Origin of the sequence: Streptomyces sp. NPDC018000 (assembly GCF_044328025.1) — a bacterium.
Classification (GTDB): domain Bacteria; phylum Actinomycetota; class Actinomycetes; order Streptomycetales; family Streptomycetaceae; genus Streptomyces.
Map to the genome: position 1 here is coordinate 1 of NZ_JBIRGM010000009.1, position 56,308 is coordinate 56,308.

Genomic DNA, 56,308 nt, shown 5'->3' on the forward strand with positions numbered 1-56,308 from the left:
GCCGCCTTTCCGGGTGGGGGTTCTGTTCCCCCAGACGTTGGGGGGCCACACCACCTTGATTGGTTTTGGGGCGCCGCGCCCCCCCCCGCACGCGCGGGGGGGGCTCGCTGGCGCGCCCGCCCGGCGATTGCGTGTGGGGGCGCGGCGCCAGAACACCTATCAGGGTGGTGTGGCCCGCAAAGGTCTGGGAGAACTGACCGCAGACGCTGAAGGGCGGCGGGACCTCCTGGTCTCGCCGCCCTTCAGCCGTCGTTCGTCCTGCTTACGCCTCGCCGCCGGCCGCACCCGGGTCGGCCGCGGTCACATCCAGCAGCGCGTACCGGTCGATCGCCGTCTTCAGCAGCGAACGGTCGATCCGGCCCTCCTTCGCGAGCTCGGTGAGCACCGCGAGGACGATCGACTGCGCGTCGATGTGGAAGAACCGGCGGGCCGCACCACGGGTGTCGGCGAAGCCGAATCCGTCCGCACCCAGCGACTGGTACGCACCGGGCACCCAGCGTGCGATCTGGTCCGGTACGGAACGCATCCAGTCCGAGACCGCCACGAACGGGCCCTCGGAGCCGGAGAGCTTCTGCGTGACGTACGGGACGCGCTGCTCGTCCTCCGGGTGCAGCAGGTTGTACCGCTCCACACCCACGGCCTCGCGGCGCAGCTCGTTCCAGGAGGTCGCCGACCAGACGTCCGCCCTGACGTTCCACTCGTCGGCGAGGATCCGCTGCGCCTCGACCGCCCACGGGACCGCCACACCTGACGCCATGATCTGGGCCGGGATCTCGCCCCGCTCGGCGCTCCTGTAGCGGTAGATGCCCTTGAGGATGCCTTCGACATCCACGTTCTCGGGCTCGGCCGGGTGCTGGATCGGCTCGTTGTAGACGGTGAGGTAGTAGAAGACGTCCTCGTTCTCCTCGGGGGTCCCGCCGTACATCCGGCGCAGACCGTCCTTGACGATGTGCGCGATCTCGTAGCTGAAGGCCGGGTCGTACGCGACACAGCCCGGGTTGGTCGAGGCGAGCAGCTGCGAGTGGCCGTCCGCGTGCTGGAGACCCTCACCGGTCAGAGTCGTACGACCAGCGGTCGCACCCAGCACGAAGCCGCGCGCGAGCTGGTCGGCCATCTGCCAGAACTGGTCACCGGTGCGCTGGAAACCGAACATCGAGTAGAAGACGTACACCGGGATCAGCGGCTCGCCGTGCGTGGCGTACGCCGAACCCGCGGCGATCAGAGAGGCCGTGCAGCCGGCCTCGGAGATGCCGTCGTGCAGCATCTGACCGGTCGGCGACTCCTTGTACGCGAGCAGCAGATCACGGTCCACCGCCTCGTACTGCTGACCCAGCGGGTTGTAGATCTTCGCGCTCGGGAAGAACGCGTCCATGCCGAAGGTGCGGTACTCGTCGGGTGCGATCAGCACGAAACGCTTGCCGATCTCCTTGTCCCGCATGAGGTCCTTCAGGATGCGGACGAACGCCATGGTCGTGGCGATCGACTGCTGACCCGAGCCCTTCTTCGCGATCGCGTACGTCTTGTCCTCGGGGAGGGCTAGAGGCTTCGCACGCACCACACGGGTCGGGACGTAGCCGCCCAGACTCTTGCGGCGGTCGTGCATGTACTGGATCTCTTCCGAGTCGCGGCCCGGGTGATAGTACGGCGGGTAGCCCTCGTCCAGCTGCTTGTCCGTGATCGGGATGTGCAGCCGGTCGCGGAACCGCTTGAGGTCCTCGACGGTGAGCTTCTTCATCTGGTGGGTCGCGTTGCGGCCCTCGAAGTTCGGTCCGAGTGTCCAGCCCTTGACCGTCTGCGCGAGGATCACCGTCGGCTGGCCCTTGTGGGCCTTGGCCGCCGCATAGGCCGCGTAGACCTTCTTGTGGTCGTGACCGCCGCGGCCCAGGTGCAGGATCTGGTCGTCGGTCATGTCCTTGACCATGTCGCGAAGCCGCGGGTCGTCCCCGAAGAAGTGCTCACGGATGTACGCGCCGGACTCGGTGGCGTACGTCTGGAACTGGCCGTCCGGCGTGGTGTTCAGCTTGTTGACCAGTATGCCCGTGCGGTCCTGCGCGAGCAGCGGGTCCCAGGAGCGGTCCCAGACCAGCTTGATGACATTCCATCCGGCGCCGCGGAACTGCGACTCCAGCTCCTGGATGATCTTGCCGTTGCCGCGCACGGGACCGTCGAGGCGCTGCAGGTTGCAGTTGACCACGAAGGTCAGGTTGTCCAGGCCCTCACGGGCGGCGAGGGAGAGCTGGCCGAGCGACTCGGGCTCGTCCATCTCGCCGTCGCCCAGGTACGCCCAGACGTGGGACTTGGAGGTGTCGGCGATACCCCGCGCCTCCATGTAGCGGTTCATCCGGGCCTGGTAGATCGCGCCGAGCGGGCCGAGACCCATCGAGACGGTCGGGAACTCCCAGAAGTCCGGCATCAGCCGCGGGTGCGGGTAGCTGGACAGGCCGTTCGGCGCCTTCGACTTCTCCTGGCGGAAGGCGTCGAGCTGCGCCTCGCTCAGCCGGTCGAGCAGGAAGGCGCGGGCGTAGATACCCGGGGACGCGTGCCCCTGGAAGAAGATCTGGTCGCCGCCCAGACCGTCGTCCTTGCCCCGGAAGAAGTGGTTGAAGCCCACGTCGTAGAGCGAGGCCGAGGAGGCGAAGGTGGCGATGTGACCCCCGACACCGATCCCCGGACGCTGGGCGCGCGAGACCATCACGGCCGCGTTCCAGCGGGTCGCGTTGAGGATCTTGCGCTCGATCTCCTCGTCACCGGGGAAGAACGGCTCGTCCTTCGTGGCGATCGTGTTCACGTAGTCCGTGCTGCGCATCTCCGGCACGGCGACGCGCTTCTCGCGCGCACGCTCGATGAGCCGGAGCATCAGGTAACGGGCCCGCTCACGGCCTCGCTCGTCGACGGCGGCGTCGAGCGAGTCGAGCCATTCCTGGGTCTCTTCGGGATCGAAGTCCGGGACCTGGCTCGGCAGGCCGCCAATGATGATCGGGTTGCGATCGGATCCGGAAGCCACGCTGTTCCTTCGCTATTAGGTAGGTGCTGCTCTACGGGGCCTGGTTACGGGAGAACATGCCCCCGGGATGTATGCATGTACGCCATGACCATCGTGTACCGCGGGGGCGCAAACGTCATCTCTACCGAGGGGTAACCGCCGTGTTGCGAGACTTCGCTTCCGTAGCGCGGGGATGGGTTGGTCAAACCGCAACCATACGCCCAACCCGTCCAAGCGTTCCCAAAGGATGTTCGACTCCGAATGGCGGACCGAAACGGCATAAGCTGTGGAAGGACGTAAAGGGTGTGACGGTAGCGTCGGCCCCCGTGGGGGACCTGCCGACAGTACGGCGACGTGGCAGGGAACGTCACCGTTCGGGCGGTCTCGCTCGGCTGGGTACTTGCGCGATCCGCCGCTCCCGTGTGGACTACGGCCAACGCCTCGCGCACGCGCGTGGCTCAAGTACTTTCCGAAACATGATCAGGAGGCAACCCGTGAGCGCGACCGCGGACCACGCGGAGGAGCGGACCAACCCGGCAGCACGCCTGGGGTTCGAGCCCGGACAGGTGGTCCAGGAGATCGGCTACGACGACGACGTCGAGCAGGAGCTCCGTGAGGGCATTGAGGCCACTATCGGCCAGGATCTCGTCGATGAGGACTACGACGACGTCGCAGACGTCGTCCTGCTGTGGTTCCGCGACGAGGACGGCGACCTTACGGACGCGCTGGTGGATGCCATTGGCCTGATCGAGGACGGCGGTACGGTCTGGCTGATGACGCCGAAGACCGGCCGTGAGGGATACGTCGAACCGAGCGACATCAACGAGGCTGCCCAGACGGCCGGTCTCTCCCAGACCAAGAGCATCAACGCGGGCAAGGACTGGACGGGCAGCCGTCTGGTCACGCCGAAGGCGGCCAAAGCCAAGCGCTGAGCCGCATTCGCCGAGCAATCGCCAAGAAGACCCCCGACGGCATGAGCCGCCGGGGGTCTTCTTCGTAGGGCTGCCGGGGGTCTTCTTCGTACGGGCCGGGCGCAGGGGCCCCGTGCGGGCGCCGCGTGGCCTGCCGCGGGCTCTGCGTAGGGTGGAGCCACCCGGACAGCCCAGCCCGGTGAACGTAGCGAAGGGACGCGTTTCATGGCGATCGAGGTCGGCACCCAGGCCCCGGATTTCGAGCTGAAGGACAACCACGGCCGGACCGTTAAGCTCTCCGACTTCCGCGGTGAGAAGAATGTCGTACTGCTGTTCTACCCGTTCGCCTTCACCGGCGTCTGCACGGGTGAGCTCTGCGCGCTCCGCGACGAGCTGCCGAAGTTCGAGAACGACGACACGCAGCTGCTCGCCGTCTCCAACGACTCCATCCACACCCTGCGCGTCTTCGCCGAGCAGGAAGGTCTCGAGTACCCGCTGGTCTCGGACTTCTGGCCGCACGGCGAGACCTCGCGGGCATACGGCGTCTTCGACGAGGAGAAGGGCTGCGCGGTGCGCGGCACCTTCATCATCGACAAGGAGGGTGTGGTGCGCTGGACCGTCGTCAACGGTCTGCCCGACGCGCGCGACCTCAACGACTACATCAAGGCGCTCGACGCGCTCTGAGCCGGGACCGGTGGATCTGTCGGCGTCCGGCCAAAAGCCTTCTTCGGTCGGGAACCGGTCACTAGGATCCACTCGTTGATCGGATGCCAACGCAACGTGGAGGCGCCGGCGCCCGCCGGCCCCCAAGGAAACCAATGGGAGGACTCGTGGGAGTCAGCCTCAGCAAGGGCGGCAACGTCTCGCTGACCAAGGCCGCGCCCAACCTGACCGCGGTCATCGTGGGCCTGGGCTGGGACGCTCGTACCACCACCGGTGGTGACTTCGACCTCGACGCCAGCGCCCTGCTGACGAATGCCGAGGGCAAGGTCGGCAGCGACGGCAACTTCGTCTTCTTCAACAACCTCAAGAGCCCCGACGGCTCCGTCGAGCACACCGGTGACAACCTCACCGGTGAGGGCGAGGGCGACGACGAGGTCATCAAGGTGAACCTGGCCGGCGTTCCGGCCGATGTCAGCAAGGTCGTCTTCCCGGTCTCGATCTACGAGGCCGAGACCCGCCAGCAGAGCTTCGGCCAGGTGCGCAACGCGTACATCCGCGTGGTCAACCAGGCCGACAACACCGAGCTGGCGCGCTACGACCTGAGCGAGGACGCCTCGACGGAGACCGCCATGGTCTTCGGCGAGCTGTACCGCAACGGGGCGGAGTGGAAGTTCCGCGCCATCGGTCAGGGCTACGCCTCGGGGCTGCGCGGCATCGCGCAGGACTTCGGCGTCAACGTCTGAGAGCCCGACAGGCTCTGAGGAAGGCGTGACCGGGACGAGCCGCCGAGGCGTGGCCCTGGCCACGCCGGCATGTACCCCGTCCGGCGCCGCACCCCGTGCGGCGCCGGACGCGCTCAACAGCCCGTTCAACGGCTCAAGCTCCGGCTGCTGCACGGCTGCACGGCTGAATGGCTGAGCGGCTCAACAGACGGTTCAACGACTCGGGGAGGACACACCATGGGCGTCACGCTCGCCAAGGGAGGCAATGTCTCCCTCTCCAAGGTCGCACCCAACCTCACCCAGGTGCTGGTCGGGCTCGGCTGGGACGCACGATCCACGACGGGTGCCGACTTCGACCTCGACGCCAGCGCGTTGCTGTGCCAGTCGGGCCGGGTGCTCGGCGACGAATGGTTCGTGTTCTACAACAACCTCACGAGCCCCGACGGCTCCGTGGAGCACACCGGTGACAACCTCACCGGCGAGGGCGAGGGCGATGACGAGTCGGTCATCGTGAATCTCACTCAGGTGCCGGCGCACTGCGACAAGATCATTTTCCCGGTCTCGATCCATGAGGCGGACAATCGAGGGCAGACCTTCGGCCAGGTCAGCAATGCGTTCATCCGCGTGGTGAACCAGGCGGACGGTCAGGAACTCGCGCGTTACGACCTCAGCGAGGACGCCTCGACGGAAACCGCGATGATCTTTGGCGAGCTCTATCGGTACAACGGCGAGTGGAAGTTCCGCGCTGTGGGACAGGGGTACGCGTCGGGACTGCGCGGTATCGCTCTAGACTTCGGGGTCAACGTTTCGTAAAGCCGCGCACGGCGCGGGGAGCCCCGCACACATCCGGGGGAGACCCGTTACACACATACACGATGGGGTTAACCAGTGATCCTGAAAACCTTCGGCTGGTCGTTCGCGGTTACCGCGCTCGGCCTGGTCGCAGCTCTGATCTACGGGGGGTGGGAAGCATTCGGAGTGGTTGCGATTCTTTCCGTCCTGGAGATCTCGCTGTCCTTCGACAATGCGGTGGTCAACGCCGGAATCCTGAAGAAGATGAATGCCTTCTGGCAGAAGATCTTCCTCACGATCGGCGTGCTCATCGCGGTCTTCGGTATGCGGCTGGTGTTCCCCGTCGTGATCGTGGCCATCACCGCCAAGATCGATCCGATCGAAGCGGTCGATCTTTCGTTCAACCAGCCCGAGCGCTACCAGGAACTGGTCACGGACGCCCACCCGGCGATTGCCGCCTTCGGTGGAATGTTCCTGCTGATGATTTTCCTCGACTTCATTTTCGAGGACCGTGACATTCAGTGGCTGCGTTGGATCGAGCGGCCGCTCGCCAAGCTCGGCAAGGTCGACATGCTCTCGGTCTGCATCGCGCTGATCGTGCTGCTGATCTCGGCCATGACCTTCGCGACCAACGCGCACCAGCACGGCGGCGGCCACGCGGACAAGGCGGAGACCGTCCTGCTCGCCGGAGTCGCGGGTCTGATCACCTACCTGATCGTCGGTGGTCTTTCCGGCTTCTTCGAGAACAAGCTGGAGGAAGAGGAGGAGCGGGAGCACGAGGCCGAGGAGGAGGCCAGGAAGAGCGGCAAGAAGGTCTCCGCGATCGCGCTCTCCGGCAAGGCCGCGTTCTTCATGTTCCTCTACCTGGAAGTGCTCGACGCGTCCTTCTCGTTCGACGGTGTCATCGGCGCCTTCGCCATCACCAACGAGATCGTGCTGATGGCCCTCGGCCTCGGTATCGGCGCCATGTACGTCCGGTCGCTCACGGTCTACCTGGTCCGTCAGGGCACCCTCGACGACTACGTCTACCTGGAGCACGGCGCCCACTACGCCATCGGCGCGCTGTCCGTCATCCTCCTCATCACCATCCAGTACGAGATCCCCGAGCTCATCACCGGTGGCATCGGCGTCGCGCTGATCGGCTGGTCCTTCTGGTCCTCGGTCCGGCGCAACAAGGCGCTGGAGGCCGCAAGCGGCGACGACAAGGGTTCCAAGGCAGAAGTCCCGTCCGGGGTGTGACCCGGTAGGGATTGAGGAACGCTCTCAGCGGGGCGGTCCGTACGGCGACGGTCTCCGGGAACACCCGGACCCGGCCCGGCGGCCGCCCCGCAGTGATGTGTGCGGGGCCGATGCACTACCGATACGTGTGGGGGTTGGGGATGGCGTTCTGGGACAGCCTGTGGCCGAGGCGGGAGGCGCACTTCGAGTCGGGCAACGCGTCGACCAGCTCCATCGTGCTCTCCAGGCGGCACGCCACGGTCTCGCTGGCCAGGCAGGGTGCGCCGACCGGCAATCTGCGGGTCAACCTGTCCTGGCGGATGCGTACGTCCGACATCGAGGGCAGGTCGCGGCAGAGCGGCCGGCTGTTGCACCCCATGAAGCTCTTCCAGCCCGATGAGGTCCAGGCGCACACCCAGGGCATGGTCAATGTCGACCTGGACCTGGGCTGCATGTACGAGCTGAAGGACGGCACCAAGGGCGTGGTCCAGCCGCTGGGCAACCTCGTCGGCGACCTGAACGGGCCGCCGTACGTCCGGCTCAGCGGGGACGACCGCTTCGGGGCGCCGTCGGGCGAGACCGTCTACGTCAATCTCGACCAGCGCGACCAGATCAAGCGGCTGCTGTTCTTCGTCTACATCTACGACCAGACGCCCGCCTTCGACCGTACGCACGCCAAGGTGACGCTCTACCCGGGCAATGGCCCGCGGATCGAGATCGAACTCGACGAGCGGGCCCCGCAGGCCCGCTCCTGCGCCGTGTTCACGGTGGACAACGCCAAGGACGAGCTGATCGTGCGCCGCGAGGTGAAGTTCGTGTACGGATTCCAGTCGGAGCTGGACCGGCTGTACGGCTGGGGCATGCAGTGGGGGCGCGGCTACAAGTCCCGGACCTGAGCCTGACGCCGGAGAGGCCGCAGGCGGTTCAGGGACACCTCAGAGCCTGCCGGGCGGCCTCTGATCGGGCCGGTCAGGGCCTGGCTGTCCGTCCCTCCCCCCAGCCGCGTCCCCGGCCGTCCCGGGGCCGTGTCAGGACCGTACGAACTGCGGTCCCTGCGGTGGCAGCACGAAATTCGGGTCGGGGGCGGGTGCCGCGGCCGCGGCAGGCTGCGGATAGCCGTGGGCGGGCTGGGCGGCGGCCGGCTGTGGATACCCGTACGCGGGCTGGGGACCGGGCGGCGGAGCCGGCTGTGCCACTGCGGACTGCGGGTAGCCGTGGGCGGGCTGCTGGTGCTGGAGCGTGGCCTGCAAGTCGGGGCTGGGAGCCGGTGCGGGCGGGAACGCGGGCTCGGGCGGCGGGAAGGCGGGCGCCGCGGGCGAGGGAACCGTTACCGGCGACGGGGCCGGGTCGGGCTCCGCCGCGGCCTCCGCCTCGTCGACCGAGATGCCGAAGGCGGTGGCCAGGCCGATCAGACCGGTCGGATAGCCCTGTCCCACGGCCCGGAATTTCCAGCCATCGCCGCGCCGGTAGAGCTCGCCGCAGATGATCGCCGTCTCCTCGCCGGTCTCCGGCCGCACATCGAAGAAGGCGAGCGGGTCCCCGCCTGTCGATGCCGCGTCGTACAGCAGGATGCGCAGATCGTGCACCTGAGCGAATGTGGCTCCGTCCGAGGACGCGGCGACGACCACCTGCTCGACCGAGGGGTCGAGCGCGCCCAGGTCGGCCTCGATGCTGTCCGTGAGCCCCTCGGGGACACTGCGCTTCGGTAGCCGTCGCACCAGGCCGGAGGGGTGGCGGGGCTGGTTGTAGAAGACGAAGTCCTCGTCGGAGCGCACGCGGCCACCGGCTCCGAGCAGCAGTGCCGAGGCGTCCACATCCGGAACCCCGGTGCCCGGGGTCCAGCGCAGCACGGCCCGTACGGCCATGGCGTCCAGAGGGACGTTCGAGCCCTTCACCATCGCGTGCGTCATGCCCGTCATCCTGCCTGCTGGCTGCCTGTGCGGACAACGTGGGGGTCGCACCGGGTGTCTCGGCAGCGCGTCGGAATCAGGTCGTCCGCAGTAGGTGGGCCCGTCGGGAAATGGACGAGTTACCCGGAGTTCATGCATGTAGGGAACTCTTGACACCCGTCCATACGTACTATTACCGGCCATGTGTTTTCCGACCAGTCAGGTAACTCGGGGGAGTTAAATGCGTCATTTCGGGCATCTTGCGCCCTCTGTGAGAGAGGGCCTGTTCTTCCAGGAGCCGTGCGAATTCGGTGCGGACTCACCGGCCGGCATGCTTTCGGCCGCCCTGGGAGCGACCCTGTACAGCCCTGCCACCAGGCCGAAGCTTGCTGACGATGTCATCAAACAGGCCGGGCGCGGTGTCGTCTCGATGGTGCTGTGCCTGGAGGATTCGATCGATGACTCCGAGGTGGACGGCGCCGAGGAGAACCTGGTCAGACAGTTCGCCGAGCTCGATGCGCGCGGCGCTGAGGTGCCCCTGCTCTTCATCCGGGTCCGGGAACCGGGCCAGATGATGGACCTGGTGAGTCGGCTCGGCCGCACCGTCCGATTGTTGTCTGGTTTTGTACTTCCGAAGTTCACCGAAGAGCGTGGCGTGCCCTTCATGGAAGCACTCACCAAGGCCGAAAAGGCGTGTGGGCGGCGCCTGTTCGCGATGCCCGTTCTCGAATCGCCCGAGCTGCTGCATCTGGAGACCCGCACGGAAACACTCCAGGGAATCGCCCGCACCGTCAACAAGTACCGCGAGCGGGTACTCGCACTGCGGCTCGGCGTCACCGACTTCTGCTCGGCATACGGGCTCCGCAGGGCGCCCGACATGACGGCGTACGACGTACGGATCGTCGGCGCCGTCATAGCCGACGTGGTCAATGTGCTGGGCCGGGCGGACGGCACGGGCTTCACGATCACCGGACCGGTGTGGGAGTACTTCCGGCTCCAGGAGCGCATGTTCAAACCGCAGCTGCGCCGCAGCCCCTTCCTGGAGGGCCGGGCCGAGGAACTGCGCACGGCCCTGATCGAGCACGACCTGGACGGCCTGCTGCGCGAGATCGAGCTCGACCGGACCAATGGTCTGCTCGGCAAGACCTGCATCCACCCGTCGCACGTCGCACCCGTGCATGCGCTGTCCGTGGTCAGCCACGAGGAATTCAGCGACGCACAGGACATCCTGCGGCCGGAAAGCGGTGGCGGTGGCGTCATGCGCTCCGCGTACACGAACAAGATGAATGAAGTGAAGCCGCACCGCGCCTGGGCCGAGCGGACCCTGCAGCGGGCCGAGGTCTTCGGCGTGGCGAGGGAAGACGTCGGCTTCGTGGAACTGCTGGCCGCGGGCCTCGCGGGATGAGGGGGCCTCGCGGAATGAGCGAGCCTCACGGAACAAGCGTGTCTCGTGGATCGGGCGTGTCTCGATGAGCGAGCGCGCGGCAAGGAGAGAGACGGCGAACGTGGTGTGGTCGGGCAGCTGGGTGGCGGAGCGACTGGGCGTCCAGCTCGTCGGCGACGGGAAGCCCGACGGAGACAGGGAACTGAGGGAGCTGCTGGGCATCGCCCTGCGCCGCAACCCCAAGCGGGCCCATCTGCTCGTGTCGAACGTGCTCGGCAAGCATGTGCCGCAGAAGCCTTCCGTGGTGTACAGCGTCGGATTCGAGCTCGGCCGCCGGGTGCACGAACTCCTCGGTGACGCCGAGGCGCGCCGGGCGGTCGTGCTCGGCTACGCGGAAACGGCCACCGCTCTCGGCCACGCGGTCGCCGATGGGCTCGGCGTGGTGCCGTACCTCCATTCGACGCGCCGCCCCGTCGAGGGCGTGGAGCGGGCGGGCGGCTTCGAGGAGTCGCACTCGCACGCCACCTCGCATCTGCTGCTTCCGGAGAACCCGAACCTGCTGGCGGGCGAGTATGCCCCGACGGACGCCCGGCAGGGTGGCTGTGCGGCTCCGGCCGATGTCCCTTCCGGTGCGCCGTTGGTGCTGGTGGACGACGAATTCTCCACGGGCAACACCGTGCTCAACACCATCCGCGCACTGCACGAGCGTTACCCGCGGAGCCGGTACGTCGTCGTCGCCCTGGTGGACATGCGGTCGCCGGCCGACCACGGACGGCTGACCGAGTTCGCTGCCGAGATCGGCGCGCGCGTCGACCTGGTGGTGAGGAACTCGGGCACGGTCACCCTCCCGGAGGGCGTGCTGGAGAAGGGCCAGGCACTGGTCGCCGCGCATGAGGGGGCCGTCTCCGCCACCGCGGAAGCGGCTGGCTCCGGCACCACAAAAGCCGCTGCCTCCGCAGCCACGGAAGCGGCTGTCGGGCCGGGGTGCCGACCGTGCACCCGGGTGGACCTCCAGTGGCCCGCCGGTGTGCCCGACGGCGGACGGCACGGCTTCACCCCCGCCCACCGGGCCGCCCTTGAACCGGCTCTCCCGGCCATGGCCGCACGCATCGCCGCGTCACTGGGTGACGCCCGCCGCGTACTGATCCTCGGCTTCGAGGAGCTGATGTACGCCCCCCTCCGCCTGGGCACGGCCCTGGAGGACCACACCGACGCCGAGGTGCACTACTCGACGACCACGCGTTCCCCCGTCCTCGCCGTGGACGATCCCGGCTATGCGATACGCAGCCGGCTGGTCTTCCCGGCCCACGACAACCCGGCCGACGGGCCCGGTGACCGGTACGCGTACAACGTTGCGGGCGCCGGTTTCGACGCCGTGGTCGTGACCGTCGACTCCACCGCCGACACCCCCGAACTCCACGCCTCCGACGGCCTGTTGGCGCAGCTCGCCGCGCACACCGACCACGTCCTGCTCGCGGTCGTCCCCTCGTACGTCCCGTCGGGTCTCACCTCGTACGTCTCCGAACGGCAGGAACCCTCCGTGCTGCCCGAGCCCCTCCGCGGCCCCGCCTTCTCCTCCTATGCGCCGGACGAAGTCGGCTGGCTGCTCCAGGACCTCTCGGACACCGAACTGGAGGCGCCCACAGAGGAGCGCGAGGAGGCGATACAGAGCGGTGGCGCGCACTACGCCGAGTCACTCCCCGTCGAGTACCAGCCGTCCGCCCAGTACCAGAGCCTGTTCAAGTCGGCGCTGGACCTCTCGGCCGCCCGCGTCGCCCGCGCCGTCGGCACCGTCACCGAGACGGTCCTCGCCGAGCTCCCCCACAGCCGAAAGCGTGGGGGGACCCCCTCCGCTCGCCCCGTACTGGTCTCGCTCGCCAGGGCCGGCACCCCCGTCGGCGTACTCATGCGCCGCTGGGCCCGGTACCGGCACGGGCTCGATCTGCCGCACTACGCCGTCTCCATCGTGCGGGGCCGCGGCATCGACGCCAACGCCCTGCGCTGGCTGGCCGCCCACCACGATCCGGCGGATGTCGTCTTCGTCGACGGCTGGACGGGCAAGGGAGCGATCACCCGTGAACTGTCCGCGGCGCTCGCCGAGTTCGACGGATTCAACCCCGAGATCGCCGTTCTGGCCGACCCGGGCGGCTGTGTCCGTACCTATGGCACCCGCGAGGACTTCCTCATTCCGTCCGCCTGCCTCAACTCCACCGTGTCCGGCCTGATTTCGCGGACCGTTCTCCGCTCCGACCTGGTCGGACCCGGCGATTTCCACGGCGCGAAGTTCTACCGGGAGCTTGCGGACACCGATGTGTCCGGCCACTTCCTCGACACCGTCACCGACCGCTTCGACGAGGTCGTCGATGCCGTGGACGCCGAGGTCAAGGAGCTGCTCGTGGCCGACCGCACGCCCACCTGGGAAGGCTGGGCCGCGGTGGAACGCATCAGTGAGGAGTACGGCATCCACGATGTGAACCTGGTCAAGCCGGGCGTCGGCGAGACGACCCGCGTACTGCTGCGCCGCGTCCCGTGGAAGATCCTCGCCAAGCGCGGCGCGGGAGCAGACCTCGAGCACATCCGTCTGCTGGCCGATCAGCGTGGCGTGCCAGTCGTCGAGGTCGATGAACTCCCTTACAGCTGCGTCGGGTTGATCCACCCGAAGTACACCAGGGGCGCGACGGGCGCGGACGGCAAGGCGGTGGAGACGAAGTGACCACCTCGACCACCTCGACCACCTCGACCACCTCGAACGCCCCGACCACCGCTACCACCCCCGTGACGCTGGTCGCCAGCGATCTCGACCGCACCCTGATCTACTCGGCGGCGGCGCTCCAGCTCCCCATGCCGGACGCCGAGGCCCCCCGGTTGCTCTGCGTAGAGGTGCACGACCGCAAGCCGCTCTCCTATCTCACCGAGACGGCCGCGACACTGCTCGACGAACTCGCCCGCACCACGGTCTTCGTCCCGACGACCACCCGTACCCGCGAGCAGTACGGGCGCATCCATCTCCCCGGTCCCGCACCGCGGTTCGCGATCTGCGCCAACGGGGGACACCTCCTCGTCGACGGCGAATCCGACCCCGACTGGCAGACACAGGTGTCCCGCAGGCTCGCCGACGAATGCGCCTCGCTCGCCGAGGTCCGCGCCCATCTCCTGGCCGCGGCCGACCCCGCCTGGCTGCTCAAGGAACGGGTCGCCGAGGACCTCTTCGCCTATCTCGTCGTCGAACGCGCGCAGCTGCCCGAGGGCTGGGTCGAGGAGCTGGGGGAGTGGGCGCAGAACCGCGGCTGGACGGTCTCCCTCCAGGGCCGCAAGATCTACGCCGTACCGGGCCCGCTCACCAAGAGCGCCGCCATGAACGAGGTCGCCCGACGCACCGGCGCCACGCTCACCCTCGCCGCCGGTGACAGCCTCCTCGACACCGACCTGCTCCTCGCCGCCGACCGCGCCTGGCGCCCGGCCCACGGCGAACTTGCCGACACCGACTGGAGCGCCCCGCACATCGACGTGACGGCCGAGCATGGTGTGGCCGCGGGTGAAGCGATCCTGCGGCACTTCCTCCGGGCTTCGGGCCCGGGGCGGGCGGTCTGAAGTCACCGCGTTCTCGCCCGCCCCGCAGCACGCAGGGACGGGGACGGCGCGGGCCCAGGCCGCGACTCCGGCTGCCCGCTCTCAGCCGCAGCAACCCCCGCCGCAGCAGCCGCCCCCGCCGCCGGCCGACGGGGCGGCGGGCGCGGACTTGGCCGACGAGCCACCCACGGCCACGGTGGAGAGAAGCTTCACGGTGTCGGCGTGCCCGGCGGGGCAGGAGGCCGGGTCCGAGGACTGAGCCATCGGGCGGCTGAGTTCGAACGTGTCTCCGCAGGAGCGGCAGCGGTACTCGTAACGAGGCATGGCCCCAGGCTATCCGGCGTCGCCCCAAGGGAGACAGACACGACGGGCCACGGGTGGTGCGGAGGCGAAGTACGAGTCACCGGTGGTACGGAGGCGAAGTACGGGTTACGGGCGGCGGATGATTGGCATCGGCGTCGTCGTCGCCTTCCGGCTCATCCGCATCTCCTGCTCGGCCTCCTCGGGGTGGCGCGCCCGCCAGTACGGGTTGTCGTGAGGAAGGCCGCCGCTGACCCGCCCGTACATCCCGAAGACCATCAGCATCAGACCGACCACAAAGCTGAACAGCACGTTCTGGATGCGGAAGGCGAGGAAGTTGTAGTCGGTTCCGAGCAGCGCGAGATTGACGAAGCCGCTGAGGATGAAGGCGACGCCCAGAATCATGTTGAGCGTCGAGGCGAAGTTGCCGCCGATCACCATCCCGATGAAAAGGAGCAGGCCGACGCAGATGGACAGGACGCTGAGGGCGCCGTTGGTGTTGAGGCCGGCGACGGTGGCACCGCCGGTGCTGAAGAAGCCGATCTTGTTGATCAGCCCCAGGATTCCGAAGGCGAGCAGGACCAGCCCCATCAGCCCCGCACCGACCCGGTAGACGCGGTTGAGCCGGTGGTCGACCGGCAGATGTTTGTCGAGCTGGGCCGACCTACGGCGGCGGGTCTGCCGACCGGTGGTGTGCACTGCATGGGTGGCCATGTCGGCCTCCTCGGGGCTACTACCAGGATCCGCCCACGGGGACGCTGCCGCACACCAGGCTGCCGCACGCCAGAAGGGCCAAAGGGCCCGAACCCTGCGTATCAGGACCTGGCACGTATCGAGCCCCGCACATCAGAAGGGCCGTCTCCGTCCCGCGCACATCAGAAGGGCCGTCGCAGCCCCCCGCACATCACCCGCCGGCCCCGCGCTCCTCACGGATCTCGGAGACCACCCGCGCAGCCGTCTGCCGCACCGCTTCGGTCTCGGAGAGAAAGTGCCAGTAGTCGGGGTGGCGCCCCTCCAGACCGGCGATGGCGCGCTCCAACCGGGCCACGGCATCGTCCAGCGGACGGGCGTGCCGCGGTTCGGGCGTGTTGCGCCCGGCCATGGCCAGGCGCTGGGCGTCCCGGATCGCGAACCGGGTCCGCTGGATCTCCTGTTGCGGGTCCTTGGCCACGTCGTCCAGCCGGTGCAGCCGGTCGCCGGCCGCGGACACCGCCTCGTCAGTGGCGTTCAGCAGGGCACGCACTGTGCTCAGCCGGGAGGTCGCATCGGCCCACCGCTGCTCGGCCCGCGCCTTGGCGGCTTCCTTCAGCTTCTCCTCGGCCTGCCGTACGTTCGTTGCCGCCTGCTCCGGCACGGGCTGGAGATCCTGCCAGCACGCGGCCGAGAAACGCCGCCGCAGCTCGCTCAGCACCGGCTCCACCGAGCCCGCTCGGGTCGTCAATGCCTGGGCGCGGGTACGCAGCGACACCAGCCGGTGGTCGATCTCGGCGGCCCGCTCGGGCAGCTGGGCCGCCTCGGCCCGTACCGCCTCGGCATCGCGCAGCACCCGATCGGCACGCTGCAGGGTCTCCGGAACACCGTGCCGGCCGGCGCCCTGGTTGAGCTTGGTCAGCTCGGGAGCAAGCGCCGCCAGTCGAGCGGCGAGGTCGTCCGCCCGCAGTCCGGACGCCCGCACCGCATCGAGAGCATTGCTCGCACCGAGGAGTGCCTGCCGAGCCCGCTCCACGGCGGGCGCCAGCCGGGCGAGCTGTGTTTCCGCGCTGCCCAGCAGCGGCCCGAGGCCCTGCGCGAACCGGTCCAGCTCGCCCTTGACCCGTACAAGCTCGTCCTTGGCCGTGCTCAGCTCGGTCCTGGCACGGGCCGCGACGGCCGGCTCCAGATCGTCCCGGTCCAGGTCGTGCGCATCGACTGCGGTGATGTACGCATGACTGGCCTCGTCGATCCGCCGCCCGAGAGCGGCGAAGTCGTCCACGGCCTTACGCGCACCGGGCGAGCTGTCCACCGCGGTGATCGTCTCGATCGAGATCCGCAGATCGCGCTGGGCCGTGTCCAGCTCGTAGAAGGCGGTAGCTGCGGCGTCCTTCGCCGCCTGCGCATCGGCGCGCTGACTCTCCCCGCGCCCGCCGAACCAGCGCCTCGTACCGCCGCCGGCGAACGTGACCGGCAACGCGGCGGCGAACAGCGGCACCGGCAGCAGCATCAGCACGAGGACATCCCCGATACTCCTGACACCCCTGACGGCGGAATTCCCACCCGCTCTCGCCTGCGGCCGCGCGTGTGTCGCCGTCACATCCCTCTCCCGTGCCGTTCCGCCCTGCCCGGTACACCCCCGGGTACATTCTCCCACCAGTTGACGTGCTCCCTGGCCTGAGGTCCAGGGATTCCGGCCTGGGTCGTGTGACCCTTCCGGGGGCTTCCTGCTTCAACGCGCTGTGCCGGGACTTTCGTCCTGGTCTTACCGGCGCTCTGCGAGGCGTTTGGCGTCTCCGCCCGTCCGGCGGCGACGATACGGCGTCCTTCGAAAAGGACGTTGCGGGCTGCGTTGTGGTCGCGGTCGTGCACGGTCCCACACTTCTTGCATGTCCACTCCCGGACGTGCAGGGGCTTGGGACCGTCCCTGAATCCGCAGGCCGAGCAGACCTGAGAAGACGGGAAAGCACGGCCCACCTTCACGAAGGTACGGCCGTGCTTGACCGCCTTGTACTCCAGCATGCGGACGAACGCGGACCACCCCGCGTCATGCACGGACTTGGCGAGCCGGGTGCGGCCGAGACCGGACACCGCGAGGTCTTCCACATACACCGCTTGGCTGTCGCGAATGATCTGTGTGGATACCTTGTGGTGCCAGTCCCGGCGCCGGTCCGCGACCTTGGCGTGCTGGCGTGCGACCTTGATACGGGCCTTGGCCCGGTTCTTCGATCCCTTGGCCTTGCGGGACAGGTCCCGCTGAAGGCGCTTGAGTTTCTTTTCCGCCCTGCGCAGGAAGCGGGGGCTGTCGATCTTCCGGCCGTCGGACAGGACCGCGAAGGCGGACAGGCCGAGGTCGATACCCGACTCCGTCTCCGCCTCGGGAAGGATGTCCGGCTCGGTGTCCACCACGAAGCTGAGGAAGTACCGGCCCGAGCTGTCCTTGGTGACGGTCAGGGACGTTGGCGCGGCCGGGAGCCGACGGGACCATTTCACCTTGAGATCGCCGACCTTGGCCACGTACACCGTGCCGTTCTCTTTCAGGGAGAAGGCGTTGGTGTTGAGGCGGATCGACTGCCGGGTGTCCTTCTTCGACTTGTACCGGGGCGGCCCGACCTTCCGGCCCTGCCGCTTTCCCTTGAGACTGTCGAAGAAGTTCTTGTAGGCGGTGTCGAGGTCCCGAAGGGACTGCTGCAGAACGACCGCCGACACATCGGCAAGCCAAGCCCGTTCCTCAGTGCGCTTGGCCTCGGTGATACGGAGCCGGGACAACTGGGCTGACGTCACATACGGCAGCCCCGCCGCGTGCGCTTCCTTCCGGTCGCGCAAGCAGTCGTTCCACACCACCCGGGCGCACCCGAACGCCCGGTCCAGCGCACGGCGCTGGGCGGCATCCGGATAAGCCCGGAAGTTGTAGCGAAGCTGCACAAACAAGACCCTACGACGATTGGTCTCATGAATCAGGAGAACGACTAAGAGGCCGCGCGGATAGGGATGCGGTCATGGTCGATGGTTCGAGCGTTCGTTCTGCCGGATCAGACTACGCACGGTGATGATCACGTCGGCGAGGTCGAAGAAGGCCTTGATGACGGTGGTGCGCCGCTCGTAGCAGCGGGCGGGGAGACTGCTTCGGCAGCCTGGATCACGAGGTGCTGCTCGCAAGTCTGGAGGAGAGAATCCACGATGGATGATTTCTGCGGCTGATCCGGTAGATGCTCAAGGCCGGGTATTTGGAGGACGGGCGGTGGAACGCCACGCTCAGCGGTGCACAGCAGGGTGGCGTGATCCTGCTGCCGGAACAGGCCGACTACCTGGTCTGCCGCGCACACGGCTTCCTGGCGGACCGCCCGCCGTGCCCGTCCTCAGTTGACCTCCCGCACTCTCGCAGCGGTCCGCTCGGCGAGCTCGCGGACGCCGTTCGCGGCGTTCCCCGAGAGCTCGCCGAATACGGCGTCGGCGGCCGCGAGGAGGGCACGGGTCTCCTCGGGGCGGCCCGCGTCGGACAGGGCGAGGGTGAGCCGGTAGTGCTCCTCGGCGATGAAGCGGCCGAGGTTGACCCGCTGCCAGTGGAGCAGTGAGTCGTCGCCCGGGGTGGCCAGGGCGTCGCGCACGGCGGCCAGGCTGTCCGCCGCCTGCGGCAACCGGCCCGCCTCCCGCTCGAGGCGGGCCAGGGTGTACCCGGCCGAGGCCCGGTCCCATGCCGTCTCCTGAAGGGCGGCGTACAGGCGCTGGGCGCGCAGCGCCTGGGGAAGGTCGCCGAGTTCCTCGAAGTCCCGGGCGAGCCAGCCCAGCGGATCCGTGGCCAGGCTGCGGGGCACCTCGGGGCGGCGGAGTCTGCTCTGGTCCATGAAGATGCTGTCGAGTTCGCGGATCAGCGTCACCCGCGCGAGGTCCGTCATCCCCTGGTCCCGCGCCAGGTCGGTCCATGTGGAGACCGGCTCGTCCGACGGGTCCGTCCCGAACATCGACTCGTCGAGCTCCCGCGCCCACTGTTGCAACTCGTCCGCGCTTGCACCCGGTTCCGGTATTTCGCTCAAGCCGCACGCCGTGTCGAAGTCCGTCTTCCGGACCTCAAGCAGCAGCGGCAGATCTCCGGTGTCCCCGGCCAGCCCCACCAGCACGGCCGCGAGCCGCAGTTCGTCCGTCATCGACGACCGCGTCTCGTGCCGCAGCAGATGCCGCAGCAGCTCCAGATCGCCCTCGGCGCGGTCGAACTGCGCGGCCCGCAGGGTGATCCGGCGCCGCACCGGGTCCTCGGCGACTTCACGCCATGCCGTGCAGTCGCCCTCCCGCAACCGGGCGAGATCGGCGCGGCCCGCCGCGAGCACCGGCTCCCACAGCGGGGGACCGGCCGGGCCTATCCGGTCGTACGCACACCCCTCATCCGCATTGAGCAGTACGAACTCCGGCTCGGTGCGCAGCAGCGCGGCACGCAGCCTGCCCACCAGCTCGACCGGGGAGCGATTCGGGAAGCCCAGCGCCGCCCGGAGCTCGGCACGCTCGTCGTCGATTCCGTAGTGCTCACGGATCTCGTCCTCGGTCTCCGCGACGCACGCCAGGATCTTCTCCTCGCTGTCGTCCGACGACAGACGTGTGTAGCCGCGCCAGCCGGGCAGGCCGATCACGAGCTCAAGGGCCTCGTCGACACTGGAGCCGATGATCCCCGCGGCGCCCTCCGAGTCGGCGTAGAGCACCGAGCCGTCCGCGCACACGAAGTACGTACCGCCGGTATCGTCCCCGGCTACCGTCTCCAGCGGCCCACCCGAGGCGAGGCGGACCTCCTCGACATGGCCGTGGGCGGCGCGGTCCAGGTCGAAGCCGAAGGGGAAGGCGGCCAGTTCGGCCAGGCGGCGGTCCTGCCGCAGCAGCCATAGCGCGTGATCGGTCATGTCACAGAAAGTAACACCGTGCACTGACAACGGACTCGCGGCCCCTGTAGGAGGCCGTGCGGATAGGGATGCGGTCATGGTCGGTGGTTCGGGCGTTCGTCCCAGCGGTGGGTCGTCCATGCCTGCCGGATCAGACTACGTACGGTGATGATCGTGTCGGGAGGTCGAAGAATGCGTTGATGACGGTGGTGCGCCGCTCGTAGCAGCGGGCGAGCCGGTGGAAGGCGTTCTGCCACGCGTGGGTTCGTTCGACATGCCAACGCTGACTGGCCTGGATGGGCGCCTTCGCGCCCTTGTGCGCGATGCGTCCGTGCAGGCCGCGTTCGCTGAGCAGTGCGCGGGTCTTGTCCGAGTCGTAGCCGGCGTCCAGGTGCACGGTGATGTCGTCGGGTAACGGTCCGAGGTCGTCCAGGCGGTCCAGGGTCGGTGCGAGCAACGGGGAGTCGTGGCGGTTGGCACCGGCCAGGACACGCCCCAGTGGAATGCCGTACCCGTCCGTCATGACCGAGCGTTTGAGGCCCTGTTTGCCGCGGTCGACCGGTGAACGTCCGGCGGCTTCGCCGCCTCCGGGGGCCTTGGTGATGGAGCCGTCGACCGCGATCTGGTTGAGGACGAGACCAACGATCCGGTCGTAGGAGTCGAGCGCGATCTGCTTGAGCTGGGCGAAGACGCCGAGTCGTATCCACTCGTCGCGGCGGCTTCGGATCGTGGTGGCCGAGCATGTTGTGTCGGCGATCGCCTCGTAAGAACAGCCGAAGCGCAGCAGTTGCAGCATCTTGTCGAAGACGATCCGGTCGCTGATGCGTCGGCGGTGGCAGCCGAGTGGATGGTCCGGGTGGTACTCCGGCCTCTCGGGCAGCAGCGCCACGAATTGGTCCCAGAGCGGTTCGGTCAGCCATGATGGCAGTGCGGGCACAGGTCTCCCTCGTGATCACAGAGCGTCGCAACTCCATGATCACCGGGACCTGTGCCCATTTTGTTGCCGGTATCCCCAACCACGCCTATCCGCGCGGTCTCTAAAGGCGCCGAAGACACGTGGTTTTATCCACTTGGTCTTCGTGACAAGGTACCGACGCGGAGTCTTCAACGACGAGATGCTGACACGCTGCGAAGAGATCACGCGCAAGGTGTGCGAGGACTTCGAGGCGGAACTGAAGGAGTTCAACGGCGAACGCGATCACGTCCACCTCCTGATCAACAACCCGCCCAAGGTCGCCGTCTCCAAACTGGTCAACAGCCTCAAGGGCGTCTCCGCCCGCCGGATACGCCAGGAATTCACCGGCCACACCAACCACGCCATCACGCACGGACACCTGTGGTCGCCCTCGTACTTCTCGGCATCCTGCGGCGGAGCACCGCCGACGATCGTCCGTGAGTACATCGAGCAGCAAAAGAAGCCCGCTCCGAAGTGCGGGTCAGAGCAGCCCTGAGATGCATTCATCCCCGACGTGAACACCGGGGCCTTCTGCAAGAGTCCCGGTAAGGACGAACACACGGGCCAGTTAGTTCACGCTGCGGACCGTGACTTGGCCGTTGTCGCTGCGGGCCTTCACCGTGTGGCTGCTGACTTCGCTGCGCGGCGCGTCCACCGAGACGCGTCCGTTGTGGGCGACGGCGTCCACCGCATACCTCACGGAGCCGCCCGGCAGGTCGATGGTGATCCCTCCGTTGTCGCTCACGGTGTCCACGCGATCCGGCACGGAGGCGAACCCCAGCCGGATCCTGCCGTTGTCGGACCGCGCCGATACGGACTTGGCCGAGATCCCTTCGGCGACGACGCCACCGTTGCCGCTCTCCAGCTTGAGCGGCCCGCTGGAGTCCCGGACGGTCATCTCGCCGTTGTCGGTGTGGAGCGTAAGGGGAGTGTCGAAGCCGGACGCGACGACCTTCCCGTTGTCCCCGTTGACGACCACCGCCACCCCGCGCGGCACCTTCACCTGGTGCTGCGAGGCACAGTCGCTGATCAGCGCCTTGCACTTCACCTGCAGCGTGAGCGTGTCGTCCCGCATCTTCCACTGGGGATCGGGCCCGTTCCCGAGAACCACCCAACCGTCGACACGACGGGTCACCTCGACCTTCCGTACATCGGCCGGTACGAGCTCCAGGGACGTCTGGCCGGAGTAGATGGTCAGCGTCTTCCCACTCAATGCGAACGACTTGTGCTCGGCGGGCGCGTCGCCCGGATCCGTACTGCCGCAGCCGGTGAGGGCAAGACCCAGAAGCACGGCCCCAACGGAAGCGAAGAGAGTGCGGATACGGAGTGCCACGTGATCATTCCCCCAGGTCGTACGCCGGGCGGTCCCGACGGTGCGGGCCTCACCGTACGTACGCCGGCCCACCCGGCAGAATCCGGACGGCTACCGCATGAGGAGTGGGGATATCCCCCGGACGACACCGCAGCCGCTCCGGTTGCGATGCCTTGTCCACCGCCGTCCGGACAACCGTTTGCGACCGTGGGCCGTAGTCCGTGTAGGCTGTTGCCTCATCCACGGGTGCGTAGCTCAGGGGTAGAGCGCTGCTCTTACAAAGCAGATGTCGGCGGTTCGAAACCGTCCGCGCCCACCAGCCAAAATGCCCCCGCAGCGAGCTGCTGCGGGGGCGTTGGCGGCAGGAATTGACGGCAGTTGCTCAGTCTGAGCGACGTCGGCGCCGCAGAAGCCGGTCCATATGGCCCATCGCCTCCCGTCGGTTGTCATCGGACACGTGGGTGTAGATGTTCATGGTGACGGAGATCTGTGAGTGACCCAGGATCTCCATCACCACTCGTGCCGGCACTCCGGCGGCGAACAGCAGCGTGGCGCATCCGTGGCGCGCGTCGTGCAGCCGGATACGGGGGAGTCCCGCGTCGTCTGTGATGCGCTCGAACGACCGACTGAGGTTCCGCGGCTCCACCGGGCGACCGGTGCGAGTCGTGAACAGGTAGTTACTGTCCTGCCGGCTCTTCCCAGCGGCGCCACGCACATCAGCGGAAGCGGGACGACGCGACTGCGGCGGTTCTTCGTCGTGTCCTCGTACAGCTCCTTCTGTACGCGCTGGAGCTGGTTCCGCACGGTGAGTGTGCGGCGCTCCAGGTCGATGTCCGACCACCGGAGCCCGAGGATTTCTCCCCGTCGTAGCCCGAGAGCGACCGCGAGGACGAACGCCGCGTACAGCGGATCTTTCCTCGCGGCCTCCAGGAAGGCTGTCGTCTGCTCCAAGTCCCACGGCTTGAGTTCCCGGGCCTGCACACGCGGCGCGCGAACGAGCTTGGCCACGTTCCTACTGATCAGATCCTCTCGGCAGGCTGCTGTCAGTGCGCTGCGCAAGACCCGGTGCGACTCCTTGGCCGTGGCGGTCGACGCCTTTGCGGATACGGCCGTGATCATTCGACGGACACCTGCTATCCCTAGAGTCTCCAAGCGCTTGGAGCCGATGTGCGGGATGAGGTGGAGGCGGACGTGTGTCTCGTACTTCGCGTGCGTCGTCTTCTTGCTGTCGCCCCTGACGAACTCCTCCAGCCAGTAGGGGAGCCATTCGGAGAGCCATTCGGAGAGCTTGGCGGAACGGGTCGGCGTTGGAATGCCCTGTCGGTCTCGGAGCACCAGGCCAGCATCCACGTCGAGGTGGACGAGCTCACCGGCGTCTACAAGAACACGACTCGGGGTGTCGTCGCCCTGGTTTCCGCTGCAAGCCCTTTGGGGGCATCGAGCGCACGTCCGTCGAGTCGACGGCGGTCGAGTGGCTCACGCCCGAGGAAGTCGCCGAGCGGATGTCCAAGGTCTTCGCAATACGTCTACTGGACGCCCTGGACGGATGCGGGCCCCACGTGCGAAGCCACGACGGCAGGCACCTGATCCCGGTGCGGTGAGAGTTTCCCTACTTCATCAAGGCGCTTCCCGCCGCGCACGGCGCGGCAGGCGCGCGGCCCGTCGTCCGGGCCGACGCTCCTGTCTTCGCCCGCTCCATCCCGGCCGCCGGCCGCACGCCAAACGGCGAGGGTGGGCCGAGGTAGAAACCCACCGTGGCTGGGGCGGTCGGCTCCACGGCTTTAGGCAGCCACTTTGGCGCGAGCCTCGAAGATCATGGCCCAAAATCGGGCACTAACGGGCAGGCTCACAAACCTGCCCGATCCGCGGGCCAGCGTAATGGGCCATGATCACTCGCACCAAAGTAGCTCCAGCCCAAAGCCGCTCCAGCGACCGGGGACTCAACAGCCGGTGGATACCACGGAGGCGGAGGTTGGTCAGACAGTGGTGATCTTCTTCAAGTACGCTGGCAAGACCTCTACCAGGAGCGCAGCTTCACCTGCCGTAAGTAGACCGGGGACGCGAATGCGAACACTCCGTTGCGGTGCGAGCGTGATCTCGATCTCCGGTGGCACGCTGGTCGGGTTCGCCCTCAGTTTGGGTCGAGGTTCGTTCTCCAGTAGGGGCTGCTGCATCGGCGCAGTCGCAGTTCGGCCCCGCGACGGCGGCTCCCAAGAACTGGGGTCCTTCACGTACGCCAGGAAAGATGCGACAGCGCTCCTGAATGCAGACTCGTACTTTTCCCGAGTGTTCGGCTTCAGATCACGGCCACTTTTTGACCGAAACGTCCGAATTACCGCCTCGACATCCAGTTCGTCGACAGATAGTCGTTCCCATCCCGCACCCAGCGAGGAAAGTACATGCTTACATGCAGTCTTGTACTGGCTCGCCGTTGAGGGATTCATCCTGCCCGATCGCCCATGCTGCTCCCATACTTGAACCAGGGACCGGGCGTCACGCTGCACTCTCATAAGAGGCAAGGCTACCCACGTCGAATGACATCTGCAGTAAATGCAGACTAGTTGTCGGTTGATTCACGCTAGAAGTATGGGTGGTTTGATGCATAAGTCCGATTCAACCGTGCGTGTATTCATCAGGGATGGCAACTGACCCGGTGTTGCGCAGTACCGCATCTCCATGCGGATAGCCCTCCCTGGGGCTCCGAGCTGTGGACATGAGACGCCTTCATCGTCATACACCCCGACGTTGTGTACGGGGCACGGGGCCTGGCCACCCCGCTCAAGCTGCGCGTCCGCGGTGCCCAGTCGACCAGGCCAATGAGGCCAAATCGCGACCTATCGGGATCCTTTCTGATCCCCTCACACTCGAACGTATGGGGCGACAGGGGGCATCCGGTGGACCGCATGCCAAGTCTGTTGCAGGGAGGGCCCGACCGTACGCACACGTGGCCGGATCAACCTCTTGGTCACACTCTGCGATCCCTGCTGGAACAGGGTCGCCAACGACCTTGCCGAGGACGAAGGCGCCACGGCCGTTTCGAGGCCTGAGCCTGAGGACGTGACATGGATCGAGCCGCCCACCTGTGACCAGTGCGGAGCCCTGGTTCGCCTCTACCCGACCAACTACGACCGATGGGTGAGTCTGGCCATGGCAGAACTCTCCGCCAAGGATGTGCCGGCTCGCTACCGTTGGCGACTCGTGAAGAGGCCTGCCCGGCATTCGAATGTGGTCGTCGAGTTCGTGGCCATCCGTGTTCGGGGCATCGATTCGTTGCTCAGCGAGATGGTGGTTCCCGCTCACCGCATGCTGTGCGTCCCGGACGGGGACGAGCCGTAGGGCGGCAGGCCTGTGCCCCGGCGTGCCCGTTCCGAAGGGCTGAGACGGGCAACCACGGTGGTTCGGCGCTTCCCGCTCAGGTTGGCGTCCCGCCAGGTCAGCCAGGAAGCGCATATGCGATCTTCCGAACTGGTGCATCAGGCCCAAGCATCGGCGCTTGACGTACGTGCCAACATCCCTGCCCCGACCCCAACCGCAGCCCGGGTCAAGCGCGTCCGATGCGAAGGCGAACGAGCCCGGGAAGTTTCTAGGGGTGAGGTCGGGCGCCAGTGTGGAAGCGCACTGGACAGTGCGTTACGGTGTAGAGGCCTCTACAGCCCAGGCTATAGAGACGGCAACAGCCCCCGCTCCGTCGACGAAGAAGGGGCCGCTGCACTCATTGGGACACGTCCCGTGGTTACTGCCCCTTGGCGTTGGCTCGCCTGGGGGCAGAGTGCGTTACAGGCTGCTGATGAAGTCCATCAGCTTGGTCCCGCCCTGGATGATCCAGTCCGAGACGTCGTCGGCGAACATCGCGAGGATGAAGTCGACCGTCGACCGCCTGTCACGAGGTGCATCCCGGCTGGGTTCCGGCTCGCATCCTTCCCCCGAGGGCTCGGACCCGCGACCGTCACCGTTGCCGGAACTTCTCATATTCGGTTGTTCCCACCTTCGCCCGCCGTGCGGAACCAGGAAAGCCGGACACAGCGAGCATCAGTCCAGGCCCCCCTGGAGCTGAGCGCCAAGCGAACAAGCCCAAGTTTAGGTGGTGCCACCGACTTTGACGGACCAGGGACCACAACTTCTGCGCGATGAAAGCCAACAGGGACAGCGACTGACATCCACACCTGACATCAACGAGGACGGACGCCTGCATCCCCAGGCACCCGAGGGTGACGGGCGCGAGCCCACGTGCAGCCCTCGCTGACGGCCGCTGATCGAACTTACAAAGCAGGTGTCGGCGGTTCGAAACCGTCCGCGCCCACCAGCAGGAAGCACGACAAAGGCCCAGGTCACCGGTACTGAACCGGGAACCTGGGCCTTGTTCGTTCCTCGGCCGCGGAGGCGGGGGAGAGGCGTCGTGCCAGATGTGTTGCCGGGCTCTGCTGGACGGGCCTTCCTGATCTGCTCGTCGACGTGCGCGGCGAGGGTGTTCCCGTGTGGCGAAGATCGTGGAAGTGCACGTCCCCGAGGCCGGTCGTCTCTAGGGCCCGAAGCCATAGGCGGCGGAAGTTGTTCCGGCGAAGCTGCCCGCCACGCGCTCCGGTGAACACGAGTCCGGTGCGGCCTGGCTCGGCGTACGAGTCGAGATGAGCGGTCAGGCTCTCCGGCAGCGAGGTCGGGAAGGCGACGGTGCGCACACGGCGTCTTGACCAGGATGCCGTCCGTGCGTGTCTCGGCCAGGGCACGCCGTACGGCGACGGTCTGCCGTTCCAGGTCGATGGCATGGCGCTGGAGCGCGGCCAGCTCCCCGAAGCGGAGGCCGGTGAAGGCCGCCGGGAGGATGAACACCCGGAAGCGCACCGGCACGGCATCGGCGAGCTGGACGCGGTACCCATGTTGATGCCCCAGAAACCGACCGGGCCGTCGGTGCCGATCTCCGGGAGAAGCTCTTGGAGTGCGTCCAGGAGCGTGTGGTACTCGGGCACGGCCGGCTTCGCCAGGTGGTCGTTGTCGCCGTAGACGGTCGACCAGGTGCCTGACCTGCGGCGGCCGGGAAATCACCAACCCCTGCCATCACAAGGGAGGTTGAAGCTTCCCTAGGGTATTGAACGATGATTCAATCCTTGCCGTGCCGTGCCGAGGAACCCTCGGCACGGCAGCCCCACGAAGATGCGGAGGACCCTGCGGTGAACCTGACGTGGATGCTGGAAGGGTCGGCCCGCAGTTGCGGCGGGAAGCCGGCCCTCGTATCCGACCTGGGGTCGATGACGTACTCCGAGTTGCTTGCCGCCTCGAAGCGGGCTGCCGCCGTGCTGCGGGAGCGCGGGGTGCGGCCGGGGGATCACGTGGGGGTGATGATGTACAACACCCCTGCCTTTGCCGTGGCGGCGTTCGGGATCTGGCGGGCCGGGGCGGCGCTGGTGCCGGTCAACCACAAGTTGACCACGCCCGAACTGGCGTACCTCGCGGGGCATTCGAAGCTGCGGGTCGCCGTCGTCGCGGAGGAACTGTCCGGGCGTATGCGTGAGGGCGCCCCCGAGGTCGATGTGCTCACCACGAACGACACCGGCGGCGGAGAGTTCGACAGGCTGGTCGCCGGGGCGCCGGAATGGGAGGGGGTGGAGGTCGGACCCGAAGCCGTTGCGCAGGTGCTGTACACCTCCGGGACGACCGGCGCGCCCAAGGGCTGTCTGCACTCGCACCGCGGGCTGTCCGCCGTGCCCGCCTACACCACGGCCGCCGCGGGGCTGCGCCGCGAGGACCGGTTCCTGCTGGCCATGCCGATCTGGCACGCCTCGCCCCTGAACAACTGGTTCCTTTCGATGATCTACCTGGGCGGCACCGTCGTCCTGTTGAAGGAGTACCAGCCCCTCGCCTTCCTCGAGGCCGTGCGAAGGCACCGGGTCACGGCCTTCTTCGGCGCCCCCATCGCCTACCTCGCCCCGCTGAAGGCGGGAGTCGACCTGTCCGGCTTCGGTCTGTCGAGCGTGCGGTTGTGGGCCTACGGCGGGGCGCCGCTGGGCGCTGAGACGGTACGGACGCTGGAGGCGGCGTACGGCCCGGACCGCTTCTGCCAGGTGTACGGGATGAGCGAGATGGGGCCGGTGGGTTCCGTGCTCCACCCGCAGGAACAGCTCGCCAAGGCCGGGTCGATCGGGGCGGGCGGTATGCCGGGCGTGGACATCCGCGTGGTCAGGGACGACGGCCTGGACGCCCGGGCCGGCGAGACCGGGGAGCTGTGGCTGCGGTCGGGGACCCGCATGCTGGGGTATCTCGACGATCCGGAGGCGACGGAGCGCGCCTTTGAGGGCAACTGGTACAGGTCCGGGGATCTTGCGTGGGTGGATGAGGACGGTTACCTGTTCATCGTCGGCCGGATCAAGGACGTCGTCATCACCGGCGGGGAGAACGTCTACTCGCCCGAGGTGGAGGAGGCGATCCTGCAGCATCCGGCGATCCGGGACGCCGCCGTTGTCGGGCGGCCGCACCAGGACTGGGGCGAGACCGTCGTCGCCGTGGTGGAGGCCGACTCGGCGGTGACGCTTGAGGAGTTGCGCGGGTTTCTGTCCACCAGGCTGGCGAAGTACAAGATCCCCCGGGAACTGATGGTGGTTCCGTCGCTGCCGCGTACGCCCTCCGGCAAGGTGAAGAAGCACATACTGCGCGAACAGGTACAGACCGGCCCATGACGCGCCTGGCGTCACGGGCCGGTCAACTGCCCAGTTGTCTCAGCCCTCTTGCTTGCCCGCGCTCACGATCGTCCCCTGCGCCACGGCGACCAGGCGCTCCTCTCCCTGTTCCGAGGCAACGTAGACCGAGCACTGGCACACGGCCTGACTCCGGGTTGTGGCGGTCGCCTTGGCGCGGGCGATAACGAGGGCGCCGACTGCCGGCCGAACGTAGTTGATCTTGTATTCGGCGGTGAGCGCATCGCGGCCGAGGGCAAGTCCTCCGGCGAAGGTCAGCGCGTTGTCGGCCAGGTAGCTGAGGACTCCTCCGTGTACGAAGCCGTGCTGCTGTTGGATCTCGGGCCGGTTGATGAGGCGGATCTCGGCGGAGTCGGTCCCCACGGAGGTGAGTTCGGCGCCCAGGAACATGCTGAACGGCTGGGCCTGGAAGATGCTGTGCGCAAAACCGGTGAGGTCCGTGGTCATGAGTGCCGTCCTGTCGCTCGGGGGGTGGTGGGGGTGGCCGCGTCCGGGTCGGTGAGCCGCTCGTCGATGGTGTGCTGGAACATCGCGAGCAGGCCCTCCGCCAGTCCCAGGACGTGGTGGTCGCTGCCGCCGTGGGGCAGATGCCGCTGCACGTCCTCGGCGATGGCGAAGTCCTCCTGGTCGAAGACCGCGTCATTGGTGAACCGGAAGCGCTTGGCCAGCGCGCTCTGCCCCGCGGACCCGGTGAAGTCGCCGTCGCGGTAGAGCATTTCGTGGGTCCAGATCGTGCGGTTCGGTGCCAGGGGCCAGAAGGTGTTGATGGACACGTAGTCGGGATGCAGGATGAAGAAGGTGTTGGGGAAGAACGTGTAGTACACCGAGGCGTAGTCCAGGATGCGCCATTCCTCCTGCGGCCTCAGGGCCGTCTCACCGATGTTGGTGCGCGCCGCGGACAGCCGGATGTGCGGTCCGTCTTCGTCGTGCGCGATCACCCCCTTCTTGAAGGCGGAGGCGAGGGTGTCCCGGTGCAGATACGGGACGTGGTAGCCCTCCAGATATGTCTTGATCAGCAGCTTCCAGTTGGCCTCCTTGACCACCTCGGTCTTCTTGTACTGAACGAGCGAGGCCACGTCGAAGTTCACCAGGTCCTCGTAGAACGTCCCGAGGAATCCGGGGATGTCGAGCGTCTCCCCGGGCGTGCGCCCGACCCAGATCAGGCCGCCGGCCTCCGCGGCGGGCAGTTCCACCAGCCCGTAGTCGCAGGCCTTGACGCCGGGGAAGTCATGGGCCCGGGTGATGCCCTTCAGGGTGCCGTCGAGCCCGTAGACCCAGCCGTGGAAGGGGCAGATGAAGTTCTGCACCGTCCCCGTCGGCTGCTCGGTGAGGCGGGCTCCGCGGTGGCGGCACTGGTTGTAGAAGGCGCGGACCCGGCCGTCCTCGCCCCTGACGACGACATAGGGGAACCGGTCCCAGTCGCTGGTGAGATAGGCCCCGGGTTCGCCGAGCGCCGAGGCGTGCCCCGCGACCAGCGGGTAGCGGGAGAAGGCCGAGGCGATCTCCCGCTCGAGGAGCGCCTCGTCGGTGTACTTGGTGACGGGAATCGTGACGACCTCGTCGAGCATCTTCTCGTCGCGCCGCGTCTCGCGCAGCGCGAGAAGACGCTTGAGCATCGCCACTTGTTCGCTGTGCCGCATAGGGCCCCCGTTGCAGATCAAGTTCTGAATCTCAGTTCAATTTATGGTACGGAGGGCGCTGGAGCGACGCAATGAGACTCCCGGAGTACGGGGCGGTCAGGAAGGTACGCAGCCGAGGGCTCGCAGGCAGAAGCCGCGGATCTCGGCGACCAGTTGCTCGTCCGGCACCTCCGCCTTCTGTGAGACCTCCGGCGAGAGCCTGCCAACCAGCGCCTCGGAGATGGCGCCGATGGCGGCGCTGGCCGCGACTGCCGCGTTCTGCCGAGCAAACAGCCCGGCCGCGACGCCGTCGCGGACGACGCCCTCGCACAGCTGCGCGTACTCCCGCCGGTACACCAGCCGCTCCCGCTCCACCACCGGCGAGACCGGTTCGAAGAGCAGGGACCACGCCAGCCGCTGCCCGCGCAGGGCGCGCCGCGTGAACGTGTCGGCAAACGCCTCGAGCTGGGCCTCGGGATGTGCGGGCGCGGCATCCACCGCACCGCGCACGGCTGCCAGTTCGCGCGCTGCGGCACGCCGGAAGACCTGCGCCAGCAGCTCATCCCTGCTGCCGAAGTACGAGTAGAGCGAGCCCGCACTCACCCCGCACGCACCGGCCACCGCGGCCACCTTCGCCCCGGCGAAACCCTCCCGGGCCACCAGCTCGTGCGCGGCGCACACAAAGGCCTCCTCCTTCGTCTGAGCATGCCGCTTCGTACGTTCCGTACGCCGATACACCATGGCGGGGCCGGGCCTTCCGTGTTGCTGCCGGGAAATGACAGTGAACCAGGAAACCTCTGCGGGGTGCGGTGCGGTCCGGCAGCAGCCGACACCGCGCCCCGGAGGGAAAGCTCGGCGCAGCCGCGCCGTTCCGGGCGGGCTGCTCACCGACTACCCGCCTGACGCCGGGACCTGCTGGATGGCCGACGGCGGTCCCGTGTAGCGGAAGGCGCACTCGCGCCCACGACAGCGGCAGCCACACCGACGACGGCGCTCAGACGACGGACGGAAGACGAAACGGACACGGAGGTCCCCTTAGGTGCGGGCACGGCATCGAAACCACCCGGCTGGCCGGGTGCGTTGACGGCGGCCACAAGCGCGAGGCCGACGCCGTCGGCGAGCTGGGCCGGCCACGCTGAGCGGCCGGAAGTTCCACGTCTCCTACAGCGCCTCGGGGGCGACGAGGCTGATGCACGGGCTCGGTTTCAGCCCGCAGGTCCCTGCGCGGCAGGTCGCCGAGCGCGATGAGCAGGCCGTCACCGCATGGAAGGAGTTGCGCCCACAGGCGTCTGTCAGAACTTCCCGCCCCATGTCCACATCACGACCAGCGCACGAAGCACTCACGTGATCGCCCGGATAATTCCTAGGCGTTCCGGCGGCCGTAGCGCGCCCTGTACCAAGCCACTTGCTCGGCGCTCATCGATGAGGAGACGGCATACACGTCACCGATACGTTCGCCGCCACGCCGACACTTCCCCCTCCCGTGATCCCGGCACGCTATGAGGGACACCTGAGAGACAGGTTGCCAGTGCAGGGTGTAGGCAGGAGCGTTGGGATCCGGTACGTCCTCCATATGCACGTCGCGCTTGGTCAGCAGTCGCTCCAGTTTGTCGAAGCGGAGATGGCGGTCGAAGCGGCCGTACCGCTCGCGAATCGCTCTGTTGACAGTGCTGCCGCCCGATGAAAGTCGATGCACCTGCAGGGTGAAGTGGTGTCCCACCCACGGGTGGTCGCGCGATTCCCGGCCCCAGAAGAACTCGACCATTCCGTAGTCGCGCCACATGCTCCGGTCGTCGAAGGAGTTCTCGGCAAAGTCGGAACCCAGGATCGCGGTGACCTGGTCGGGACTGTCCGTCGGCTTGGCGTCGAGCACCGTTCCGGACGTGATCACATCCACGTAGAACGCGAGGGAATGCGGAGTCAACTGGTCCTTCCTTGAGGGGCTGACGCGGCCGACAGTGGCCACCTCAGCATAGGTGACCGGTACGCCATGAAGATCCGCCGGACAGCCCTTAGTGGAGTGGGAAGCGGCGGTCCGGGCCGAAGTCGTCGAGGCAGTGTGATGCTTGGGGCGCCCCGAATGGTGCAGGTCAGCAACTTCCCGGCTGCTACTGGGCGCGCGTGGCCGCCCCTGGCGGCACTCCAACGCCCACGCCGGTACTCGCCGGGGCATTCAGGGGGGACGGTCAGAAGCTCCAGCTGTAGAGGCCGCCACCGGTGTTCACCGCAGACGCTGCGAGGCGGGCAACGCCCTGCAAGAGTCGGGTCTCGACTTCCACAACGCGGTCCTGGAATGCCTGGAGCGGGCTCAGGACGACATCTGGCGCTGTGTCAGATCTCCGTACATCTGACATCCACCACTGACACCAACAGCGATGGACGACCGCAGTCGTGAGCACTCCTCACGGCATCAACAGGCGCAGGGATCCGCCGCCGACAAAGGACACTCGATCGAGGGCGCGGAACTCGGCGATGGCCGCCGCCTGCTGCTCGCGTCCTGGGTCGCGCATGGCCGCACTTACGACCGTGCCGTGTCAGTTCGGGCCAGATTGACGCGATGGTGCATCGCGCGGGTTGCCCTCGCACGGTGGTCTGTCTTTGATTGTTCCTCAAGTACCCCATGGGCGAATGAATTGGGACGCGCAAAAGGCCCCGTCGCGGAGGGGGGAACGCGACGGGGCCAAGCGTGAGGGTGTAGCTAGTGCCGCATCAGACAACGTTCGCCCTGTAGTGAGGCCCCGCCTGTCGACGGCTTCGGCCGCTGGCGATAATCGACCGATGAGCGCCATCGATCGCCCTATGCCGCCCCTGAACGCCGACGAGCGCACGACGCTTGAAAGCTGGCTCGACTTTCACCGCACCACACTGGCCATGAAGTGCGAGGGTCTGGACGATGAGCAGGCCGCCGTCGCGTCCGTGCCGCCGTCCGGCTTCACGTTGACCGGCCTGGTCCAGCACATGGCGGAGGTGGAGCGGAACTGGTTCCGCCGCGTGCTCGCCGGAGAACAGGCCCCGCCTATCTACGACCCGCAGGCCGACCCGGACGGCCCCGACGGCGGCTTCGACCTTGCTGCGGGCGCCGCCCTGAGTGACGCCCTCGCCACCTGGCACGCGGAGATCGCCCGCGCCCGCGAGCACTGCGCCGACCGTGCTCTGACCGATACGGGCCGCTTCATGGAGCAGGACGTCAACCTCCGCTGGATCTACGTCCACATGATCGAGGAGTACGCCCGCCACAACGGCCACGCCGACCTGGTCCGGGAGCGCATCGATGGCACCACCGGCGTTTAGCGCCGGATCAGGCAGCGTTAGCCCTGTCGACGACAGCGCGTAGGCGCTGGTCGTCGGCGTGGCGGTTTCGCCAGATGATGTAGCGGCGGATCATGCTGCCCTGTTCCTTGTGGCTGGCGTGGTCGGTGCCGTCGAGGGTGAAGTAGCGCAGCGCGGTGAACTGGGCCTCGATGCGATTGAGCCAGGAGCTGTTGGTGGGGGTGTAGGTGATTTCGACGTTGTTCGCCGCGGCCCAGGTGCCGACGCGTTGGCACTTCTTGGTGGTCAGGTGCGGAGAGATGTTGTCGCAGACGATCGCGATACGGACCTGGGGCGGGTAGAGGCTGCGCAGGTAGCGGCAGAATTCCAGGAACTGAGTGCGCTTCTTGACCGGCTTGATGTGGCCGTAGAGCTTGTCCTTGGCCAGGTCCAGGGCGGCGAACAGGTGCCGTACTCCGCCGTAGCGGTTGTAGGTCGCCCGCCGCCTGCGGCGAGGTTCGCGGTCGAGGTCCTTGTGCTTGCCGCCGCGTTCGGCCCACTGCCGGCCCGGGTGGGGCATCAGGTTGAGCGGCCCGAACTCGTCCATGCAGAAGACGACTTCGGGCTCGCCCTCCTCGGGTATGACCTCGGCGTCGGCGATCGCGTAGAGGTGCTCGACGCGGGCCTTCTTCGCCGCGTAGTCAGGGTCCTTGGAGGTTTTCCAGGTCTTCAGGCGTTGAAAGGAGACGCCCTCCTCGCGGAGCAGGATGCGCAGGCCCTCGTGGCTGATGTCGTCAACCACCCCCTCGGCGACCAGGAAGTCCGCCAGCTTGGTCAGGCTGCAGGTCGAAAACGGCAGATCGTGCTCGGCCGGCTTGGACTTCGCGATCTTCTTGATCTCGCGCCGCTCGGGCAGGGTGAAGGTCCTGGGCCGGCCGCCCTTGTATTTCGGATACAGGGAGTCGAAGCCGTCGGTGTTGAAGTTGTGGATCACGTCCCGGACCCGGTCCGCGCTCGTGAACGTCACCTCGGCAATCTTCGCCACGGACATACCCTGCGCGGACAGCAGCACCATCTGGGCGCGCCGCCAGGTCACCACCGACCCTGTGCCTCTGCGGATGGTCCGCAACAGGCGCTGCCCCTCGTCGTCATCGATCTCGCGGACACGTACTCGTTCTGCCACCCGGACAGCCTGGCGACACCGCGCCGTCCGGACCAGCATCCGAACGGCGCGTCACGTCACTACGGGGCAAAGGTTGTCTGATGCGGCACTAGAAGTTGCCGTTCGCGATCAGCTTTCCGTCCGAGCCGTAGACCGAGACGAGCCCGTTCTCGGACTGCTTCCAGTCGGCGAACGCCGAGGCGAGGAGCTTGGCCTTGCCCTGGTCCTTGCTCATGATCCCCCCGCTGAAGTCCGTGTGGATATCCGCCGTGTCCAGGAGGTCGTTCATCTCGTCGGGCACCTGTACGTTGGTGACGTGCTTGACAGCGGCTTGCTCCGCGCTGGTGCCGTTCTTCGCGACGAACGCTTTGAATTCGTCGACGGGTCTGAGCTTCTCGGCTGGCTGCTCCGTCTTCTCCGCGGGCTTGGCGTCGTTCTTCTGCGTCGTCTCCTTGGGTGCGACGGCGACCTTGTCGGGGGACGTCTTGCCGCTGTCTCCGCCACTGCCGCCGACGGCGATGCCGATGACGATGAGCAGCAGGAACGGGATCCCGAGCACGCAGCCGACGATGATGGCGACCTTGGCACCGGTGGACATGCCCGGCTTCGGGAACTGCGCGGGCGGGTAGGGCGCGCCCTGGTACGGCTGTCCGTAGGGCTGCTGGGGTTGGGTCTGGTAGGGCTGCTGCGGGCCCGGGTGCTGCTGGCTCACGTCTGTGTTCCCTCGACTGGCGCGGTGGTGAAGGTGTGAATCTATCGATATTTTGCGACAGTTGGGGCACGGAAGAGGCCCCGTCGCAGTGCAATGGCGACTGGGAGTGCGAGTGGGGCATTCGGCGCCACTCCCCCGGGAAGCGCGTCCGGCAGTGCTCGCCGACGCAGCGGTGACCGGCCGGCCGTTGTGCGGGGCAGGGGAGTGGTGCACCGGGCTTGACGCGCGGATGTGGAGGTTCCGGCCGGGACAGGGCGGCACGGGACGCTCACATCGACACGGGTGCGGTAGCGAGCGGGGCGCCCTATGCCCAGTAGCCATGAGCGCAGCAGGCCGCCCGACGTTCGCAGGTGCCTCCGCACGCGCCTGGTGTGGTGACCACGAATGTTCGCCGGGTCTGGTGACAGCACGGGCGATGTTCGCAGAGGTTGAATCCCGGGCTCACTGCTTGAGGCTTGACATCAGGTCACGCATGTCGCTGATCATGGCCGAGTGGTACGGGGACACGTCAGGGGTGTTCAGCCCGTCGTCGGCGCCGTCTTCGCGGTGGTTGTCGCTCTGGTACTGCGTGAAGGCGGAGAGACTCAGCGAGACAACCGCTCCGCCCTCCAGCACCCGCAGCTCCGAGTTGCCGTCATCCCGGGTCAGCAGATACGCCTTGTCGCCGAGGTCCGGAACCGTCTCCAGCTTCGCTTCAGGATCAAAGCCGACTTCAGTCACCCGTTGCCGCGCCTCGAACTCGGTGCCGGGGTCGGTTTTCTTGTGCAGTGCCACCGTGATTCCGACGGTGTACTCGATGGACCAGCCGTTCTCGGGTCGCTTCGCGCCGGCCTGAGACCGAAGAGGAATGAAGCACTGGATCTGGTCGAGGGCGGCATGGTTCAACAGCCGTGATTCGAACTTGGTGGTGGAATCTCTCGGTGCGATTGCCGCGCCGATCGACTTCAGTTGTAGGGATGGGCAAGGGTCGTGGTCCAGCTGGTACCCGTGCATGTCCGGCTTCCGATCGCTCCATCCATACAGGAACAGCGCCGCCGCCCAGAGAGCCGACGCCATTACCACCCCGCCCAGCGCCCATAACCACGGCTTTCGTGGCCGACGTTCCCCAACGAACTCCCGGTCGAAGGCGCCCATCACCTCGCGGGTTTCAACCGCACCGAACTCCCCCGCCATCTCCGGCTCAGAAATCATCCTGCTCCCCCTCGGTCGCGCCTTCCGCCTTCGTCATGATGATCGCAGCACTGACCCCGCCTCCGTAGGCCCGCATCGACTCAGTCCTCCCCGACGGTTTCGCCCGGCCTGGCGGGTCCTCGTACGGCATCGGCTTCGGCGCCGAGGGCCCGGAGGAAGGGGACTCCGCGCATCCGCCGCGCCACTGACATCGCCGCGGGCACCGAACGCAGCGTGGACCCGGGGCGATGTCATGGGCCGGACCGTGCGGCATGGCCGCACGAGATGCCCGCCCGCCGCGACCCGCGCCAAGTGTCAACGGCCACGCAGCTCTCCCCGGAGGTGCCCAGTAACTCTCCCCACTGGCTGCCGGCAGAACTTCCCCTCCCGCGGCCACATCCCCGCGGCGCGGCGTACCCCCGACGATCGTCAGGGGTGGGCACTTGCCATTCGGCCCGGGTCTCCTGCTTCCCGCGCTTCTAGGTTCACTTCCCATGAAACGAGAAGCCGGAAGAAACAGGACCCGGAACGGGCGGCCGTTGGCCGCTTGTGTCGTTCTGGGCGCGGGCGCGGCCGCCGTCGTGGGGCTTGCCCCGGGCGGATTGGGCAAGGCCGGAGCCGTGGAGGTGGCGGGCGGCTCATCCGCGTCCGCGTACCGTTCGCTGACCGGGGCGGTGGCCGACGGCCCCTCATGGACGGGGCCGCTGCTGGAGGTGGCCACCGAGGGCACCCTGGTGGCTCTCGGGCTGCTGTTGGTGTGGGCCTGGTGGGGCGCCGTACGGCGTGGGGACACCCGGCTGTCCGCCGGTACCGTGCTCACCGGCAGCGGCACCGTACTGGCCTACGCGGTCAGTGAGGCAGTGAAGCAGGTGGTGGACGAGGCGCGCCCCTGCCGGGTCCTGCACAGCGGCGCGGACGTCGTCGCCGAGTGCCCGGCCCCTGGCGACTGGTCCTTCCCGAGCAACCACGCCACCCTGGCCGCCGGCCTCGCTGTGGGCCTGGCCGTGCTGCGGCCGCGCCTCGCTGCCGTCACCCTGCCGCTGGCCGGGGCGGCGGCACTGCTGCGGGTCCTGGTGGGGGTGCATTACCCGCACGACGTGCTGGCCGGTGCGGCCCTCGGGGCCTCGGTGGTGACGGCCGTGCTGCTCGCCTTCCTGCCGCTCGCCCGGACCGCGGCGTCAGCGCTCGGCAGGCGGCTGCGCAGGAGCGACGATCCCGGCCTCGTGGGCGACGACCGCCGCGGCGGCACGGTTGTCCACACCCAACCGGGCCAGGATGGAGCTCACATGAGCCTTGACCGTCCCTTCCACCACATGGAGCCGCCGGGCGATCTGTCCGTTGGACAGCCCGCTGCCGAGGAAGGCCAGCACGTCCCGTTCCCTGCCGGTCAGCGCGTGGACCCGTTCCCGGGCGGCGGCGCGGCGGCCGGCCAGGGCGCCCGCGCCCGTCGCCGAGAGATGGGCGACGACCCGCGCCGCGACCTTCGGTGACAGATAGGCGGCGCCGCCGGCCACCGCGCGGACCCCCGCGATGAGCTCCTCGGGCTCGCCCGATTTGATCAGGAAACCCGCGGCGCCGCCTCCGAGCGCCTGGAGGATGTAGTCGTCCTCACCGAAGGTCGTGAGCATCACGACCCCCGTCTCCGGCACGATGCGCCGGATCTCGGCCGCCGCCTCGATGCCGTTCATCCCGGGCATCCGGATGTCGAGCACGGCGACGGCCGGGCGATGGCGGCGGACCAGCTCCACGGCGTCGTGCCCGTCGATGGCCTCGGCGACGACGTCGATTTCCGGATCGGTGGACAGAACGGAGCCGACACCCTTGCGGATCATCGGTTCGTCGTCGGCGATCAGCACCCGGATCACCGGCCGCTCACCGTCCCCTCCCTGCGCGACGCACTCATCGGGTCAGGGCCTCCTTGGACATCAGCATGCCGTTGCGGAAACAGAGCCGGTAGGCGTCTCCTGACCGGTCGTCGAAGCGGTCCGCAGTCATCGCGTAGTACTCGCATGTGGTGCCTTCTTCCCTCGGTTCCCCGGCCACCGGCCGCTGGGTGGTCTGACGCTCGGGCAGCTGCCGTTGCACCGCGTCCCGATCCTCTCCCACCCGCAGCCGGGCGTAGTCGCCAGGATCCAGTACGGACTGCTGGGCCGAGCGGATGTCCCATCCCATGAGAGCGGCACTCAGCACCGCCCACGCCACCAGGGGCAGCACGACCGCGATGGCCAGCGCCCGACGGGCACGGCTGCGGGCGTGCCGGTGCTCCGGGGGCAGTGCAGGGGCCGACGCCCGGGGTGCCGCGGCCGGGCGGCGGGCGGCCGGAGTGTGCGGTATCCGCGCGGTGACCGCGAAGCCGTCGGCGTACGGACCGTGTTCGAACGTGCCGCCCGCCAGCCGCACCCGTTCGTCGAGCCCGATCAGCCCTCGCCCCGTGCCCGGTACGCCTTCCGTGGCGCCTCGGGCCGGCGAGGGTCCGTTCTGTACCCGGACCGCCGTCTCCTCGGCCGTGTGCGTCACTCGTACGCTCACCTGTGCGTGCGGCGCGTGCTTGGCCGCATTGGTCAGGGATTCCTGGACAACCCGGTGGGCGGCTCGCGCGGCCGGGGGTGGCGCCCCGTCGGCATCTCCGTCGATCCGCAGATCGACCGCGAGACCGGCGGTCGTGGCATCTTCGACCAGCCGGGGAATGCCGGTGCCGGGCGGCCGCGGCAGCTCGTCGTCCGCCTCCTCGCGCAGGATGCCGATCACCTCGCCGAGTCGCTCGACCGAAGCGGCCGCACGGGCCCGGATCTCCCCGGCCGCAGCCCGCTGGGCCTCGTCCAGGCCGGGCGCGAGCTTGAGGGCGCCCGCCGACAGGGCGATGAGACTGAGGTCGTGCCCGAGGACGTCGTGCATGTCCTGGGCGATCCGGGCCCGCTCCCGCGACCGCGCCTGCTCCGCGACGAGCTGCTGTTCGCGCTGCAGCCGGCCGGCCCGCTCCCAGCCCGCGCGTACGAGCTCCTGGTACTGGCGCCAGAAGCGCCCGGCGAACCAGGGCAGCATCGCGGCCACCGCCACCACGGCGACGAACCGTCCCGCCATCAACAGCCACGAGGGCACCAGGGCCACCGCCACGACCCCGCCCGCGACGACCGCGACGAGCGCCAGGACCGTGGGTCCGGTCCTTCCCGGCTTCCGGCCGGCGAAGAAGGCGGCTGCCGCCGCGGGCAGGGCCCACCACATACTGACGGCGCTCAGCCCGACACAGACCGCCGCCGCAACGGTCAGAAGGCTCCCCGGTTCGATGGCCCGCCGGGCCGCACCGCTGATCATTGCTGCATACACCCGGACGACGGTACGCAGCCGAGGGGCGTCCCGGCACTGCCGAAAGTCACCGTTCCTCATCAGCGAGCAGGAGTGAGTCTTGGACCCATTCCTGGTCACTGCGGACAACCCGAACGGTTTTGGATGTCCTGGTCGCCCGCGTTCGCTCCGCGTCCGGCGGCACGGATCGTGTCCGTGGTCCGGGGATGCGGGGGCGGGTCTCCTCACGCCCAAGAGCACGCCGGTCGGCCTGGACGGTCCGATGCCCCTGTTCATCACTCCGGTGAGCAGGGGGCGGTGTCGTCCGTCGCCGGATCGAGTGCCCTTGGGCGCGTCGTCCGATCGCGATGCCCGCGGCATCGTGACGGGTGGTCTTACGGTTCTTGCTGGTGAGGGGCTTTTGCCAGTGCTGGGCGCCCCACCGGCTGGTGTAGGCCGGGTCGACGGCGATGATGCTGATGCCGGTGGCATCGGCCATCGAGGTGGGCGAGCGCGACCTGGATCGGGACCGTCCTCGAAGGCGTGCGCTGCCAGGAAGCTGTCAGATACCAGCGCCCACGGGCCACGTCGTAGTGGATGCGGTAGGCGACGGCCCGGTTGGCTTCGATCCGGTCGACCCACTCGGTGCCCCGGTGCGGGAATCGCACCTTTGCGGCGAGGACGTACCGACCATGCCTGGCGTTGGCCAGCCCGGCGAGGGGAGCGGGGAGCTTGATACTGATCTCGCCGTCGGGAGTGATACGGATCGTCTCGTTGCCGTATCGCTTCTGGGACTCGCCGTCAGCGGCGAGGAACCAGCGTTCCGCCTCCCAGCGTTCACGCCACTCAGCCTCGGTCAGCTGAGTGTTCTCCAGATTGTGCCGGTTGCGTGCGAGGCGTTTCCCGCCCCTCACCACATGCACACGCCCGGCCTCACGATCAGCGCGAACAGCGGCGAGCCGCTCTTCCAGCAAGTGCAGTCGGCGGCTCTTGGCGAACCATTCCCGCTTGCTGCGGTAGCCGCCCGGAGCCCGCTTTCTTCCCTTCTCCCCGATCGGGAGGGACAGCCGGTGCCTGATCGTCCTGATGCCCGCTTCGAGACTCTGGAGATGCGCCACCTGCCCGCGACGGGCCAGTGCCCACTGATCATGTGACGCTTTGGTGATCGTACCGGCCCACCGCGACGACGACACCGCCGTCAGCTCCCGCTTCCGCACCGACCACGTGTCGGCGGAATGCTCCAAGCCCTGCGCGCACCGCGTCTTGAGATCCTTCGACGCGAGCGAGCCCAGACGTGCGCCGACCAGACACAACACCTTTTCGTCCCCGGGCAGGAGGCCCTTGAGACGATCACGGATCGCCACGCCCGAAGGTCCGAGAGCGACGAACGGCGCATCGATGGTGCGCAGCCTGGAGTCAGCCATGCTCGGCGGCCTCAAGCGCCTTGCGAGCACGGTTCTTCGCCGAGCGGCGCCCGTACAAGCGAGCGCAGAAAGAGGTCAGAACCTCCACCATGTCGCCCACGACGTCGTCTTCGACCTCGCCATCGTCCAGCACTACCAGACGTCGGCCGCCGGCGGACAGTGCGGCCTCAACGAGTTCGACGTTCACGCGGCCGAGTCGGTCTCTGTGCTCCACCACCAGGCACGTCACGGCAGGATCGGCCAGCAACCGCTGCGCCTTCGACCGGGAACCGTTCATGCCCGAGCCGATCTCCGACTCCACACGGACAACGCGGTGACCGGCCGTTGCAGCCCAACGGGTCAGCCGGGCGACCTGACGCTCCAGATCAGCCTCCTGATCACGGGAAGAGACGCGGGCATAAAGGCCGATCCCACCGGCCACCTCCGGTGCGGCACTGGCCTCGATATTCACCAGGATCGTGCGTGGACCGACCCGCTGAGCCGGTACCGGCAGCGTCCCCTCACGGAACCAGCGATACGCGGTCTGCGGATGCACGCCCTGCGTCTTCGCCCACTCCGTCAGATTCACACTCCGACAACGACACTCACTTACCCGACTTCGAGGGCCAGCAGTTGAAGACCCCTGCTGCGCGAGTGGCCTGCCGAGTGGCCTGCTCGGTCGGCTCAGGCGTTGGGACGCTTGCCATGATTGGCCTTCTTCTTCTTGCGGCCGCGTCGCTTGTTTCCTCGCTTGGCCATGTCGCACACCTCTCTGATTCGGGACTTTTCATTCGGGACTTTTCGGACCCTCGTCACGCTAGCTTCGACCCGGTGCAGCCGCATCAGAGGTGCTGCGCAGCCGGACGCGCAACGCCTCGCTGAGTCACCCGTATGGGCGCGTCCGGGTGGTCGCCCGGGGAGGCGCCACGCAGGGTCGGTTCTGTCTTGCAGTCCCGCTCCGGCCAAGGAGTCTCCATGGCACACACAGCACCCACGCCCGGCCCGGCCCGTTCCACCGCATTCGGGGGCGGCATCAATCCCTGGGCGGCCGGTGGGATCACGTTCGCCGGCGTGCTGCTTCTCGTCGACGGCGTCCTCGGAGTGGTCAAGGGCATCAGCGGTATCGCCTCCGACGGTGTCTACGCGCACGTCAGGAACTACACGTTCAAGTTCGACGTGAGCGCATGGGGATGGATTCACCTCGTCCTCGGCATCGTGCTCGGAGGCGTCGGCTGGGGCATCCTCAAGGGCGCCACCTGGGCCCGTACCACGGGTGTGGTGCTTGCTGCCATCAGCCTGATCGTCAACTTCATCTGGCTGCCGTACCAGCCGGTCTGGGCGATCATCTCCATCGCCATCGACGCATTCGTGATCTGGGCCCTGTGCACGGAGAGCTCCAAGGCCGTCATCTGAGCCATCCATCAGGGCGTACGGACCCGACTCGGCGGTCCTGGACGGCAGCGAGAGTGTGAAAGGACTGCGGTGTCGGAGGAGAACACGGAAGAACTCGTCGCCCTTGCCGCCGAGGCGTACGTCTATGGGTATCCGCTGGTCCACGACCTTTCGATGGTCCAGGACTTCATACACACGGGCTTCGGCTCGCTGCCGCCCGCACCCTTCAACCACTTCGCGCACTCCGGTCAAACGGCGTCCCCCGAAACGCACCTCGTGCCCTTCGCCAACGACACGGTCTGCTCGACAGCCCAACTCGACCTCTCCGGCGGGCCGGTCCTGCTCCATGTCCCCGACACGGACGGCGCGTACTACGTGCTGCAGTTCGTGGACGTCTGGACCAACAACTTCGCGTACGTCGGCCACCGCGCCACCGGTACGGAGGCCGGGGACTGGCTCGTCGTGCCGCCCGGCTGGTCGGGCAGCGTGCCGGACGGGGTGCGCGGGGTGATCGACGCACCGACCTCCGTCGTCTCCGTCATCGGCCGCAACGCCTTGAACGGTCCGGACGACATGGGGCGGGTCCGCGAGCTTCAGACGCAGCTTGCCCTCACGCATCTCGAACCGGGTACCCATCGCACGGGTCTCCCGGCACCCGACCCCGACGTACCGAGGTCGCTGAGGTTCTTTGAGCAGCTCAGGGTGTGGATGGCCGATTTTCCGCCGTCCGCGGCCGACCAGGCGTATCAGGACAGGTTCCAGCCGTTGGGCCTGCTGGAGGAGGGGCCGTCGCCGTACGTGTCCGCCGACCCCGCTCTCGTACACGCACTGACCAAGGGCCTGGCGCGGGGCAGGGCGCGGGTGGAGGAGGCGGGCCGGCTCGCCGAGGCGGGCGGGGGCTGGGAGATGGATCCGCACCTCTTCGACTACAACCTCGACTGGCACGGCGTCGGGACCATCGACTCCCCGGAGTGGCGGATCCCGGACCGGGAGGTTTCTTATTCGGCGAGAGCGGTGGCGGCGCGGAGCGAGCCGTGGGGGATCCACGGATACGAGGCGGTGTACGCCCACACCTGCCGCGACGCCGACGGTGAGCAGCTGAACGGCGCCCGCTCCTACACGCTGCGCTTCGAGCGACAGCCGCCGGTCGGGGCGTTTTGGTCCGTGACCACGTGCGACACGCAGGACCACCACCCCGTCGAGAACCCGGCCGCGCGGTATTCGGTCGGTGACCGCACCCCGGGACTCATATACGGCGAGGACGGTTCGCTGACGATTCACATCCAGAAGGAGCGGCCGGCCGACCCGTCCGGGGCGGCGAACTGGCTGCCCGCGCCCGGCGGGGACTTCCGGTCGGTGCTCAGGCTCTATGAGCCGGGGCCCGAGATCCTCGACGGTACGTACGAGATCCCCGCCGTCGAACGGAGCGGCGAGCGATGAGGCGGGCGCTGAGGTGGGCGGAACGGGGAGTGGCGAAGCGAGGCGTGGGTGTTGCCATGGGCAGACGCCCGCCCCGCCCGCCCGTTGTCAGTGGCCCGGGCCACACTGGAGGCATGTGCCGCAGTATCAAGACGCTTCGCCCGCCTGCCCTCCCCGAAGAGGCCACCGAGGAGGAGATTCGGGCCGCCGCCCTGCAGTTCGTACGCAAGGTGTCCGGCTTCCGTGCTCCGGCCGCGCACAATCAGGAGGTGTTCGACCGGGCCGTCGACGAGATCGCCGAGGCGACCGCCAGGCTGCTGGACGGTCTGGAGGTACGGGGCGCTCTCAGGACGTCGTAGTGGCCGTCGCGGTCGATGCCTGGTCGGCCGCCTCCGCTGCCGGGCGGCGTATGACGTACGCGGCCAGGGAGCCCGCCACGAACAGGGCGAGGACCGCGACGGCCGTGCCCACCCAGGTCGCGCCGAGCCACTGGGCGCCGAAGTAGCCGAGGCCGACGCTGTAAGCGGCCCAGGCCACGCCCGCCAGGGCCGACCAGGGCAGGAATTCCTTCACCTTGCGATGCGAGGCGCCCGCGCCCAGGGAGACGACCGAGCGGCCGGCCGGGGCGAAGCGGGCAATGATGACGAGGATGCCACCGCCCCGGGCGAGGGCGGTGCCGAGGTGATTCTGCGCGGCGCTGAGGCGTCTGGACCGGGCAATGGCCCGGTCCAGACGCTCGCCGCCGTGCCAGGCCACCCGGTACGCGACGAGGTCGCCGAGCACCGACGCGGTGGCCGCGCACAGGGTCAGGGCAAGGAGGGAGGGGACCTCGGACACCTGCTCAACGGCGCGCGCAGCGGAGGCCGCACCTGCGACGGTCGTGGAACCGGCGGCTGCCGTGGCAGTGGCGATCACCAGGACTCCGCTGGGCAGCACGGGCAGAAAGACGTCCAGGAGCACCGAGACGGCAACCACGGCGTAGATCCATGGGCTGCCGGTCAGCGCACCCACACTCTCAAGCACCTACTACTCCCCGATCCGGAACAACGCCGCGACGTCGCAGGGGAGCGGCAGGAGCGGCAGGGCCAGCTGTACAGCGTACGCCTGAGGCTCATCCGGTGATCTGCAAATAATGATGATGTTGGAAAGCTCACGTATACGGGGAAATGGGAAGCTCAGGTTCCGGCTGTACGTGAGGACGGCCCGTGGGTGGAAGGGCCGGTCCGTACGGGTCAGGCTGCTACGGCCGTCACTGCACCCAGGCGCGCACGTACGTGCACCGGTACGCGGTGCGTGAGGGCAGCCAAGTGGCCGGGTCCTGGTCGCCCTTGGACTGGTTGACATTGTCTGTGACCGCGATGAGCTGCGGGCGCGTCAGATCGTTGGCGTACGCCTGTCGTTGGGCAGTCGTCCAGCTGCTGGCTCCCGATCGCCATGCCTCGGCGAGCGGGACCATGTGGTCGATGTCCAGATCGGATGCGGCGGTCCAGGTGGCGCCGTCGTACTCCGAGTGCCAACTGCCGCTGAAGCGCCGGCTGCCCGGTCAAGGCATCCAGGATCCACACCTTTCGGCACGCCCGCGCGACCGACCTGATCAACGCCGGTGCCGATCCATGTCGTCATGCGCTGCGAGGATTAGCCGAGAAGGAAAGTGCTGGCTGTGAGGGCCACGGCCGGCATGGGAGCGCTCCGGAACGCGGGGGAGGCGATGACGCGGGAAAGAGAACAAGCAGCCTCGCTCGCCGGTCAGGGAGTGGCGGGCGAGGCTACTTTGTTCCATCACGATACAAAGACCTGCCCGGGAAAGCCAATCCCTTCCCGGGTGGGGCGTCGGGCAGGGTGGCTGGTCGCCGCGGTGCGGTGTGGGGCCGGCCAGTGAAGCGGGCGGTGAGGCCGACGCCGGACGGCTCGCCTGCGGCGTCGGCGTGGGGGACGAGGCGGCGATCGACTGCGAGGCGGCGGATGCGAAGGGGGTGAGGTGCTGGCTGGTCCTGCTCGGCAGGCCATAACGGTGCAAAACAGCCAGGATGGGGTTGTAGTGGACCCGAGGAGATGTTCTATGGCCCAGCACCTGAGCCCTCCGGCCCCGGCCCCCGGTGAGGACCGCTCCACGCGCTCGGTCATGGTGGCCATCGGTGCGCTGCTTCTCGGCATGCTTCTGGCCGCACTCGACCAGACCATCGTCTCCACCGCGCTGCCGACCATCGTCAGCGACCTCGGCGGTCTGAAACATCTCTCCTGGGTGGTCACGGCCTATCTGCTGGCGTCGACCGCTGCGACCCCGCTCTGGGGCAAACTCGGCGATCAGTACGGGCGCAAGAAGCTCTTCCAGATGGCCATCGTCATCTTCCTCATCGGCTCGGCGTTCTGCGGCGTCGCCGCGAACATGCCGGAGCTCATCGGCTTCCGGGCCCTTCAGGGACTTGGCGGTGGCGGCCTCATGGTGCTCTCGATGGCGATCGTCGGCGATATCGTCGCGCCGCGCGAACGAGGCAAGTACCAGGGTCTGTTCGGAGCGGTCTTCGGCGGGACGAGCGTCCTCGGGCCGCTTCTCGGCGGCTTCTTCACCGAGCACCTCAGCTGGCGGTGGGTCTTCTACATCAACCTGCCGATCGGCGTCGTCGCGCTGACCGTGATCGCGGCCGTGCTGCACATCCCGGTCCGCCGTACCCAGCACACCATCGACTACCTCGGCACCTTCCTCATCGCCTCCGTCGCCACTTGCCTGGTCCTCGTCGCCTCGCTCGGCGGCACCACCTGGGCCTGGGACTCGGCACAGATCATCGGTCTCGCCGTCCTGAGCGTGCTGCTGCTGATCGCCTTCGTGTACGCGGAGCGCCGCGCCGCAGAGCCCGTCATTCCGCTGACGCTGTTCCGGATCAGGACCTTCACCCTCGTCGCCGTCATCAGCTTCGTCGTGGGCTTCGCGATGTTCGGCGCGATGACCTATCTGCCGACCTTCCTGCAGGTGGTGCACCACATCACGCCGACGATGTCCGGCGTGCACATGCTCCCGATGGTGCTCGGTCTGCTCCTCACCTCGACCGTGTCCGGGCAGATCGTCAGCCGCACCGGCCGCTGGAAGGTCTTCCCGATCGCGGGCACAGGCATCACCGCGATCGGACTGCAGCTCCTGCACCGACTCACGGAGACCAGCAGCACCCTGGAGATGAGCATGTACTTCTTCGTCTTCGGTGCCGGCCTCGGCCTGGTGATGCAGGTCCTGGTGCTGGTCGCGCAGAACGCCGTCAAGTACGAGGATCTCGGCGTCGCCACGTCCGGAGCCACCTTCTTCCGCTCCATCGGCGCCTCGTTCGGTGTCGCGGTCTTCGGCACGATCTTCACGAACCGGCTCACCGGCAAACTGGCTGCGGCGCTCGCCGGCCGCTCACTGCCCCCCGGGGTCAGTGCCGAGGGGCTGGCCGCCGACCCGCGCGCCATCGGCCGGCTGCCGCCCGCGCTGCGGACCTCGGTGCTCCACGCGTACTCGACCTCGATCACCGATGTGTTCGTGTACGCGGCACCCGTCGTCCTGGTCGCCTTCGTCTTCGCGTGGTTCCTCAAGGAGGACAAGCTGCGCGGCTCGGTGACCGCGCCGGAGCCCAGCGAGACGCTGGCGTCGAACCCGGTCGAGCGGTCCTCGTACGACGAATGCGCCCGGGCCCTCTCGGTGCTCGCCACCCGCGCGGGGCGCCGTCAGGTCTACGAGGAGATCACCAAGAGGGCGGGGTACGACCTGCTGCCCGCGGCGAGCTGGATGCTGCTGCGCATAGCCCGGCACGGCACGGTCGCACCGGCCCTGCTCGCCGAGGTCGCCCCGGTGCCCCTGCGGGTGATCAGCGCGGCCGCGCGTCAGCTGGAGGAGCGCGGGCTGGTCCGGCGCGAAGGTGTACAGCTGGTGCTCACCGAGGCCGGTACGGAAGTGGTGGTGAAGCTCGCGGAGGCCCGTGAGGAGTCGATGGCCGAACTGCTGGGCGACTGGTGGGGGCCGGAACGGCCGACCGATCTCATCAAACTCGTGGAGGAGCTGGCCGCCGAGACGAACGGGTCGAGCAAGGAACGGCCCCGCAGCCCCGAGCCGAGACGGGACCACGCGGCCGGACCCGAGTGAGTCGCCCCGCGGACACCTTCCACACCTCCGGCACCTCCTACAGCTCCTTGGCGAACCAGTGCTCCGCGTACGGCCGCCGGTGGAACGCCGGAACCTTCCGATAGCCGTGCTTGGCGTACAGCCCCCGTGCCTCCACCAGGTCGGTGCGGGTGTCGAGCCTGATCGTCCGTACGCCGAAGGCGCGCGCCGCGTTCTCGGTGGCGGCCAGGAGCAGTCCGCCGCCGCCCGTACCGCGGTATTCGGGGCGTACGAACACCCGGGTCAGCTCCGCGATGTCCGTGTCCACCACCAGCAGCCCGGCGCAGGCGGCCGGCTTCCCCTCGAACCGGCCGACGACAAACTGGCCGGTGGGCGGGGCGAGCCGGTCGGCGCCGTCGCCGGTGAGCCCCTCGTCGACCTCCTCGGCGGTCGCGGGCCGGCCCCAGTAGCGGCTGGCGACCTCGTCGTAATAGTCGCGACGCAGCAGCGCGGCGTCGGGGGAGTCGAAGGCATCGGGGGCCACGGTCCATGTCATGCCGAGCATTCTGACTTGATCACGATCGGAGGAGCGAACGGATTTGCCCGGATCGGCCGGCAGGGGCGAGCGGTTCGGTGGAGACGGCAAGCGGGCGCCGGGCTCGGCGACAACGCGGACAGCCTGGCCAACCAGTCCACCACGGAGTTGCGGGCCACGCGGGTGTTGGGACGGGGGCACGGGTCTGCCGGTACGGACGGCGGGGGCCGGGGTGTGAGGTGGAGGCACCCGCCGTCCGGAGCTGCGGGAAGCGGTCAGCTCGCGGCGGTGCCGACGCCCGTGGCGCTCGCGGAGGTGCTGACCTGAAGCTGCTTGATCCCGTTGAGCCATGCCGAGCGCAGCCGCCGCGGGTCGCCGACCAGCCGCAGATCCGGCAGCACATCCGCGACCGCGTTGAAGATCAGGTTGATCTCCATCACGGCAAGGGACTTGCCGAGGCAGAAGTGCGGACCGCCGCCGCCGAAACCGAGGTGGGGGTTGGGATCGCGGGAGATGTCGAAGGTCTCCGGGTGCTCGAAGACCTCGGGGTCGTTATTGGCCGAGGAGTAGAACATCCCGACCCTGTCGCCCTTCTTGATCTGCTGCCCGCCCAGTTCGAGGTCCTGGGTGGCGGTCCGCTGGAAGGAGACCACGGGGGTGGCCCAGCGGACGATCTCCTCAGCGGTCGTCTCCGGCCGCTCGCGCTTGTAGAGCTCCCACTGATCGGGGTGGGTGAGGAAGGCGTGCATGCCGTGACTGATGGCGTTACGGGTGGTCTCGTTCCCGGCGACGGCGAGCAGGATCACGAAGAAGCCGAACTCGTCGGAGGAGAGGTTCCCTTGGCCCTCCGCGGCGACCAGCTGGGAGACGATGTCCTTGGCCGGGCACTCCTTGCGGGCGGCCGCCAGATTCATCGAGTACGAGACGAGCTCCATGGCCGCCTCGGTGCCGGCCTCCTCGGTGATCGCGTACTCGGGATCGTCGTACGCGGCCATCTTGTTGGACCAGTCGAAGATCCTGGCCCGGTCCTCCTGCGGTACGCCGATGAGTTCCGCGATGGCCTGGAGCGGCAGTTCGACGGCGATATTCGTGACGAAGTCGAACGAACCGTCGTCGCCCGCGGCGGCGAGAGCGGTCTCGACGATCCGGCGGGCGCGGCTGCGAAGGGCCTGCTCCAGGGAGCGCACCGCCCGAGGCGTGAAGCCCCGCTGGACGATCTGGCGGACCCGGGTGTGCTCGGGCGGGTCCATGTTCAGCATGATCAGCTTCTGGACATCGATCTGGTCGCGGCTGATCGACTCGTTGAACCGGATGACCGCGGTGTTGGTGTTCGAGGAGAACAGCTCGGGGTGGGTGGAGACGTACTTGACGTCCGCATGCCGGGTGACGACCCAGTAGCCCTCGTCGTCGAAACCGGAGATACCGGCCGGCTGGGTGCACCACCAGACCGGTGCGGTCTGCCGCATCTGTGCGAACTCCGGGTGCGGAATGCGGGCTTGAAGCAGGTCGGGATCGGTGAAGTCGAACCCTTCGGGCAGATGGGGGCAGGACATCGGCAACTCCAGGTCGGGCCGAGAGTCGCCCGAACGATGTCTGACGACCCATCAGAAGTTGCCCGAAAGGTAGTAACGAGTTCTGCAACTGGCAAGAGAGGTGGGCCGATCTGTTGCATGAAGAGCGGGTGAGACAGGCGTGAAGCGGGCGCAAGGTGCGTGCAAGACCCTTGCGTACCGGGGGTAAGCCCCACAAGACTGCTTGCAGAACTAGAACGCGTACTAGTGCCGCGGCCGGCAAGGTTCGCCCCGCCGCGACGGGGCGAACCCCGTCGGCCGCGGCACCAGTTCCCCTCCGTGGGCGCCGGGACGCCCCTGCGGAAGTGCGAGGAGAGGACGAGCTCATGGCCGCGGAACCCGTCATCGTCGAAGCCGTACGCACCCCCATCGGCAAGCGCGGAGGCGCGCTTGCCAATCTGCATCCCGCCTATCTGCTGGGCGAGACCTATCGAGAACTTCTCGGCCGCACCGGCATCCACGCCGACTGCGTCGAACAGATCGTCGGCGGTACGGTCACTCACGCCGGCGAACAGTCCATGAACCCGGCCCGCACCGCCTGGCTCACCGTGGGCCTTCCGTACGAGACCGCCGCGACCACCGTGGACTGTCAGTGCGGCTCCTCGCAGCAGGCCTCCCACATGGTGGCCAACATGGTCGCGGCCGGAGTGATCGACATCGGCATCAGCTGTGGCGTCGAGGCCATGTCGCGGGTGCCGCTGGGCAGCGGTTCCAAGCACGGACCGGGCAAGCCCTGGCCCGACGAGTGGAACGTCGACCTGCCCAACCAGTTCGAGGCCGCCGAGCGCATCGCCCGCAACCGCGGACTGACCCGGGAGAACGTCGACTCGCTCGGGCTGATCTCGCAGGAGCGAGCGGCTGTCGCCTGGGCCGAGGAGCGGTTCAAACGGGAGACGTACGCGGTCCAGGTACCGACCACCGAGGAGGAGCAGGCGGCCGGACAGGGCATGTGGCGGCTGGTCGACCGGGACGAAGGGTTACGGGACACCACGATGGAGGGGCTCGGCCGCCTCAAGCCGGTCATGCCCACCGCGATCCACACCGCGGGCAACTCCTCGCAGATATCCGACGGCGCCTGCGCGATCATGTGGGCATCCAAGCGGATGGCGCGCGCGCTCAAGCTCAAGCCGCGCGCCCGGATCGTCGCGCAGGCACTGGTCGGCGCCGACCCGCACTTCCACCTCGACGGACCGATCGACGCGACCCGCGCGGTGCTCGGCAAGGCTGGAATGTCGCTCAAGGACATCGACATCGTCGAGATCAACGAGGCCTTCGCCTCCGTGGTGTTGAGCTGGGCCCAGGTCTTCGAGCAGGACCTCGAAAAGGTCAACGTCAACGGCGGAGCCATCGCGCTCGGTCACCCGGTGGGCGCCACCGGGGCCCGGCTGATCACCACCGCATTGCATGAACTGGAGCGTCGTGACAAGGAGTTCGCGCTGATCACGATGTGTGCGGGCGGCGCGCTGGCGACAGGCACCATCATCCAGCGGCTGTAACGCGGCGCTGTGGAGGTGGGCCCCCGGCCGGGGTGTCGCCGGATGTACCTCCGGTCGGGGGCCCACGCCGGTACCGGCGCCACGCGCGACCGCATGTCCTGGCGGGCGGGTGGCCCGCTCAGTACGGCACGTGGGTGGGGAAGGTGGTGGTGGGGCCGAACAATGTGGCGTACCCGTCTTCGTGCTGGCGGCGGTGCCGTCCGGACCGGCTCACCTCGGCGACCGGGGTCGCGAGCGTGAGCAGTCCGTCGTTGGCGAGCTCCTGCACGCGCATCAGCAGTGCCCGTACCTCCAGACCGAGTTCGGCGGCGACCGTCTGGACGTCGAGGCCGGATTCCCAGCTCCACAGCAGCACGGAGTCCATGCTGGGCGACCAGACGACCGTGTTCTCCACCTCGACGGGCGACGCAGGAAGAGGGGGCGGGGGCGAGGCAGGGGCAGGCGGCGGCGTGCCCAGTAGCGGAACGGTCACCTCTTCGCGCGGATGCGGCACGGTGATCTCGGGCGCGGAAGGGGGCTCGGCCACAGCTTCCTTCGCCGCTTGCGGGGGCTGGCTCAGGAGTTCCTCGGCAAGGGTCCGGGCGTCACTGCGGCCCACCGTGCGTCGCGCTAATCGCACTTCGCGTTCGTTGAGTCCCATCATGTCTGCGATCGAGCCGTCGTCGCCGACCATGACGGCGAAAGCCGCAAGCGTTCGGCTCCGTTCCGCCTGTGCCTCGTCCAGCAAGGCCTGCGCCAGACGCATGCGTTCGTCACTGGCGCAGAATGCTTCCGCCAGTACGGCGTTTCGCTCCCAGAATTCTCGAGGTTCCACGTACGTGACAACGCTCCGGCCGCTGACGGGAACGGACACCCGAGCAAAATGCGCCTAGATGGACCAACGAGTTATTAAGCTGGCCAACTTATATGAAGTTGACGGGGTCCTCACTCGCCGGGAGCGTCGAATGTGACCTGGGCCTCGAAGGCGGCGCGGCGGGTGGCCCGGCGCAGTGCCTTCAGCAGCGGCGCACCGACGGTGAGGACCAGCACCACGGTCAGCGCGGCGCGACCCAGGTCCCAGCCGAGCGAAGTGGCTGCGCAGTACGCGAGGAAGCGGACCAGATTGTCCGTCAGCGGATCACCTGCGTGGAACGAGATCCCCGAGCCGAGCGGGGGCACCACCGTCCAGCCGTACAGGTTCATCACCGTGCCGTACGCGAACGCCGCCACGAACCCGTATGCCGCGAGCATCAGCAGTTCCGCCCGGCCGCGCAGCCGGTCCGGGCCCGGCAGCAGGCCCGCGCCCATCGTGAACCAGCCCATCGACAGCATCTGGAACGGCATCCACGGACCGACTCCACCGGTGAGCAGCGCGGACGCGAACATCGTCACCGCGCCGAGCACGAAGCCGAAACCGGGCCCGAGCACCCGGCCGCTCAGCACCATCAGGAAGAACATCGGCTCCAGCCCCGCCGTGCCCGCGCCCAGCGGACGAAGCGCGGCGCCGACCGCGGCCAGCACCCCCAGCATCGCCACCGCCTTCGCGTCGAGGCCACAGTCCGCGATCATCGCGACGACCACGCCGACCAGCAGCGGAAGCAGCGCGGCGAACAGCCACGGCGCGTCCTGGGAGTGCGCCAGCCCGGAGTGCGCACCGGCCAGCAGTGGCCAGCCGAACGCGACCACACCGATCGCGCTGACGAGGACGAGCGCGGCGATCGCGCGCGGCCCGAGACGCACCGGCCGTGTCCGGCGCCCAGTCATGACGGGGCTCCCAGAGCGTCGCGCACCTGTGTCACGGTCAGCCACTCCTGCGGGGCGAGGATCTTCGCGGTCTGCGGGGCGAACGCCGGGGAGGAGACCACCACCTGGCGGGTCTCCCCGTCCGCGACGGTCTCCCCATCGGCGAGAATCACCACCCGGTGCGCCAGCTCGGCGGCGAGTTCCACATCGTGCGTGGCCAGGACGATCGAATGGCCCTCGGCCGCGAGCCCGCGGAGCGCCCCGACCAGCCGGGCCTTCGCCGCGTAGTCCAGACCGCGGGTCGGCTCGTCCAGGAGCAGCAGCGGGGGTTTCGCGGTGAGCACGACGGCCAGGGCGAGCGCCAGACGCTGCCCTTCCGAGAGATCACGGGGGTGGGTGTCGTCCGGCACGCCGGGCAGCAGCTCGGAGACCAGGGCCCGGCAGCTGCCCGCTGCGGCACCCGCATCGGCGTCGGCCGCGGCGCACTCGGCGGCGACCGTGTCCGCGTACAGCAGATCGCGTGGCTCCTGTGGCACGAGCCCGACCCGGCGCACCATCTCGCGCGGCTGTGTGCGGTGCGGGATCCGGCCGCCGACGAGGACGGTGCCCGTGGTCGGCTCGACCATGCCGACGAGCGTGGCCAGCAGGGTGGACTTGCCCGCACCGTTGCGGCCCATCAGGGCGACGGTCTCACCGGGGGAGACGGTGAGCGTCACCCGGCGCAGCGCCTCGACGCGCCCGCGCCGTACACCGAGACGCTCGACCCGGGCGGTGGCATCGACGACGGGCTCGGGAGCGGCGGTGGCCGTCCGGGCGCCGCGGCCCAGCAGCCGGGCGAGGGCGCCGCGCCGCGTGGGGGCGGGCACGGTGGGCAGCGGGGCCACTGCGGTCCCGGCCGGTACGGGCGACGGACGGGGCGGCTGTGCCTGCGCCAGCCGCTCGCGCAGGTCCGCCGCCCGGCGCCGGGCATCACGGACCGAGAGCGGCAGCGGCTCCCACCCCGCCAGCCGGCCCAGCGCCACGACCGGCGGGTGGACCGGGGAGACGGCCATGATGTCCGCGGGCGCGCCCATGACCGGAGCGGCGCCCGGCGACGGCAGCAGGACGACCTGGTCCGCGTACTGCACCACACGCTCCAGGCGGTGCTCCGCCATCAGGACCGTCGTACCGAGGTCGTGCACCAGCCGCTGCAGCACGGCGAGGACCTCCTCGGCTGCCGCCGGGTCCAGCGCGGACGTCGGCTCGTCGAGGACCAGGACCTTCGGGTGCGGGGTGAGGACCGAGCCGATCGCGACCCGCTGCTGCTGGCCGCCGGAGAGCGTGGTGATCGGCCGGTCGCGCAGCCCGGCCAGACCCAGCAGATCGAGGGTCTCCTCGACCCGCCGCCGCATCACATCGGGGGCGAGGCCCAGTGACTCCATCCCGTACGCCAGCTCGTCCTCGACCGTGTCGGTGACGAAGTGGGAGAGCGGGTCCTGGCCCACCGTGCCGACCAGATCGGCGAGTTCGCGTGGTTTGTGGGTACGGGTGTCGCGCCCGTCGACCGTGACCCGGCCGCTCAGCGTGCCGCCGGTGAAGTGCGGTACGAGACCGGAAACGGCACCCAGCAGCGTCGACTTGCCGACCCCGGACGGACCGACGAGCAGCACCAACTCGCCCTCGGGGATGGTCAGATCGACCCCGGAGAGGGTGGGGCGCTCCGTCCCCTCGTACCGCACCGAGACATGCTCGAACCGGATCACTCGTTCTCCTTGGAGTCCGGGGCACCCACCGGGGGCGGCACGGGCGCCACCACCGCGGGCAGCAGCCCGATCAGCACCGCGGCCGCGGGCCACAGCGGAAGCACCGGCGCGGTCAGCGGTACGACTCCGGGGTGCAGCGCCTCCGCGTCGACACGGCCCGCCCAGATCATCGCCACGGCCACGGCGATCCCCGAACCAGCCACCAGCCAGGCCCGTACACCCCACCGGTCGGGCCGGTAGCGGGTACGGACCGAACGGGCCCCGCCGAGCCGCAGCCCGGCCATCGCGGCGACGAGCCCGGCGATCAGCAGCGGCAGTCCGTACACCGCACCCTGCGCGGCCAGCAGCCCGTACGTACCCGCGCACACCCCGAGCAGCCCGCCGAGCGTGAGGACGTTCGTGGTGTGCCGGACGGCGGGCGGGACCTGTGCGGTGCGCCCGTATCCGCGCGCGTCCATCGACGCCGCCACCGCGACCGACCGTTCCAACGCGCCCTCCAGGACCGGCAGTCCGATCTGGAGCACCGCCTTGATGCCGCCCGTCGGACGGCCCCGCAGCCGCCGTGCGGTGCGAAGCCGTGCCACATCGGCGACCATGTTCGGCGCGAACGTCATCGCGACGACGACGGCGACCCCCGCCTCGTACAGCGCACCGGGCAGAGACTTCAGCAGCCGGGCCGGGTTGGCGAGCGAGTTCGCCGCACCGACACAGATCAGCAGGGTGGCCAGCTTCGCCCCGTCGTACAGCGCGAAGAGCAGCTGCTCGGCGGTTACCTGGCCACCGATCCTGATGCCCTTCGCCCAGTCGGGCAGCGGCACCTCGGGG

Annotated in this window: 48 protein-coding genes, 1 tRNA gene and 9 pseudogenes (1 of these 58 cut by a window edge); 24 read left to right on the top strand and 34 right to left on the bottom strand. The window is 68.4% G+C overall.

Going from position 1 to position 56,308, the window contains the following annotated elements:
- Positions 1–262: 262 nt before the first annotated feature.
- Positions 263–3,004 carry a pyruvate dehydrogenase (acetyl-transferring), homodimeric type gene (gene aceE / locus ACH4EW_RS19880; protein WP_398258585.1) on the bottom strand — a complete coding sequence of 914 codons (2,742 nt, stop codon included), beginning with the start codon at positions 3,002–3,004 and terminating at the stop codon, positions 263–265.
- Between the two features lie 473 nt (positions 3,005–3,477).
- Between aceE and ACH4EW_RS19885 the strand changes: the two genes are divergently transcribed.
- The 6 genes from ACH4EW_RS19885 to ACH4EW_RS19910 all read left to right on the top strand — a co-directional run bounded on the left by ACH4EW_RS19885 (position 3,478) and on the right by ACH4EW_RS19910 (position 8,185).
- A complete protein-coding gene (locus ACH4EW_RS19885) occupies positions 3,478–3,915 on the top strand; it encodes a DUF3052 domain-containing protein (protein ID WP_398258587.1) in 438 nt (145 codons plus the stop codon).
- A gap of 204 nt (positions 3,916–4,119) precedes the next feature.
- A complete protein-coding gene (locus ACH4EW_RS19890; RefSeq protein ID WP_376235138.1) occupies positions 4,120–4,578 on the top strand; it encodes a peroxiredoxin in 459 nt (152 codons plus the stop codon).
- Between the two features lie 146 nt (positions 4,579–4,724).
- A complete protein-coding gene (locus ACH4EW_RS19895) occupies positions 4,725–5,300 on the top strand; it encodes a TerD family protein (RefSeq protein ID WP_398258874.1) in 576 nt (191 codons plus the stop codon).
- 216 nt (positions 5,301–5,516) lie between these two features.
- Positions 5,517–6,092, top strand: coding sequence for a TerD family protein (locus ACH4EW_RS19900; protein WP_398258589.1), 576 nt, complete (start codon positions 5,517–5,519; stop codon positions 6,090–6,092).
- A gap of 75 nt (positions 6,093–6,167) precedes the next feature.
- The gene (locus ACH4EW_RS19905; RefSeq protein WP_398258591.1) at positions 6,168–7,310 is read left to right on the top strand and encodes a DUF475 domain-containing protein; all 1,143 of its coding nucleotides are present in this window, start codon (positions 6,168–6,170) and stop codon (positions 7,308–7,310) included.
- A gap of 140 nt (positions 7,311–7,450) precedes the next feature.
- A complete protein-coding gene (locus ACH4EW_RS19910) occupies positions 7,451–8,185 on the top strand; it encodes a Tellurium resistance (RefSeq protein ID WP_398258876.1) in 735 nt (244 codons plus the stop codon).
- 132 nt (positions 8,186–8,317) lie between these two features.
- On the opposite strand, the gene ACH4EW_RS19915 is transcribed toward ACH4EW_RS19910, so the two are convergent.
- Positions 8,318–9,199 carry a TerD family protein gene (locus ACH4EW_RS19915; protein ID WP_398258593.1) on the bottom strand — a complete coding sequence of 294 codons (882 nt, stop codon included), beginning with the start codon at positions 9,197–9,199 and terminating at the stop codon, positions 8,318–8,320.
- A gap of 220 nt (positions 9,200–9,419) precedes the next feature.
- Here ACH4EW_RS19915 and ACH4EW_RS19920 point away from each other — a divergent pair, with 220 nt between their 5' ends.
- The 3 genes from ACH4EW_RS19920 to ACH4EW_RS19930 all read left to right on the top strand — a co-directional run bounded on the left by ACH4EW_RS19920 (position 9,420) and on the right by ACH4EW_RS19930 (position 14,153).
- The gene (locus ACH4EW_RS19920; protein ID WP_398258595.1) at positions 9,420–10,583 is read left to right on the top strand and encodes an HpcH/HpaI aldolase/citrate lyase family protein; all 1,164 of its coding nucleotides are present in this window, start codon (positions 9,420–9,422) and stop codon (positions 10,581–10,583) included.
- A gap of 64 nt (positions 10,584–10,647) precedes the next feature.
- Positions 10,648–13,275, top strand: a complete 2,628-nt coding sequence (locus tag ACH4EW_RS19925) for a phosphoribosyltransferase (protein WP_398258597.1) — start codon at positions 10,648–10,650, stop codon at positions 13,273–13,275.
- Complete coding sequence (locus tag ACH4EW_RS19930) at positions 13,272–14,153, top strand: HAD family hydrolase (RefSeq protein WP_398258599.1); 882 nt, start codon at positions 13,272–13,274, stop codon at positions 14,151–14,153. Before ACH4EW_RS19925 ends, ACH4EW_RS19930 begins: the two co-directional genes overlap by 4 nt.
- A gap of 81 nt (positions 14,154–14,234) precedes the next feature.
- Here the strand turns inward: ACH4EW_RS19930 and ACH4EW_RS19935 are convergent, their stop codons facing one another.
- From ACH4EW_RS19935 to ACH4EW_RS19955, 5 genes and pseudogenes are all read right to left on the bottom strand, one after another.
- Complete coding sequence (locus ACH4EW_RS19935; RefSeq protein ID WP_351204717.1) at positions 14,235–14,456, bottom strand: zinc ribbon domain-containing protein; 222 nt, start codon at positions 14,454–14,456, stop codon at positions 14,235–14,237.
- A gap of 105 nt (positions 14,457–14,561) precedes the next feature.
- The gene (locus ACH4EW_RS19940) at positions 14,562–15,146 is read right to left on the bottom strand and encodes a DUF4383 domain-containing protein (protein ID WP_398258601.1); all 585 of its coding nucleotides are present in this window, start codon (positions 15,144–15,146) and stop codon (positions 14,562–14,564) included.
- A gap of 190 nt (positions 15,147–15,336) precedes the next feature.
- On the bottom strand, positions 15,337–16,722 hold the full coding sequence (locus tag ACH4EW_RS19945; RefSeq protein WP_398258603.1) for a hypothetical protein: 1,386 nt from the start codon (positions 16,720–16,722) through the stop codon (positions 15,337–15,339).
- Complete coding sequence (locus tag ACH4EW_RS19950) at positions 16,719–18,047, bottom strand: RNA-guided endonuclease InsQ/TnpB family protein (RefSeq protein WP_398258605.1); 1,329 nt, start codon at positions 18,045–18,047, stop codon at positions 16,719–16,721. Before ACH4EW_RS19950 ends, ACH4EW_RS19945 begins: the two co-directional genes overlap by 4 nt.
- 72 nt (positions 18,048–18,119) lie before the next feature.
- A pseudogene (locus ACH4EW_RS19955) lies at positions 18,120–18,236 on the bottom strand (IS5/IS1182 family transposase); the annotation flags it as partial.
- 5 nt (positions 18,237–18,241) lie between these two features.
- On the opposite strand from ACH4EW_RS19955, the pseudogene ACH4EW_RS19960 reads away from it, so the two are divergent.
- Positions 18,242–18,403 (top strand): annotated as a pseudogene (locus ACH4EW_RS19960) (RNA-directed DNA polymerase); the annotation flags it as partial.
- A 78-nt stretch (positions 18,404–18,481) separates the two neighbouring features.
- Here the strand turns inward: ACH4EW_RS19960 and ACH4EW_RS19965 are convergent.
- Positions 18,482–20,008, bottom strand: coding sequence for a hypothetical protein (locus ACH4EW_RS19965; RefSeq protein ID WP_398258607.1), 1,527 nt, complete (start codon positions 20,006–20,008; stop codon positions 18,482–18,484).
- Between the two features lie 74 nt (positions 20,009–20,082).
- A pseudogene (locus ACH4EW_RS19970) lies at positions 20,083–20,924 on the bottom strand (IS5 family transposase).
- 127 nt (positions 20,925–21,051) lie between these two features.
- On the opposite strand from ACH4EW_RS19970, the gene tnpA reads away from it, so the two are divergent.
- Positions 21,052–21,438, top strand: a complete 387-nt coding sequence (tnpA, locus tag ACH4EW_RS19975; RefSeq protein WP_398258878.1) for an IS200/IS605 family transposase — start codon at positions 21,052–21,054, stop codon at positions 21,436–21,438.
- Positions 21,439–21,510: 72 nt separating this feature from the next.
- Here the strand turns inward: tnpA and ACH4EW_RS19980 are convergent, their stop codons facing one another.
- Positions 21,511–22,275, bottom strand: a complete 765-nt coding sequence (locus ACH4EW_RS19980) for a DUF4097 family beta strand repeat-containing protein (RefSeq protein WP_398258609.1) — start codon at positions 22,273–22,275, stop codon at positions 21,511–21,513.
- 223 nt (positions 22,276–22,498) lie between these two features.
- Between ACH4EW_RS19980 and ACH4EW_RS19985 the strand changes: the two genes are divergently transcribed.
- Positions 22,499–22,573 (top strand) — tRNA-Val (locus ACH4EW_RS19985).
- Between the two features lie 63 nt (positions 22,574–22,636).
- Here the strand turns inward: ACH4EW_RS19985 and ACH4EW_RS19990 are convergent.
- A pseudogene (locus ACH4EW_RS19990) lies at positions 22,637–23,592 on the bottom strand (tyrosine-type recombinase/integrase); the annotation flags it as partial.
- On the opposite strand from ACH4EW_RS19990, the pseudogene ACH4EW_RS19995 reads away from it, so the two are divergent.
- A pseudogene (locus ACH4EW_RS19995) lies at positions 23,590–23,855 on the top strand (NUDIX hydrolase); the annotation flags it as partial. The pseudogenes ACH4EW_RS19990 and ACH4EW_RS19995 overlap by 3 nt on opposite strands.
- Positions 23,856–25,311: 1,456 nt before the next feature.
- On the top strand, positions 25,312–25,590 hold the full coding sequence (locus ACH4EW_RS20000) for a DUF6083 domain-containing protein (protein WP_398258611.1): 279 nt from the start codon (positions 25,312–25,314) through the stop codon (positions 25,588–25,590).
- 438 nt (positions 25,591–26,028) lie between these two features.
- On the opposite strand, the gene ACH4EW_RS20005 is transcribed toward ACH4EW_RS20000, so the two are convergent.
- The 3 genes and pseudogenes from ACH4EW_RS20005 to ACH4EW_RS20015 form a co-directional block, all read right to left on the bottom strand.
- Entirely contained in the window at positions 26,029–26,223 is a 195-nt protein-coding gene (locus tag ACH4EW_RS20005; RefSeq protein ID WP_398258613.1) for a hypothetical protein, read from the bottom strand.
- A gap of 359 nt (positions 26,224–26,582) precedes the next feature.
- Complete coding sequence (locus tag ACH4EW_RS20010) at positions 26,583–27,128, bottom strand: tyrosine-type recombinase/integrase (RefSeq protein ID WP_398258880.1); 546 nt, start codon at positions 27,126–27,128, stop codon at positions 26,583–26,585.
- A pseudogene (locus tag ACH4EW_RS20015) lies at positions 27,105–27,242 on the bottom strand (alpha/beta hydrolase); the annotation flags it as partial. The pseudogene ACH4EW_RS20015 and the gene ACH4EW_RS20010, both read right to left, overlap by 24 nt.
- Before the next feature lie 177 nt (positions 27,243–27,419).
- Between ACH4EW_RS20015 and ACH4EW_RS20020 the strand changes: the two are divergent.
- On the top strand, positions 27,420–28,922 hold the full coding sequence (locus tag ACH4EW_RS20020; RefSeq protein WP_398258615.1) for a class I adenylate-forming enzyme family protein: 1,503 nt from the start codon (positions 27,420–27,422) through the stop codon (positions 28,920–28,922).
- 39 nt (positions 28,923–28,961) lie between these two features.
- Here ACH4EW_RS20020 and ACH4EW_RS20025 read toward each other — a convergent pair whose 3' ends face one another.
- The 3 genes from ACH4EW_RS20025 to ACH4EW_RS20035 form a co-directional block, all read right to left on the bottom strand.
- Entirely contained in the window at positions 28,962–29,387 is a 426-nt protein-coding gene (locus tag ACH4EW_RS20025) for a PaaI family thioesterase (protein ID WP_398258617.1), read from the bottom strand.
- On the bottom strand, positions 29,384–30,556 hold the full coding sequence (locus ACH4EW_RS20030; RefSeq protein WP_398258619.1) for an aromatic ring-hydroxylating dioxygenase subunit alpha: 1,173 nt from the start codon (positions 30,554–30,556) through the stop codon (positions 29,384–29,386). Before ACH4EW_RS20030 ends, ACH4EW_RS20025 begins: the two co-directional genes overlap by 4 nt.
- Positions 30,557–30,676: 120 nt before the next feature.
- A complete protein-coding gene (locus tag ACH4EW_RS20035) occupies positions 30,677–31,240 on the bottom strand; it encodes a TetR/AcrR family transcriptional regulator (protein ID WP_398258621.1) in 564 nt (187 codons plus the stop codon).
- Positions 31,241–31,694: 454 nt separating this feature from the next.
- On the opposite strand from ACH4EW_RS20035, the gene ACH4EW_RS20040 reads away from it, so the two are divergent.
- The gene (locus ACH4EW_RS20040; protein ID WP_398258882.1) at positions 31,695–31,907 is read left to right on the top strand and encodes a winged helix-turn-helix domain-containing protein; all 213 of its coding nucleotides are present in this window, start codon (positions 31,695–31,697) and stop codon (positions 31,905–31,907) included.
- A gap of 15 nt (positions 31,908–31,922) precedes the next feature.
- Here the strand turns inward: ACH4EW_RS20040 and ACH4EW_RS20045 are convergent, their stop codons facing one another.
- Complete coding sequence (locus ACH4EW_RS20045) at positions 31,923–32,525, bottom strand: hypothetical protein (protein ID WP_398258623.1); 603 nt, start codon at positions 32,523–32,525, stop codon at positions 31,923–31,925.
- 812 nt (positions 32,526–33,337) lie between these two features.
- Between ACH4EW_RS20045 and ACH4EW_RS20050 the strand changes: the two genes are divergently transcribed.
- Positions 33,338–33,850, top strand: a complete 513-nt coding sequence (locus tag ACH4EW_RS20050) for a DinB family protein (protein WP_398258625.1) — start codon at positions 33,338–33,340, stop codon at positions 33,848–33,850.
- Between the two features lie 7 nt (positions 33,851–33,857).
- Here ACH4EW_RS20050 and ACH4EW_RS20055 read toward each other — a convergent pair whose 3' ends face one another.
- From ACH4EW_RS20055 to ACH4EW_RS20065, 3 genes are all read right to left on the bottom strand, one after another.
- Positions 33,858–34,991 carry an IS630 family transposase gene (locus ACH4EW_RS20055; protein ID WP_398258627.1) on the bottom strand — a complete coding sequence of 378 codons (1,134 nt, stop codon included), beginning with the start codon at positions 34,989–34,991 and terminating at the stop codon, positions 33,858–33,860.
- An 88-nt stretch (positions 34,992–35,079) separates the two neighbouring features.
- Entirely contained in the window at positions 35,080–35,682 is a 603-nt protein-coding gene (locus ACH4EW_RS20060; RefSeq protein WP_398258629.1) for a hypothetical protein, read from the bottom strand.
- Positions 35,683–36,123: 441 nt separating this feature from the next.
- Positions 36,124–36,873 carry a hypothetical protein gene (locus tag ACH4EW_RS20065; protein WP_398258631.1) on the bottom strand — a complete coding sequence of 250 codons (750 nt, stop codon included), beginning with the start codon at positions 36,871–36,873 and terminating at the stop codon, positions 36,124–36,126.
- Between the two features lie 473 nt (positions 36,874–37,346).
- Here ACH4EW_RS20065 and ACH4EW_RS20070 point away from each other — a divergent pair.
- Positions 37,347–37,943: pseudogene (locus tag ACH4EW_RS20070) on the top strand (phosphatase PAP2 family protein); the annotation flags it as partial.
- A gap of 87 nt (positions 37,944–38,030) precedes the next feature.
- On the opposite strand, the gene ACH4EW_RS20075 reads toward ACH4EW_RS20070, so the two are convergent.
- The 5 genes and pseudogenes from ACH4EW_RS20075 to ACH4EW_RS20095 form a co-directional block, all read right to left on the bottom strand.
- Positions 38,031–38,717: a response regulator gene (locus tag ACH4EW_RS20075; protein WP_398258633.1), complete on the bottom strand. Its 687-nt coding sequence runs from the start codon at positions 38,715–38,717 to the stop codon at positions 38,031–38,033.
- A 34-nt stretch (positions 38,718–38,751) separates the two neighbouring features.
- Positions 38,752–40,176 (bottom strand): sensor histidine kinase, encoded by a 1,425-nt coding sequence (locus tag ACH4EW_RS20080; protein WP_398258635.1) that lies wholly within the window; start codon positions 40,174–40,176, stop codon positions 38,752–38,754.
- Between the two features lie 46 nt (positions 40,177–40,222).
- Positions 40,223–41,558, bottom strand: a pseudogene (locus ACH4EW_RS20085) (hypothetical protein).
- Positions 41,551–42,126, bottom strand: a complete 576-nt coding sequence (locus ACH4EW_RS20090; protein WP_398249699.1) for an IS607 family transposase — start codon at positions 42,124–42,126, stop codon at positions 41,551–41,553. Before ACH4EW_RS20090 ends, ACH4EW_RS20085 begins: the two are co-directional and overlap by 8 nt.
- A 95-nt stretch (positions 42,127–42,221) precedes the next feature.
- Positions 42,222–42,296 (bottom strand): 50S ribosomal protein bL37, encoded by a 75-nt coding sequence (locus ACH4EW_RS20095; protein WP_099504217.1) that lies wholly within the window; start codon positions 42,294–42,296, stop codon positions 42,222–42,224.
- A gap of 216 nt (positions 42,297–42,512) precedes the next feature.
- On the opposite strand from ACH4EW_RS20095, the gene ACH4EW_RS20100 reads away from it, so the two are divergent.
- The 3 genes from ACH4EW_RS20100 to ACH4EW_RS20110 all read left to right on the top strand — a co-directional run bounded on the left by ACH4EW_RS20100 (position 42,513) and on the right by ACH4EW_RS20110 (position 44,707).
- Positions 42,513–42,950 carry a hypothetical protein gene (locus ACH4EW_RS20100; RefSeq protein WP_398258637.1) on the top strand — a complete coding sequence of 146 codons (438 nt, stop codon included), beginning with the start codon at positions 42,513–42,515 and terminating at the stop codon, positions 42,948–42,950.
- A 69-nt stretch (positions 42,951–43,019) separates the two neighbouring features.
- Positions 43,020–44,369 (top strand): DUF1254 domain-containing protein, encoded by a 1,350-nt coding sequence (locus ACH4EW_RS20105; RefSeq protein WP_398258639.1) that lies wholly within the window; start codon positions 43,020–43,022, stop codon positions 44,367–44,369.
- A gap of 113 nt (positions 44,370–44,482) precedes the next feature.
- Positions 44,483–44,707: a DUF2277 domain-containing protein gene (locus tag ACH4EW_RS20110; RefSeq protein ID WP_398258641.1), complete on the top strand. Its 225-nt coding sequence runs from the start codon at positions 44,483–44,485 to the stop codon at positions 44,705–44,707.
- Here ACH4EW_RS20110 and ACH4EW_RS20115 read toward each other — a convergent pair.
- Together ACH4EW_RS20115 and ACH4EW_RS20120 are read right to left on the bottom strand one after the other, a co-directional pair.
- Positions 44,694–45,371, bottom strand: a complete 678-nt coding sequence (locus ACH4EW_RS20115) for a DedA family protein (protein ID WP_398258643.1) — start codon at positions 45,369–45,371, stop codon at positions 44,694–44,696. The genes ACH4EW_RS20110 and ACH4EW_RS20115 overlap by 14 nt on opposite strands.
- Positions 45,372–45,600: 229 nt before the next feature.
- Positions 45,601–45,873, bottom strand: a pseudogene (locus ACH4EW_RS20120) (DUF1524 domain-containing protein); the annotation flags it as partial.
- A 337-nt stretch (positions 45,874–46,210) separates the two neighbouring features.
- On the opposite strand from ACH4EW_RS20120, the gene ACH4EW_RS20125 reads away from it, so the two are divergent.
- A complete protein-coding gene (locus ACH4EW_RS20125; RefSeq protein WP_398258645.1) occupies positions 46,211–46,357 on the top strand; it encodes a hypothetical protein in 147 nt (48 codons plus the stop codon).
- Between the two features lie 50 nt (positions 46,358–46,407).
- On the top strand, positions 46,408–48,459 hold the full coding sequence (locus tag ACH4EW_RS20130) for an MFS transporter (RefSeq protein WP_398258647.1): 2,052 nt from the start codon (positions 46,408–46,410) through the stop codon (positions 48,457–48,459).
- 37 nt (positions 48,460–48,496) lie between these two features.
- On the opposite strand, the gene ACH4EW_RS20135 is transcribed toward ACH4EW_RS20130, so the two are convergent.
- Together ACH4EW_RS20135 and ACH4EW_RS20140 are read right to left on the bottom strand one after the other, a co-directional pair.
- The gene (locus tag ACH4EW_RS20135; protein ID WP_398258649.1) at positions 48,497–48,973 is read right to left on the bottom strand and encodes a GNAT family N-acetyltransferase; all 477 of its coding nucleotides are present in this window, start codon (positions 48,971–48,973) and stop codon (positions 48,497–48,499) included.
- Positions 48,974–49,227: 254 nt separating this feature from the next.
- On the bottom strand, positions 49,228–50,505 hold the full coding sequence (locus tag ACH4EW_RS20140; RefSeq protein WP_398258651.1) for a cytochrome P450: 1,278 nt from the start codon (positions 50,503–50,505) through the stop codon (positions 49,228–49,230).
- A gap of 344 nt (positions 50,506–50,849) precedes the next feature.
- Here ACH4EW_RS20140 and ACH4EW_RS20145 point away from each other — a divergent pair, with 344 nt between their 5' ends.
- Positions 50,850–52,019 carry a steroid 3-ketoacyl-CoA thiolase gene (locus ACH4EW_RS20145; RefSeq protein WP_398258653.1) on the top strand — a complete coding sequence of 390 codons (1,170 nt, stop codon included), beginning with the start codon at positions 50,850–50,852 and terminating at the stop codon, positions 52,017–52,019.
- A 118-nt stretch (positions 52,020–52,137) separates the two neighbouring features.
- On the opposite strand, the gene ACH4EW_RS20150 is transcribed toward ACH4EW_RS20145, so the two are convergent.
- The 4 genes from ACH4EW_RS20150 to ACH4EW_RS20165 form a co-directional block, all read right to left on the bottom strand.
- A complete protein-coding gene (locus tag ACH4EW_RS20150) occupies positions 52,138–52,764 on the bottom strand; it encodes a hypothetical protein (RefSeq protein ID WP_398258655.1) in 627 nt (208 codons plus the stop codon).
- Positions 52,765–52,943: 179 nt separating this feature from the next.
- Complete coding sequence (locus tag ACH4EW_RS20155; protein WP_398258657.1) at positions 52,944–53,762, bottom strand: ECF transporter S component; 819 nt, start codon at positions 53,760–53,762, stop codon at positions 52,944–52,946.
- The gene (locus tag ACH4EW_RS20160; RefSeq protein WP_398258659.1) at positions 53,759–55,483 is read right to left on the bottom strand and encodes an ABC transporter ATP-binding protein; all 1,725 of its coding nucleotides are present in this window, start codon (positions 55,481–55,483) and stop codon (positions 53,759–53,761) included. The genes ACH4EW_RS20155 and ACH4EW_RS20160 overlap by 4 nt, the downstream gene beginning before the upstream one ends.
- On the bottom strand, positions 55,480–56,308 hold the 3' portion of the coding sequence (locus ACH4EW_RS20165; RefSeq protein WP_398258661.1) for an energy-coupling factor transporter transmembrane protein EcfT. Its footprint extends 326 nt past the window's final position; 829 of the gene's 1,155 nt are visible here — the last part of the coding sequence; the start codon falls outside the window, past its right edge — the gene reads right to left on this strand; the stop codon is at positions 55,480–55,482. Before ACH4EW_RS20165 ends, ACH4EW_RS20160 begins: the two co-directional genes overlap by 4 nt.

Excerpts from the sequence above, each read along its gene's own strand:
- ACH4EW_RS19890 (WP_376235138.1), top strand. The coding sequence starts at position 4,120 with ATGGCGATCGAGGTCGGCACCCAGGCCCCGGATTTCGAGCTGAAGGAC.
- ACH4EW_RS19900 (WP_398258589.1), top strand. The coding sequence starts at position 5,517 with ATGGGCGTCACGCTCGCCAAGGGAGGCAATGTCTCCCTCTCCAAGGTC.
- ACH4EW_RS19910 (WP_398258876.1), top strand. The coding sequence starts at position 7,451 with ATGGCGTTCTGGGACAGCCTGTGGCCGAGGCGGGAGGCGCACTTCGAG.
- ACH4EW_RS19915 (WP_398258593.1), bottom strand. The coding sequence starts at position 9,199 with ATGACGCACGCGATGGTGAAGGGCTCGAACGTCCCTCTGGACGCCATG.
- ACH4EW_RS19920 (WP_398258595.1), top strand. The coding sequence starts at position 9,420 with ATGCGTCATTTCGGGCATCTTGCGCCCTCTGTGAGAGAGGGCCTGTTC.
- ACH4EW_RS19925 (WP_398258597.1), top strand. The coding sequence starts at position 10,648 with ATGAGCGAGCGCGCGGCAAGGAGAGAGACGGCGAACGTGGTGTGGTCG.
- ACH4EW_RS19935 (WP_351204717.1), bottom strand. The coding sequence starts at position 14,456 with ATGCCTCGTTACGAGTACCGCTGCCGCTCCTGCGGAGACACGTTCGAA.
- ACH4EW_RS19940 (WP_398258601.1), bottom strand. The coding sequence starts at position 15,146 with ATGGCCACCCATGCAGTGCACACCACCGGTCGGCAGACCCGCCGCCGT.
- ACH4EW_RS19965 (WP_398258607.1), bottom strand. The coding sequence starts at position 20,008 with ATGACCGATCACGCGCTATGGCTGCTGCGGCAGGACCGCCGCCTGGCC.
- ACH4EW_RS20005 (WP_398258613.1), bottom strand. The coding sequence starts at position 26,223 with ATGAGAAGTTCCGGCAACGGTGACGGTCGCGGGTCCGAGCCCTCGGGG.
- ACH4EW_RS20010 (WP_398258880.1), bottom strand. The coding sequence starts at position 27,128 with ATGGGTACCGCGTCCAGCTCGCCGATGCCGTGCCGGTGCGCTTCCGGG.
- ACH4EW_RS20025 (WP_398258617.1), bottom strand. The coding sequence starts at position 29,387 with ATGACCACGGACCTCACCGGTTTTGCGCACAGCATCTTCCAGGCCCAG.
- ACH4EW_RS20030 (WP_398258619.1), bottom strand. The coding sequence starts at position 30,556 with ATGCTCAAGCGTCTTCTCGCGCTGCGCGAGACGCGGCGCGACGAGAAG.
- ACH4EW_RS20050 (WP_398258625.1), top strand. The coding sequence starts at position 33,338 with ATGAGCGCCATCGATCGCCCTATGCCGCCCCTGAACGCCGACGAGCGC.
- ACH4EW_RS20065 (WP_398258631.1), bottom strand. The coding sequence starts at position 36,873 with ATGATTTCTGAGCCGGAGATGGCGGGGGAGTTCGGTGCGGTTGAAACC.
- ACH4EW_RS20100 (WP_398258637.1), top strand. The coding sequence starts at position 42,513 with ATGGCACACACAGCACCCACGCCCGGCCCGGCCCGTTCCACCGCATTC.
- ACH4EW_RS20110 (WP_398258641.1), top strand. The coding sequence starts at position 44,483 with ATGTGCCGCAGTATCAAGACGCTTCGCCCGCCTGCCCTCCCCGAAGAG.
- ACH4EW_RS20130 (WP_398258647.1), top strand. The coding sequence starts at position 46,408 with ATGGCCCAGCACCTGAGCCCTCCGGCCCCGGCCCCCGGTGAGGACCGC.
- ACH4EW_RS20135 (WP_398258649.1), bottom strand. The coding sequence starts at position 48,973 with ATGACATGGACCGTGGCCCCCGATGCCTTCGACTCCCCCGACGCCGCG.
- ACH4EW_RS20140 (WP_398258651.1), bottom strand. The coding sequence starts at position 50,505 with ATGTCCTGCCCCCATCTGCCCGAAGGGTTCGACTTCACCGATCCCGAC.
- ACH4EW_RS20145 (WP_398258653.1), top strand. The coding sequence starts at position 50,850 with ATGGCCGCGGAACCCGTCATCGTCGAAGCCGTACGCACCCCCATCGGC.
- ACH4EW_RS20150 (WP_398258655.1), bottom strand. The coding sequence starts at position 52,764 with ATGCGTCTGGCGCAGGCCTTGCTGGACGAGGCACAGGCGGAACGGAGC.
- ACH4EW_RS20155 (WP_398258657.1), bottom strand. The coding sequence starts at position 53,762 with ATGACTGGGCGCCGGACACGGCCGGTGCGTCTCGGGCCGCGCGCGATC.